At 63.8% G+C, this 56,640-nt stretch carries 54 protein-coding genes and 1 tRNA gene (2 of these 55 cut by a window edge); 31 read left to right on the plus strand and 24 right to left on the minus strand.

The window, feature by feature from the left end; all coding sequences use genetic code 11:
- The 4 genes from pyk to QCE48_RS12250 form a co-directional block, all read right to left on the minus strand.
- Positions 1-791, minus strand: the 5' end (the start) of a protein-coding gene (gene pyk / locus QCE48_RS12235; RefSeq protein WP_404983171.1) for a pyruvate kinase. Its footprint begins 964 nt before the window's first position; only the first 791 of its 1,755 coding nucleotides appear in the window; it begins with the start codon at positions 789-791; its stop codon lies beyond the left edge, outside the window.
- 59 nt (positions 792-850) lie between these two features.
- On the minus strand, positions 851-2,041 hold the full coding sequence (locus QCE48_RS12240) for a phosphoglycerate kinase (protein WP_309787542.1): 1,191 nt from the start codon (positions 2,039-2,041) through the stop codon (positions 851-853).
- A 487-nt stretch (positions 2,042-2,528) separates the two neighbouring features.
- Positions 2,529-2,852 carry an AzlD domain-containing protein gene (locus QCE48_RS12245; RefSeq protein WP_087631568.1) on the minus strand — a complete coding sequence of 108 codons (324 nt, stop codon included), beginning with the start codon at positions 2,850-2,852 and terminating at the stop codon, positions 2,529-2,531.
- Complete coding sequence (locus tag QCE48_RS12250) at positions 2,849-3,667, minus strand: AzlC family ABC transporter permease (RefSeq protein ID WP_309787541.1); 819 nt, start codon at positions 3,665-3,667, stop codon at positions 2,849-2,851. The genes QCE48_RS12245 and QCE48_RS12250 overlap by 4 nt, the downstream gene beginning before the upstream one ends.
- Positions 3,668-3,982: 315 nt before the next feature.
- On the opposite strand from QCE48_RS12250, the gene QCE48_RS12255 reads away from it, so the two are divergent.
- From QCE48_RS12255 to QCE48_RS12280, 6 genes are all read left to right on the plus strand, one after another.
- Complete coding sequence (locus QCE48_RS12255; protein ID WP_309787540.1) at positions 3,983-4,903, plus strand: branched-chain amino acid transaminase; 921 nt, start codon at positions 3,983-3,985, stop codon at positions 4,901-4,903.
- 78 nt (positions 4,904-4,981) lie between these two features.
- On the plus strand, positions 4,982-5,176 hold the full coding sequence (locus QCE48_RS12260) for a zinc-finger domain-containing protein (protein WP_062642466.1): 195 nt from the start codon (positions 4,982-4,984) through the stop codon (positions 5,174-5,176).
- Between the two features lie 122 nt (positions 5,177-5,298).
- Complete coding sequence (gene waaF / locus QCE48_RS12265; RefSeq protein WP_309788337.1) at positions 5,299-6,351, plus strand: lipopolysaccharide heptosyltransferase II; 1,053 nt, start codon at positions 5,299-5,301, stop codon at positions 6,349-6,351.
- Positions 6,352-6,574: 223 nt separating this feature from the next.
- Complete coding sequence (locus QCE48_RS12270; protein WP_309787536.1) at positions 6,575-7,021, plus strand: nuclear transport factor 2 family protein; 447 nt, start codon at positions 6,575-6,577, stop codon at positions 7,019-7,021.
- Between the two features lie 26 nt (positions 7,022-7,047).
- The gene (locus QCE48_RS12275; RefSeq protein WP_309787534.1) at positions 7,048-8,124 is read left to right on the plus strand and encodes a hydrolase; all 1,077 of its coding nucleotides are present in this window, start codon (positions 7,048-7,050) and stop codon (positions 8,122-8,124) included.
- Entirely contained in the window at positions 8,117-8,701 is a 585-nt protein-coding gene (locus QCE48_RS12280; protein ID WP_309787532.1) for a DUF2946 family protein, read from the plus strand. The genes QCE48_RS12275 and QCE48_RS12280 overlap by 8 nt, the downstream gene beginning before the upstream one ends.
- Here QCE48_RS12280 and QCE48_RS12285 read toward each other — a convergent pair.
- The gene (locus tag QCE48_RS12285; RefSeq protein ID WP_309787530.1) at positions 8,698-10,746 is read right to left on the minus strand and encodes a M48 family metalloprotease; all 2,049 of its coding nucleotides are present in this window, start codon (positions 10,744-10,746) and stop codon (positions 8,698-8,700) included. The two genes, QCE48_RS12280 and QCE48_RS12285, sit on opposite strands and share 4 nt — an antisense overlap.
- A gap of 246 nt (positions 10,747-10,992) precedes the next feature.
- Between QCE48_RS12285 and moaC the strand changes: the two genes are divergently transcribed.
- The 5 genes from moaC (at position 10,993) to QCE48_RS12310 (ending at position 15,313) form a co-directional block, all read left to right on the plus strand.
- Positions 10,993-11,472 carry a cyclic pyranopterin monophosphate synthase MoaC gene (gene moaC, locus QCE48_RS12290; RefSeq protein WP_309787528.1) on the plus strand — a complete coding sequence of 160 codons (480 nt, stop codon included), beginning with the start codon at positions 10,993-10,995 and terminating at the stop codon, positions 11,470-11,472.
- Positions 11,473-11,609: 137 nt separating this feature from the next.
- Positions 11,610-12,680: a site-specific integrase gene (locus QCE48_RS12295; protein WP_309787526.1), complete on the plus strand. Its 1,071-nt coding sequence runs from the start codon at positions 11,610-11,612 to the stop codon at positions 12,678-12,680.
- Between the two features lie 385 nt (positions 12,681-13,065).
- The gene (locus tag QCE48_RS12300) at positions 13,066-14,061 is read left to right on the plus strand and encodes a restriction endonuclease (RefSeq protein ID WP_309787525.1); all 996 of its coding nucleotides are present in this window, start codon (positions 13,066-13,068) and stop codon (positions 14,059-14,061) included.
- Between the two features lie 9 nt (positions 14,062-14,070).
- Positions 14,071-14,241 (plus strand): ADP-ribosylglycohydrolase family protein, encoded by a 171-nt coding sequence (locus QCE48_RS12305; RefSeq protein WP_309787523.1) that lies wholly within the window; start codon positions 14,071-14,073, stop codon positions 14,239-14,241.
- A gap of 157 nt (positions 14,242-14,398) precedes the next feature.
- On the plus strand, positions 14,399-15,313 hold the full coding sequence (locus QCE48_RS12310; RefSeq protein WP_309787521.1) for a hypothetical protein: 915 nt from the start codon (positions 14,399-14,401) through the stop codon (positions 15,311-15,313).
- A gap of 103 nt (positions 15,314-15,416) precedes the next feature.
- Here QCE48_RS12310 and QCE48_RS12315 read toward each other — a convergent pair whose 3' ends face one another.
- The 8 genes from QCE48_RS12315 to recA all read right to left on the minus strand — a co-directional run bounded on the left by QCE48_RS12315 (position 15,417) and on the right by recA (position 24,340).
- Positions 15,417-17,228 (minus strand): Wzy polymerase domain-containing protein, encoded by a 1,812-nt coding sequence (locus QCE48_RS12315; RefSeq protein WP_309787520.1) that lies wholly within the window; start codon positions 17,226-17,228, stop codon positions 15,417-15,419.
- A gap of 231 nt (positions 17,229-17,459) precedes the next feature.
- Positions 17,460-18,047: a pilin gene (locus QCE48_RS12320; protein WP_309787518.1), complete on the minus strand. Its 588-nt coding sequence runs from the start codon at positions 18,045-18,047 to the stop codon at positions 17,460-17,462.
- A 111-nt stretch (positions 18,048-18,158) separates the two neighbouring features.
- Positions 18,159-18,869, minus strand: coding sequence for a TerC family protein (locus tag QCE48_RS12325; RefSeq protein WP_309787517.1), 711 nt, complete (start codon positions 18,867-18,869; stop codon positions 18,159-18,161).
- 146 nt (positions 18,870-19,015) lie between these two features.
- Positions 19,016-19,897 carry a succinate--CoA ligase subunit alpha gene (gene sucD / locus QCE48_RS12330; protein ID WP_309787514.1) on the minus strand — a complete coding sequence of 294 codons (882 nt, stop codon included), beginning with the start codon at positions 19,895-19,897 and terminating at the stop codon, positions 19,016-19,018.
- A gap of 121 nt (positions 19,898-20,018) precedes the next feature.
- A complete protein-coding gene (gene sucC, locus QCE48_RS12335; protein ID WP_309794194.1) occupies positions 20,019-21,434 on the minus strand; it encodes an ADP-forming succinate--CoA ligase subunit beta in 1,416 nt (471 codons plus the stop codon).
- Complete coding sequence (locus tag QCE48_RS12340) at positions 21,320-21,958, minus strand: DUF2889 domain-containing protein (RefSeq protein ID WP_309787513.1); 639 nt, start codon at positions 21,956-21,958, stop codon at positions 21,320-21,322. Before QCE48_RS12340 ends, sucC begins: the two co-directional genes overlap by 115 nt.
- Before the next feature lie 183 nt (positions 21,959-22,141).
- Entirely contained in the window at positions 22,142-22,723 is a 582-nt protein-coding gene (recX, locus tag QCE48_RS12345) for a recombination regulator RecX (RefSeq protein ID WP_309787510.1), read from the minus strand.
- A gap of 546 nt (positions 22,724-23,269) precedes the next feature.
- Positions 23,270-24,340 carry a recombinase RecA gene (recA, locus tag QCE48_RS12350; RefSeq protein WP_116563900.1) on the minus strand — a complete coding sequence of 357 codons (1,071 nt, stop codon included), beginning with the start codon at positions 24,338-24,340 and terminating at the stop codon, positions 23,270-23,272.
- A gap of 229 nt (positions 24,341-24,569) precedes the next feature.
- On the opposite strand from recA, the gene QCE48_RS12355 reads away from it, so the two are divergent.
- The 4 genes from QCE48_RS12355 (at position 24,570) to QCE48_RS12370 (ending at position 29,006) form a co-directional block, all read left to right on the plus strand.
- The gene (locus QCE48_RS12355) at positions 24,570-25,328 is read left to right on the plus strand and encodes a response regulator transcription factor (protein ID WP_309787509.1); all 759 of its coding nucleotides are present in this window, start codon (positions 24,570-24,572) and stop codon (positions 25,326-25,328) included.
- An 8-nt stretch (positions 25,329-25,336) separates the two neighbouring features.
- Positions 25,337-26,965 carry a sensor histidine kinase N-terminal domain-containing protein gene (locus QCE48_RS12360; RefSeq protein ID WP_309787508.1) on the plus strand — a complete coding sequence of 543 codons (1,629 nt, stop codon included), beginning with the start codon at positions 25,337-25,339 and terminating at the stop codon, positions 26,963-26,965.
- Positions 26,966-27,196: 231 nt separating this feature from the next.
- On the plus strand, positions 27,197-28,855 hold the full coding sequence (locus QCE48_RS12365; protein WP_309787507.1) for an MFS transporter: 1,659 nt from the start codon (positions 27,197-27,199) through the stop codon (positions 28,853-28,855).
- 74 nt (positions 28,856-28,929) lie between these two features.
- Positions 28,930-29,006, plus strand: a tRNA-Met gene (locus QCE48_RS12370).
- Positions 29,007-29,112: 106 nt separating this feature from the next.
- On the opposite strand, the gene QCE48_RS12375 is transcribed toward QCE48_RS12370, so the two are convergent.
- The 5 genes from QCE48_RS12375 to QCE48_RS12395 all read right to left on the minus strand — a co-directional run bounded on the left by QCE48_RS12375 (position 29,113) and on the right by QCE48_RS12395 (position 34,181).
- A complete protein-coding gene (locus QCE48_RS12375; protein WP_309787506.1) occupies positions 29,113-30,351 on the minus strand; it encodes an MFS transporter in 1,239 nt (412 codons plus the stop codon).
- A 150-nt stretch (positions 30,352-30,501) separates the two neighbouring features.
- Positions 30,502-31,659 carry a benzoate/H(+) symporter BenE family transporter gene (locus QCE48_RS12380; protein ID WP_309788335.1) on the minus strand — a complete coding sequence of 386 codons (1,158 nt, stop codon included), beginning with the start codon at positions 31,657-31,659 and terminating at the stop codon, positions 30,502-30,504.
- A 42-nt stretch (positions 31,660-31,701) separates the two neighbouring features.
- Positions 31,702-31,980 (minus strand): muconolactone Delta-isomerase, encoded by a 279-nt coding sequence (gene catC / locus QCE48_RS12385; protein ID WP_309787505.1) that lies wholly within the window; start codon positions 31,978-31,980, stop codon positions 31,702-31,704.
- A 44-nt stretch (positions 31,981-32,024) separates the two neighbouring features.
- On the minus strand, positions 32,025-33,152 hold the full coding sequence (locus tag QCE48_RS12390; protein WP_309787504.1) for a muconate/chloromuconate family cycloisomerase: 1,128 nt from the start codon (positions 33,150-33,152) through the stop codon (positions 32,025-32,027).
- A gap of 105 nt (positions 33,153-33,257) precedes the next feature.
- On the minus strand, positions 33,258-34,181 hold the full coding sequence (locus QCE48_RS12395; RefSeq protein ID WP_309787503.1) for a LysR family transcriptional regulator: 924 nt from the start codon (positions 34,179-34,181) through the stop codon (positions 33,258-33,260).
- Between the two features lie 177 nt (positions 34,182-34,358).
- On the opposite strand from QCE48_RS12395, the gene catA reads away from it, so the two are divergent.
- The 7 genes from catA (at position 34,359) to QCE48_RS12430 (ending at position 40,975) form a co-directional block, all read left to right on the plus strand.
- Positions 34,359-35,294 carry a catechol 1,2-dioxygenase gene (gene catA, locus QCE48_RS12400; protein WP_309787502.1) on the plus strand — a complete coding sequence of 312 codons (936 nt, stop codon included), beginning with the start codon at positions 34,359-34,361 and terminating at the stop codon, positions 35,292-35,294.
- A gap of 111 nt (positions 35,295-35,405) precedes the next feature.
- Positions 35,406-36,764 (plus strand): Rieske 2Fe-2S domain-containing protein, encoded by a 1,359-nt coding sequence (locus tag QCE48_RS12405; RefSeq protein ID WP_309787501.1) that lies wholly within the window; start codon positions 35,406-35,408, stop codon positions 36,762-36,764.
- Positions 36,761-37,249: a benzoate 1,2-dioxygenase small subunit gene (gene benB / locus QCE48_RS12410; RefSeq protein ID WP_309787500.1), complete on the plus strand. Its 489-nt coding sequence runs from the start codon at positions 36,761-36,763 to the stop codon at positions 37,247-37,249. Before QCE48_RS12405 ends, benB begins: the two co-directional genes overlap by 4 nt.
- A 41-nt stretch (positions 37,250-37,290) precedes the next feature.
- The gene (gene benC / locus QCE48_RS12415) at positions 37,291-38,313 is read left to right on the plus strand and encodes a benzoate 1,2-dioxygenase electron transfer component BenC (RefSeq protein ID WP_309787499.1); all 1,023 of its coding nucleotides are present in this window, start codon (positions 37,291-37,293) and stop codon (positions 38,311-38,313) included.
- Positions 38,310-39,086, plus strand: a complete 777-nt coding sequence (gene benD, locus QCE48_RS12420; RefSeq protein WP_309787498.1) for a benzoate diol dehydrogenase BenD — start codon at positions 38,310-38,312, stop codon at positions 39,084-39,086. Before benC ends, benD begins: the two co-directional genes overlap by 4 nt.
- A gap of 444 nt (positions 39,087-39,530) precedes the next feature.
- A complete protein-coding gene (locus tag QCE48_RS12425; protein ID WP_309787497.1) occupies positions 39,531-39,929 on the plus strand; it encodes an FKBP-type peptidyl-prolyl cis-trans isomerase in 399 nt (132 codons plus the stop codon).
- A gap of 185 nt (positions 39,930-40,114) precedes the next feature.
- Positions 40,115-40,975 (plus strand): MBL fold metallo-hydrolase, encoded by an 861-nt coding sequence (locus QCE48_RS12430; RefSeq protein ID WP_309787496.1) that lies wholly within the window; start codon positions 40,115-40,117, stop codon positions 40,973-40,975.
- A gap of 1 nt (position 40,976) precedes the next feature.
- Here the strand turns inward: QCE48_RS12430 and QCE48_RS12435 are convergent, their stop codons facing one another.
- Positions 40,977-41,654 carry a FadR/GntR family transcriptional regulator gene (locus tag QCE48_RS12435; protein ID WP_309788334.1) on the minus strand — a complete coding sequence of 226 codons (678 nt, stop codon included), beginning with the start codon at positions 41,652-41,654 and terminating at the stop codon, positions 40,977-40,979.
- Between the two features lie 145 nt (positions 41,655-41,799).
- Between QCE48_RS12435 and dgoD the strand changes: the two genes are divergently transcribed.
- A complete protein-coding gene (dgoD, locus tag QCE48_RS12440) occupies positions 41,800-42,948 on the plus strand; it encodes a galactonate dehydratase (protein ID WP_309787495.1) in 1,149 nt (382 codons plus the stop codon).
- Positions 42,949-43,068: 120 nt separating this feature from the next.
- Positions 43,069-43,371: a hypothetical protein gene (locus QCE48_RS12445; protein WP_309787494.1), complete on the plus strand. Its 303-nt coding sequence runs from the start codon at positions 43,069-43,071 to the stop codon at positions 43,369-43,371.
- A gap of 54 nt (positions 43,372-43,425) precedes the next feature.
- Here the strand turns inward: QCE48_RS12445 and QCE48_RS12450 are convergent, their stop codons facing one another.
- Entirely contained in the window at positions 43,426-44,361 is a 936-nt protein-coding gene (locus QCE48_RS12450; protein ID WP_309787493.1) for a CopD family protein, read from the minus strand.
- 484 nt (positions 44,362-44,845) lie between these two features.
- On the opposite strand from QCE48_RS12450, the gene QCE48_RS12455 reads away from it, so the two are divergent.
- The 4 genes from QCE48_RS12455 (at position 44,846) to QCE48_RS12470 (ending at position 49,393) form a co-directional block, all read left to right on the plus strand.
- Entirely contained in the window at positions 44,846-45,589 is a 744-nt protein-coding gene (locus QCE48_RS12455) for a c-type cytochrome (protein ID WP_087631600.1), read from the plus strand.
- Between the two features lie 21 nt (positions 45,590-45,610).
- Complete coding sequence (locus QCE48_RS12460) at positions 45,611-46,906, plus strand: cytochrome c (protein WP_309787491.1); 1,296 nt, start codon at positions 45,611-45,613, stop codon at positions 46,904-46,906.
- Between the two features lie 128 nt (positions 46,907-47,034).
- Positions 47,035-47,655, plus strand: a complete 621-nt coding sequence (gene trhA, locus QCE48_RS12465) for a PAQR family membrane homeostasis protein TrhA (RefSeq protein WP_309787490.1) — start codon at positions 47,035-47,037, stop codon at positions 47,653-47,655.
- A 247-nt stretch (positions 47,656-47,902) separates the two neighbouring features.
- Positions 47,903-49,393: a DEAD/DEAH box helicase gene (locus QCE48_RS12470; RefSeq protein WP_309787489.1), complete on the plus strand. Its 1,491-nt coding sequence runs from the start codon at positions 47,903-47,905 to the stop codon at positions 49,391-49,393.
- A gap of 49 nt (positions 49,394-49,442) precedes the next feature.
- Here QCE48_RS12470 and QCE48_RS12475 read toward each other — a convergent pair whose 3' ends face one another.
- The 3 genes from QCE48_RS12475 to ggt all read right to left on the minus strand — a co-directional run bounded on the left by QCE48_RS12475 (position 49,443) and on the right by ggt (position 52,898).
- The gene (locus QCE48_RS12475; RefSeq protein WP_309787488.1) at positions 49,443-49,955 is read right to left on the minus strand and encodes a hypothetical protein; all 513 of its coding nucleotides are present in this window, start codon (positions 49,953-49,955) and stop codon (positions 49,443-49,445) included.
- Positions 49,956-50,047: 92 nt separating this feature from the next.
- The gene (locus tag QCE48_RS12480) at positions 50,048-50,875 is read right to left on the minus strand and encodes a ferritin-like domain-containing protein (protein WP_309787487.1); all 828 of its coding nucleotides are present in this window, start codon (positions 50,873-50,875) and stop codon (positions 50,048-50,050) included.
- 385 nt (positions 50,876-51,260) lie between these two features.
- The gene (gene ggt, locus QCE48_RS12485) at positions 51,261-52,898 is read right to left on the minus strand and encodes a gamma-glutamyltransferase (RefSeq protein WP_309787486.1); all 1,638 of its coding nucleotides are present in this window, start codon (positions 52,896-52,898) and stop codon (positions 51,261-51,263) included.
- A 252-nt stretch (positions 52,899-53,150) separates the two neighbouring features.
- Between ggt and QCE48_RS12490 the strand changes: the two genes are divergently transcribed.
- On the plus strand, positions 53,151-53,930 hold the full coding sequence (locus QCE48_RS12490; protein WP_062632611.1) for a DeoR/GlpR family DNA-binding transcription regulator: 780 nt from the start codon (positions 53,151-53,153) through the stop codon (positions 53,928-53,930).
- Between the two features lie 305 nt (positions 53,931-54,235).
- A complete protein-coding gene (locus tag QCE48_RS12495; protein WP_062632610.1) occupies positions 54,236-54,433 on the plus strand; it encodes a hypothetical protein in 198 nt (65 codons plus the stop codon).
- 73 nt (positions 54,434-54,506) lie between these two features.
- Here QCE48_RS12495 and QCE48_RS12500 read toward each other — a convergent pair whose 3' ends face one another.
- On the minus strand, positions 54,507-54,887 hold the full coding sequence (locus tag QCE48_RS12500) for a hypothetical protein (RefSeq protein WP_309787485.1): 381 nt from the start codon (positions 54,885-54,887) through the stop codon (positions 54,507-54,509).
- Positions 54,888-55,110: 223 nt separating this feature from the next.
- Between QCE48_RS12500 and glpD the strand changes: the two genes are divergently transcribed.
- Positions 55,111-56,640, plus strand: partial view of a glycerol-3-phosphate dehydrogenase gene (gene glpD / locus QCE48_RS12505; protein WP_309787484.1) — the 5' portion only. 27 nt of this gene lie beyond the right edge of the window; the window shows 1,530 of its 1,557 coding nt (coding positions 1-1,530); the start codon lies at positions 55,111-55,113; its stop codon lies beyond the right edge, outside the window.

Here is a 56,640-nt window from a genome sequence, read left to right on the forward strand (position 1 = left end):
TTGATGCCCTTGTTGTTCGACAGCTCGCCGCCGACCTTCACCGTCGTATGCACTTCCTCGCCGATCACGCGGGTCACGTCGAGCACGATCAGGCCGTCGTTCAGGAGCAGGACGTCGCCGGGACGCAGATCGCGCGGCAGGTCCTTGTAGTCGAGGCCGACGCGCTCGTTGTTGCCCATTTCGCAGTTCGCGTCGAGGACGAACGAATTCCCCGCGATCAGCATCGTCTTGCCGTTCTCGAACTTGCCGACGCGGATCTTCGGGCCTTGCAGGTCGGCCATCAGCGCGACTTCGCGGCCGACCTTGCGCGCGGCTTCGCGCACCCATTCGGCGCGCTGGCGATGATCGTCGGCGGTGCCGTGCGAGAAGTTGAAGCGGACGACGTCGAGACCCGCCTGCATCATTTGCAGCAGGGTGTCGGGGTTGCTGGACGCGGGGCCGATGGTGGCAACGATCTTGGTGGCGCGGTGCATGTCATTCCTCGTCTTGGTGGAGTCGCCGTAAGCGGCGCTGCGAGCATGTTGCGCGGCGGGCGAAGTATTGCTCTGCGACCGCGAGTGCGCGCCGGTCGTGGCCGGCGTCGCTTTGTGTGTGTTGTCCAGCCGCTCGCCGTTCGTGCCGCCGATCAGCACGGCCGACGCGTTGGCGAGCTCCCGTGCCGCGTCCGGGTCTGCATGAGGTTCGTCCGATCCTGCGGCTGTCTCGACGTCGCGGGCGGCGGCCGTCACGGCCAGCGCCTGCTCCGCGTGTTGTTCTTCTGCTGCTTGTGTTTGATTTTGCGTCTCTTCCATGTGCGCGCGCCCGGCCTGTGGCGCGCCCTTCTTCTCCGGCCTGATGCGAGCCGTCAAGCTCAGGCCCGCGATTCGAGCACTTCGACCGCGGGCAGCGTCTTGCCTTCCAGGAATTCGAGGAACGCACCGCCGCCGGTGGAGATATAGCTGACCTTGTCGTGGATGCCGTACTTCGCGATGGCCGCGAGCGTGTCGCCGCCGCCCGCGATCGAGAACGCCGGCGAGTTCGCGATGGCGTCCGCGAGCGTCTTCGTGCCGTTGCCGAACTGGTCGAATTCGAACACGCCGACCGGGCCGTTCCACACGATCGTGCCGGCCTTTTCGAGCTGCGCGGCGAGCGCCTTCGCGGTGTCCGGGCCGATGTCGAGGATCAAATCGTCGTCCGCGACCTGGTCGACGGGCTTCGTTTCCGCCTTCGCCGTCGCCGCGAACTCCTTCGCCGTCACGACGTCGCTCGGAATCGGCACCGAAGCGCCGCGCGCACGCGCTTCCGCGATGATCGTCTTGGCTTCGTCGAGCAGATCGGCTTCCGCGAGCGATTTGCCGATTGTCAGGCCCGACGCGAGCATGAACGTGTTGGCGATGCCGCCGCCGACGATCAGCTGATCCACCTTCGCCGCGAGCGACTTCAGGATCGTGAGCTTGGTCGACACCTTCGAGCCCGCGACAATCGCGACGAGCGGCCGCTTCGGGTTGCCGAGCGCCTTGCCGAGCGCGTCGAGTTCGGCCGCGAGCAGCGGGCCCGCGCACGCGACGCCCGCGTACTTCGCGATGCCGTGCGTGGTCGCTTCGGCGCGATGCGCGGTGCCGAACGCGTCGTTCACGTAGATGTCGCAGAGCTTCGCCATTTTTTGCGCGAGGCCGTCGTCGTTCTTCTTTTCGCCCTTGTTGCAGCGGCAGTTTTCGAGCAGCACGACGTTGCCCGGCTGGACATCGACGCCATCGACCCAGTTCGCGACGAGCGGCACGTCGCGCCCGAGCAGCTCCGACAGGCGCTTCGCGACCGGCGCGAGCGAGTCTTCCGGCTTGAACTGGCCTTCGGTCGGACGGCCGAGGTGCGACGTGACCATCACGGCGGCGCCCGCTTCGAGCGCGTCGCGGATGGCCGGCACCGACGCGCGCACGCGCGTGTCTTCGGTGATGTTGCCCTGGTCGTCCTGCGGAACGTTGAGGTCGGCGCGGATGAAAACGCGCTTGCCTGAGACTTTGCCTTCGGCGATCAAATCGGTGAAACGCAATACTTTCGTCATGGGAGTCAACGTGTTTAGAGAAGCGGTTCGGGCGAAGAAGGCCGGCTTTGCGACCGGCCAGGGCATCAGGTCGGCGCGGCGCCGGTGGCGTGTCGGCCGCGCTTCGGGTAAGCGGGCCGGCCGGCGGGTTCCGGTGAATCATCGGCTGAAAACACCGGCTGCGAGCTAACGGTTCGGGCGGTTCGGGCTGAAACGGGCGCGCAGCGTCGCGGGAGCGAGGCATTCGACGATGCGCGGGCGATGCATGCAAGACGATGCGAAGGAGGTTGCCGGCCTGCCGCGGCGCCGAGCGCAAAGGCGCGAAGCCGCGAGTGGTGAAGCTGAAGCGCAGTGACTGCCGGAAACACGTTCAGACCTCGTTCGATGCGACAGCAAGACCGCCATTTTAACCGATACGTGTGGCCCCCAAACGCCGGCAATCCTTGATGACGCGTATTTGAGATGAGCCGCCGCAGCGCGCACGATGACGCAGTGCAGCAATCGCGCGTCAGGTCCAGAGCCTGAGCGCGGTAAAGACCGCCATGCCGATCAGGATCGTGCCGAGCATGCTGCGTCGCCACAAATACCAGGCGAGGCCCGCGAGCGACGCGTACAGCGCGTGATTGCCGAGCGCGACGGAAAAACCGTGAGGCGTCTCGAGCAAATCCGGCACGACCACCGCTGCGAGCGCCGCAGCGGGCGCGTAGCGCAACGCGCGTTGCAGTCGCTCCGGGAGGATCATCCGCTCGCCGCCGATCAGGAAGAGCGCGCGCGTGATCGCGGTGACGAGGCCCATGCCGAGGATCGTGAGCCAGATTTGCAGCGCGCTCATCGGGCGCTCCGTGGGGTGTCGGGGCGTGTGGCGGCGGATTCGCCGGGCGGCGTTTCGCGCGCCGCCGGCAAGGCGGCCGGCGCGGGCGGCTTGCGCGCGCGGTCCGGCGCGACTCGCGCGATGACCATATCGGCGATGCTGCCCGCCGCGAGCGCCGCCAGCACGGCGATCGGCAGGCCGATGCGGTACGGCAAATCGAATGCGAGCAGCGCGACGATGCTCGCGATGCCGACGGCCGCGAGCGTCGAGCGCGTTGCGATCGCCGAGACGATCAGAGGCAAGAGCGCGAGCGTGCCGGCGAGTTCGAGCCCCCAGTCGTCGGGAAAGAGGCTCGCGAGCAGGATGCCCGCAATCGACGACACCTGCCACGACGACCAGCTCGTGACCGCGAGCCCCCAGAAGAACGCTTCCTTGCCGGGCTGAAAGCCGGTCGGAAAATTACGCTTGGCGAACATCAGGTAGATGATGTCGCCGTTGAAGTAGCCGAGCACGAGGCGCCGCCACATCGGCAGATAAGAGAAATGCGGCGCGAGGCCGGCGCTGAAGATCACGAAGCGCAGGTTGACCATCGCGGCGGTGAGGAGGATGGTCCAGACGGGCAGCTTCGCGGCGAAGAGCGGCAGCACCGCCAGTTGCGACGAGCCGGCATACACCGCGATCGACATGCCGAGCGCCTGCGGCACGGTCAGCACCGATTTCGCCATCGCGATGCCGGTGACGAGGCCCCAGGAAAAAGTGGCGGCAACGGCGGGAGAAAGCGTGCGGATGCCGTCGAGGAAAGCGCGGCGATTCGTGTCGGACAGCCGGTCGAGCATGGATCTCAGGCGAGCCGTCGCGCGGCCGGGCCGGATGCGCGGAGGTTCGGCGGAAAGAGGAGGAGCGTCGCGGCGGTTCCGCGACGAAAGGCGAATTATAGCGTCGTGAAAGGCGCAGAACCCGCGATCGCGCCCGTTTAGCGCTGAAAAGACGCTAAAATGTCGGTCTTTCGCCGCCTTGCGGGCACCCTGCTGGCGCGGCGCGCGACACTGTTCCACCAGCAGGCATGACGCCCGCGTCCGGGCACCGGAATCCGCTCTGCAAGCCCGCCCCGCAACACTGAAACGGAACACGCAACTCGCTAGGAGAATCGTATGTCAATGGCCGACCGCGACGGCAAGATCTGGATGGATGGCAAGCTGATCGATTGGCGCGACGCCAACATCCACGTGCTGACTCACACGCTGCACTACGGGATGGGCGTCTTCGAAGGCGTGCGCGCCTACAAGACCGCGAGCGGCACTGCCATCTTCCGCCTGAAGGAGCACACCAAGCGCCTCTTCAATTCGGCGAAGATCTTCCAGATGGACGTCCCGTTCGACCACGACACGCTCGAAGCCGCGCAACTCGAAGTCGTGCGCGCGAACAATCTCGAATCCTGCTACATCCGGCCGATCATCTGGGTCGGCTCGGAGAAGCTCGGCGTGTCGGCGAAGGGCAACACCATTCACGTCGCGATCGCCGCGTGGCCGTGGGGCGCCTATCTCGGCGACGACGGCCTCGCCAAGGGCATCCGCGTGAAGACGTCGTCGTTCACGCGCCATCACGTGAACGTGTCGATGGTGCGCGCGAAGGCGTCCGGCTGGTATGTGAACTCGATCCTCGCGAACCAGGAAGCCATCGCCGACGGCTACGACGAAGCCTTGCTGCTAGACGTCGACGGCTACGTCTCCGAAGGCTCAGGCGAAAACTTCTTCCTCGTGAACAACGGCAAGCTGTATACGCCGGACCTGTCGTCGTGCCTCGACGGCATCACGCGCGACACCATCCTCACGCTCGCGCGCGACTTCGGCATTCCGGTGATCGAAAAACGCATCACGCGCGACGAGGTCTACACCTGCGACGAAGCGTTCTTCACCGGCACGGCCGCCGAAGTCACGCCGATCCGCGAGCTCGACCGCCGCACCATCGGCGAAGGCGCGCGCGGCCCGATCACGGAGAAGCTGCAAAGCGCGTTCTTCGACGTCGTCGGCGGCAAGAACGAGAAGTACGCGAGCTGGCTCGCCAAGGTCTGAAACGCGGCGCGGGCGATCTTCGCGAGCCGCCCGCGCTTCATTGCATACGACTCACTCCACGATACAAAGAGACTCACGATGAGCGACCTGAAGGAAATGCCGCTGGTGGAACTGACGGCGAAGGACCTGCCCGCGTTCTGCCCGAATCCGTCGATGCCGCGCTGGAGCACGCATCCGCGCGTCTTTCTCGACATCTCGCACGGCGAGGCGCGCTGCCCGTACTGCGGCACGCGCTACAAGCTGAAGGCGGGCGAAGTGGTCAAGGGCCACTGAGCGCTTTTGTGTCCGCCACGGGCATACGCGCCCGAATCGCCGTGTCGGGCGAGCTCACTCCATAACATCGACATCCCGCGCGAACGACGCGGGATGCGTTCTTGATCGGAAAAACTACACAGATGCGCCGCGCGCTGGTTATTGCACCGAACTGGATCGGTGACGCATTGATGGCGCAGCCGCTCTTTTCGCTGCTGAGGAAGCTCCATCCGCGCATCGTCATCGACGCCGTCGCGCCCGCGTGGGTCGCGCCCGTGCTCGAACGGATGCCGGAAATCCACGATGTCTACGCGACGAGCCTCGCGCACGGCAAGCTGCAGATGCTGCGCCGCTGGCAGCTCGCGGGCGACCTGCGCGAAGTCGGCTACGACGCCGCTTACGTGCTGCCGAATTCGTTCAAATCCGCGCTGATCCCGTGGATGGCGAAGATTCCGCTGCGCATCGGCTATACCGGCGAGAGCCGCTACGGCCTGCTCAACGTGCGTCATGCGAATCCCGGCAAGAAGGAGCGCCCACCGATGGTCGGCCAGTACGCCGCCCTCGCCTACGCGCCCGGCGCCACGCTGCCGTTCTCGCAGGACGGCCGCGAAGGCACGACGCCGTTCCCCGTGCCGCGCCTGGAGTCCGATCCGAACGAAGCGGCGCGCGTCTCGACGCGCTTCAATCTCGACAACCGCACGCCGCTCGTCGTGTTCTGTCCCGGCGCAGAGTACGGCCCGGCCAAGCGCTGGCCGCCCGAGCACTTCGCGGCGCTCGCGCAATTCATCGCGCAGTCGTTTCCGTATGCGAGGATCGTCGCGCTGGGCTCGCCGAAAGATGCGCCGATCGCGCAGGCCATCGCCGACCGTTCGTCGAACGTGCGCAACCTGTGCGGCCAGACATCGCTTGGCGAGGCGTGCGCGCTGATCTCGCGCGCGAGCGCGGTCGTCACGAACGATTCCGGCCTGATGCACGTCGCGGCGGCCTTGCGGCGCCCCCTCGTCGCGGTGTTCGGCTCGACCGACCCGCGCCACACGCCGCCCTTGTCCGATCTCGCAAAGGTACAATGGCTGCATCTCGAATGCAGTCCCTGCTTTGCCCGCGAGTGTCCGCTGGGCCATCTGAACTGCCTGCGCGAACTCAGCGCGGAGCAGGTTTTCGGGGACCTGCGGGGCATGCTGCTCGCGCATCGCTGATTCGCGGCGCCCTCGCATCAGGTTCGGTTCCGGGTCTCGAGGCGTTCGCGCAGGCCGCGCGCCAACCTGGCCGCCCGGCGCGGGCACCGTCCGAATGCGCTTCCTGTGTGCGGGCGCCGACACGCGAATGTCTCCGAACGGAGGCATGCTTTGACCAATGACCGATGCGCGACGCTCCGGTAATACGGCGCGAAGCGGATCGAACGCCAGAGACCCAAGAGCCATGCCACGTTTTGCCCGCCTCTTCGAAGCCGCTGCCGAAACCCTCAATGCCTTCTACCAGGCCGTCGCGGAAGGCAACATCGACAGCGTGATGACGCTCTGGATCGACGAGGAGTTCGCCACCTGCATCAGCGCGCAGGGCGCGCATCTGCATGGGCTCGACGGCATTCGCGCGGGTCTCGCGAAGGAACTCGGAGCGGCGCCGGTGACCATCGAGCCGCTCGACATCCGCGTGTACGACAGCCTCGGCACGGTCGTCTATGCGATCGCCGAAGCACACAAGCCGGCCGATCCCGCCGGCGTCTCGCGGCTGATCTTCACGACCTACGTGATGGTTCACGAGCGCGGCGAGTGGCGCATCGCGCATATTCACGCGAGCCCGATGCCCGACGCCGCCGCCGGCCAGTTCGCCGCGAAGATGCGCCACGGCCAGGGGCCGCTGCACTAAAGAAAACGTCTGTCGGGGAAGGGGCCATGAAACGCGATCCACTGATCACACGCGATCCATCGTTCGTGGATTCTGCGCCCTCGCAGGCGCTCAAGCCTGCCGCCCGCGCCGCCGCCGATCTCACCGACTGGCTCTACCGCGCGCCGCGCTGGCTGCCGACGAGTCACGCGCAAACCATCGTCCCGGCCCTCTTCGGCCGCCGCCCGGCCGTGCACTACCGGCGCGAACGCTGGGACACGCCCGACGGCGATTTCATCGACCTCGACTGGATCGCGCACGACGACACCGCCCGGCCCGCCGCCGACGCGCCGCTTTTCGTGCTCTTTCATGGCCTCGAAGGCAGTTCCGATTCGCACTATGCCCGCGCGCTGATGTCGGCGGCAGAGGCGCGCGGCTGGCATGGCGTCGTGCCGCACTTTCGCAGCTGCAGCGGCACGCTCAACCTGTTGCCGCGCTTCTACCATCTCGCGGACAGCAACGAAGTCGACTGGATCCTGCGGCGTCTCGCGACCGTGCATCCGGGGCCGGTGGTCGCGGCGGGCGTGTCGCTCGGCGGCAACGTGCTGCTGCGCTGGCTCGGCGAGCGCGAGAGCGACGCATCGGTGATCCGGGCGGCCGCCGCGATCTCCGCGCCGCTCGATGTCCACGCGGGCGGCCAGGCGATCTCACAAGGCTTCGGCATGGTCTATACGCGCAGTTTCCTGAAGTCGCTCAAGCGCAAGGGGCTCGCGAAGCTCGCGCAATACCCTGGCCTCTTCGACCGCGACGCGATGCTCGCGGCCCGCACGCTCTACGAATTCGACAACGTCGTGACCGCGCCGCTGCACGGCTTTCGCGATACCGACGACTACTGGACGAGCGCCACCACGCGTCCCCTATTGCCGCGCATCGCTGTGCCGACGCTCGTGCTGAACGCGCGCAACGATCCGTTCCTGCCGGGCCGCGTGCTGCCGTCGCAAACTGACGTATCGGCGGCCGTCACGCTCGACCAGCCCGACCACGGCGGCCACGTCGGCTTCATGACGGGACCGTTCCCGGGGCGCATCGACTGGCTCTCGCAACGCATCATCGGCTACATGGGAACGCATCTCGATCATGGATGACATCGTCAAACAGGCGCTCGCCAAATGGCCGAACGTGCCGCACTGCACTGGCTGGCTGCTGCTCGACCGTCGCGGCCAATGGCGCATGCGCGATGAAGCGGCGCAGGCCGCGGGCGAACTCGGCGACGCGATCCGTCATGACGCGCTGATCGGCTTCATCAACCGCAACTACGAATCCGACGACACCGGCCAGTGGTTCTTCCAAAACGGCCCGCAACGCGTGTACGTGGAACTGGGCTACACGCCGTGGATCGTGCGGCTGAGTTCGATCGACGGCGAACTCGCGCTGACCGACCAGCGCGGCGCCACGTTCGAGCCGGCGCAGGTCTGGCTCGACGACGAGGGCGGCATCCTCTTTTCCGATGCATCGTCGCCGGCGCGCATTGCCGCGCTGCATGACCACGATCTCGATCTCTTTTCGAACCATGCCGCGCTCGATGAAGGCGAACATGGCGTCTTTCACTGGCGCGCGGGATCGGACCTGCCGATCACGCCGATCGCGCGCGCCGAAGTCGCGGACCGCTTCAGCTTCGTAGCGAGCCCGGCCGGGCGGTCGGCGTCGGCGTCGGGTAACTAGCCGTTTTTCTCCTGCTCGCGTTCTTCCCGGTAGCGCGTCTCGAAGTCGCGCAGACGCGCTGAAATCGCCGACAAATCATAGAAGCTCGCGTTCTTGATGTCGCGCGCTTCCTTCAGCTGGCGAATCGCGGACGGCCATGCGCCGTCGAGCGCGAACTTTTCCGCCATCGCCTGATGCTGCTGCAGCGGGTCGTTCAGGCCGACGCTCGCCTGCGCCAGATAAAACCACCAGTCCGGCCGCTTCGGCTCTGAGCGCGTCTCCTGCCGCGCGAGCGCCTGCGCTTGCGCAAAACGCCGCGCGGTGAGGAGCGTCTGCAAGTGCATGTCGATGGCGGCGTGCGAGTCGGGCCAGCGTTTCTGCGCGATTTCGGCGAGACGCACCGCTTCGTCGTTGCGTCCCGCGCGACGGGCGATGTCGGCGGCGAGCACGTCGAGGCTCGGCGAACTGCGCAGCGTCCGCGACGACGCGACCGGCGTGCCGCGCGATGCCACGACCGAAACCGTTCCGGGGCTGGGCGCAACGAGCGCGGACTCGGCCGTGGCGCGCGATTGTGCCGCGGGCGCGTTCGTCAGCGCGGGCGGCGCGGCGTCGGTCGTTCGCCGTGCCTTGGCGGCAGGCGGCGCAACGAGCGAGAGCCCGGACGAGGACCCCGGATCGCCGCGGCCCGGCTCGGCTCTGCGATTTCGCGTCGCGCCGCGTCCCGCCGCTTTTGCCGTGGCGTCGGTGCGCGAACCCGCCGCCGCCGACGCAGCCGCCGCCGTATCCGCCTCGTCCCCTTCGAAGAGCCGCCGCGCCTTCGCGAGCGCGTCGCCCGCCGCGACGGTGTCGCCCATCAGCGTCTCGGCAAGCGCGATGCCGTACCAGTTCGACGCCGCGTTGAGCGCCGTCTGATCTTCGATCTCGGTTTTCAGGCGGCTCGCGATATCGCGGTAATCGCTCGGCGAATTCACCTGCAGCACGCGCGAGCGCGCCCGCACGAACGCGTATTCCGACGACTGCCGCGGCTGCCGGTACGGCACGCGCCGCGCGCGGTCCTCCATGTCGGCGATGCGCTCGCCCGTCAGCGGGTGGGTGCGCGCGTAGGGCGGCACGCCGTTGTCGCCCATCGTCGAGCGGTCGAGGCGGTCGAAGAAAGCCGTCATCGCATAGGGATCGTAGCCGGCCGCGGAAAGCATCTGGAAGCCGACGCGATCCGCCTCGTGCTCGGCCGAACGCGAAAAGCGCAATTGATTGTCGACGGCGAACGCCTGCCCGCCCATCGCGATGCCCATGCCCAGATCGCCGCTTTTCGCGAGCACGCCCGCGAGCAGGCCGGCCAGCATCCCGGCGAGCGCGGCGTAGCTGCTGCGCTCGCGCGTGCCGAGCATGCGCGCGATGTGCCGCTGCAGCACGTGCCCCATTTCGTGTCCGACGACCGACGCGAGCTCCGATTCGGTCTGCGTCGCGGCGATCAGCCCTGTGTTCACGCCGATGAAACCGCCTGGCATCGAAAACGCGTTGATCTGCGCGTCGCGCACGGCGAAGAGATCGAAGTCCGGCTGATAGCCGCCGAGATATTGCGACACCGCCGCCGTCGACAGCTTCGACGACACCGAATTCAGGTAGTCGCGCACGAGCCAGTCGTCGAGATAGTCGGGGTCGTTGCGCAGGTCGCGCATCAGGCGCTCGCCGAGCCGCCGCTCGGCTTGCGGCGTGAGCGTGCCGCCGGAGCCATCGCCGAGATCGGGCAACTGGACGGCCGAAAGCGGCGCGCGCAGGTTGTTCACGCCGGTCATTTCGCCGGGACGGTTGGCGAAGCGGCTTTCCGCGCCGCCGTACACGCCGAAGACGCCTTCGGCTACGCCGGCCGGCGCGCCGGTTGCGGTACGGCTCGCGGCGTCGGGCACCGAGGCGCGCAGCGCGGCTGCGGCGAGCGTGCCGGACTGGACGCGCGCGGAGGACGCGGACGATGCGGCCGACGCGCTCGCACCGGTCTGCGCCAGCGTCGCGGGCGGCACGGCGAGACTCAGGCACAACACGGCGATCAGCAGTCGATTCGGACGCATGGAGTACGTGGCGCGGTGCGTTCGCCGGACTCGCGGCCGGCGCGGCTAAAAGGCGAAAACGAGCCTATCGTATCAAGTGTTCGGGTGCTTTCGGAGTCGGTTCCGGAGGCGGCTTGCGACGCGCCCGTGCGGGGCGCGCGGGCAATCGCCGCTGGTATGATAGGCGCCCGTTTGAAGCAACCATTTTGCATCGGACCGGAGCGCGCGCAGGGATCGGAGCGCCGCCTCTGGCCGACAGGAGAGGCAATGTCCGGACTCACTCATTTCGATGCCGCTGGCGAAGCGCACATGGTCGATGTCGGCGACAAGGGCGAGACGCGGCGCATCGCGATCGCACGCGGATCGATTGCGATGCTCGACAGCACGCTCGCGCTGATCCGCGAAGGACGGGCCAAGAAAGGCGACGTGCTGGGCGTCGCGCGGATCGCGGCGATCCAGGGCGCGAAGCGCACGTCCGATCTGATTCCGCTGTGTCATCCGCTGGCGCTGACGCGCGTCGCGGTGGATTTCGTCGTCGACGAAACGCTGCCCGGCGTGCACTGCGAAGTGCGCGTGGAGACGGTCGGGCGCACCGGCGTGGAGATGGAAGCGCTGACGGCCGTGCAGGTGGGCCTGTTGACCGTCTACGACATGTGCAAGGCGGTGGATCGCGGGATGACGATCAACAACGTGAAGGTGCTGGAGAAGCACGGCGGGAAGTCGGGGGATTGGGTGGGGGAGGGTTAAGTCACTGTTTTGTAACAGCTAATCCGGCGATTTGATAAACCTCCCCGTGCCACCAATTCCTGACTTAATTAGTACAAATCTGACGGTCGGCATACGAAGAAGCGATCTTGTCCAATCCCGTCCCACCGGAGACTGGAATGGCTTCGATTCGCCAACGAAATGGAAAATGGCAAGTCCGTGTACGACGCAAAGGATTTGCCGACGAAGTAAAAACCTTCACTACTCGCGCAGACGCGGAAAGATGGTCGCGATCCGTTGAGACAGAGATAGATCGTGGAAGCTTCCTGAGTCGCGGTGAGGCCGAAGCAAATACGCTCGAAGACTTGATCGAACGTTACATCACAGATGTTATGCCGACACTGAGAAGTGGATCGGACGAAATATCACGGCTTCGGGCGACTTGCCGCACCCGATTTGCGAAACTCAGCATGGCCGCGTTGACCCCGAAGGCTGTCGCGGCCTATCGCGACGAACGGCTCAAACAAGTGAAGCCAGCCACGGTAATTCGAGAACTGGCCTATCTATCGGCGATCATCAATCATGCGCGTCGAGAGTGGGACATCAACATCACGAACCCCGTCGCGTTGATTCGTAAGCCACCATCACCTCAAGGCCGTGATCGGGTGTTGTCTGCCGACGAAGAAGCACGGCTTCTTGCAGAACTCGCTCCGGCTGGTCGTATAAACGTCTGGCTGCTTCCCGCAACCATCCTGAGTCTGGAAACAGGTATGCGACGTGGCGAACTCATCGAACTGCGGTGGGTGAATGTCAACCTGGCAGATCAGACCGCTCATCTACCAATGACCAAGAACGGGATGGCACGGATTGTCCCACTGTCCAAGAAAGCGGTTGCTACCTTGGCTGCCCTTCCACGCTCCATCGACGGAAGGGTCATCCCGGTCAAGGGCAACACGCTACACGCGGCGTTCAGGAAGGCGTGCAAGCGTGCTGGCATTAAGGACCTACACTGGCACGACCTTCGACATACAGCAATTACACGCCTAGCCCAGAAACTGCCGAACGTCATCGAATTGGCCGCCGTCTCCGGCCACCGCAGCTTTCAGCCTCACATGACGCTGTTACGTGCGGGTAGCGGCGTGCCTGACAATCTCACAATATTGGGAACATCTTTCCGCGAGAGTCTCGGAGAACTGGTCTTCAACCGATTTGAAATTGACGTTGTGAACAGAGATCAAGAGCAATATTAGGCAGGCACACCTGCGTTTCTGGAAAGTTCGCCTTGTAGCCGACCCTCTTGAATACTCGCCAATTGGACCTGTCAGCCTAATTTCTGTGCCAACTCTGTTGCTGACGGATGGTAATACCGCTTCAAAATAGCCAATCAAATCTGACCTCGCACCACGGACTGTTCTGCGTCTTGCAATAGGCCAACTATTGGAATACTCCTACTTTCAGATAGCCGGCAAAGGCCGGAAGGTAACGCTCGTTGTTGTAGGCCGAAACCCACTTTCAAACGAAGACGCTGACTATCTCGCTCATCTTCGCGAAACAGTTGGACTGCCATTCGAATATCGAACGGTAAGCGTATAACATGGGCGTCGCGACAGACCACTAGGGGACATGCGGGGATTTATGAACAAAATGTGGATGATTCGGGCTGAGGGCGGAAGGCTGTACGAGGAATTCCGAGAACGAGGTATCGCGGCAATTGGTTGGACACAACTTGCTCCTCTCGCCAAGGTTGGCATGACGCGAAAAGCGCTGATCGATCTGTATCGTTCCATCGAACCGGCGACCAAGGAAAAGACCGTTATATCGGGAGCGTCGCAGGTATGGCGCTTTATGAACGAAGTCAAGGTGGATGATTGGGTCGTCACATACTCGCCAGCGAACCGGACTTACTTGATTGGCAGGGTGACGGGCGAATATGAATATCGAGCCGACTTGGTCGATGCGGAGATGGCACTTGCGCGGCCAGTCGCATGGAATGAGAAGGAAGTCGAACGCGATAGTCTGACTGACGCCACTAAGTCAAGTCTCGGCTCGACACTTACAGTTTTCGTGGTAGCGGACTTTGCAACGCAGGAACTGCTCGGCGAGGCCACCGGCAAGCCCATGCAGCCAACCCCAGAGTTGCAGGAAGACCAAGTCGAGGCCGATCCATTGTCAGGGATGGAGACACTCGCTTTCGAACAGATCAAAGACATTGTTAGCAAGTTGGACTGGGCTGACATGCAAGAACTCATTGCCGGAATCCTTCGTGCGATGGGATACAAGACGCAGGTTTCGCCCGCTGGTAGTGATCGCGGCAAGGACATCATCGCGTCTCCCGATGGGTTTGGATTTGAGCATCCAAGGATCATCGTCGAGGTGAAGCATCGAAGAGGTCAAATGGGGACTAGCCAAATTCGGAGCTTTCTCGGCGGTCGCCATCCCGATGATCGTGGCTTGTACGTTAGTACAGGCGGCTTCAGCAAGGAGGCGTATTACGAAGCGGACCGCGCCTCAGTGCCGTTGACGCTTTGGACGTCCGATCACGTTGTCCGTGCATTGGTTGACCATTACGAAGCAACGGACGCTGAGACGAAGCGTTTGGTGCCATTGAAGCGGACCTATTTACCCGCATAAAACTGAACGGTGAGGGCCGCGATTAGTTTTGGCAACGATACAGACACGACCGCTGCGGTCGCGTGCGGTCTGGCAGGGATCAAGTACGGGATTAACGGGATTCCGGTCCGATGGTTGGAGCGATTGCGAGGGTACGAGATTGTCGAACCGTTGCTTGCGCTATTGGCTAGGATGCGCTGAGAATCCTGTTGTCGTATGATTCTCGGGGCGATTTTCCTGTTAGCCGACCACACCGACACGAAAGTGAAAACAATAACCCGTATCGCATACAACAGCGCCGATTGGCATCACCCCACAGGCGACGCGGCCCGGCAGGAAATGGAAGGCTCCTACAACAATGTCAATCGCTTCGGCCACGAAGATTGGCTATTTCGTGACGAGTGGCCTCGGAGAAACAGTCGTGATGCGCTGTCTAACGTCAGTCGTCTCCGGCGGCATTGAACCGGAATCTTTAGTGGACGACGACCCGGCGAAATTAGTCACGGGCATGTCTACGGTCAAGCAGGCCACGTTTGCTGCGATCGACTTCATGGAAAAGGAATTTTCTATACGGAATTTTGTGTTCGTGCCATTCCCGATTATGTTGGTGCCACTTGTTCATTTCTTCGCGTACAATCTCAAACCATCCGCGGACCAGCGCCGTGCATTGTGTCGATGGTTCTGGCATTGTTCTTTTAGCCAAAGGTACAAGGCTGGCACCAATACATATGTGATGGAAGACTTGGCGCTAATGAAACGCCTGGCATTGGGCGAAAATGTGTTTGACGCGCTTAGCATCAATATAGACGCGTCTTTTTTTACACGGACGTGGCGCATTAATTCAACCGCGGCCAAAGCGACCATCTGCTTGCTCGCTCAATACGAGCCCCGCAGCTTCTTAAGCGATTGCAAGGTTGATTTAGGTAGCACGCTTTCTGCGTACAACGCTCGGCAATTTCACCACATTTATCCAAAGGCATTTCTTGGTACATTGGGAATACCTTTCCATGAGGCCAACGTAATTGCCAACGTTTGTCTCTTGACTGCAAGCGACAACAATGCAATCTCGGATAAGGATCCGAAGGATTACTTTCCGACAATCCCCGCGCACCTAAGGAAAAACATATTTGCGTCAGCCCTTGTCCCGAAGGGGGAGGGCTTCGAGGACGGGTCCAAGCCTTATGCCCAGTTCGTAGAGGCTCGGGCGAGCGTGCTGGCCGCCGCGGCAGCGGAGTTGGTTGCGACCGGTCGGCCTGTCGGGGTGCCAACATAGGCCGCCCCGCAGGCAGAGCATTGGGCGCGCTGAACCGTACTGGTGCGTCACCGCGGGCGCAGGGTGCTATGTGTTGAGTGGCAGCTCTTAACTAAAACCGGCTTCACTCGTCCCCGTCGTCGTCCTCATCGGACTGAAGCTGCTGCGTCGACGGCGTCCCATAAATCTTCACCAGTTCCGCCTTGAACCCGGCCATCGGCTTGCCCTGTTCGTCGAGCAGCTTGTACACCGCGGCCAGTTGCGTCGGCCAGTCGTGCAACTGCGTGGCGAAAATCTTCAGGCGCGCGACCGTATCGAGCGCCGCTTCGCGCTGCCCCGCCAGCGCCTGCAACACCGCATAACGCCGCAGCACCGTCTCGCCCGGCAAAAGCGCGAGCGCCTGCTGGTGCATCGAGAGTTTCTCCGCGAGATTCTGGCCGTTCATCGGCAGGAGCGTCGCCGCGCCGTACTCGCCCCACGCGCGGAACAGGAACGACGGATCGGCCGCATATTGCTCGGCCGGGCGCGAACCGTAGTACAGCACCTCCGCGCGGTTGTAGTCGCGCATCACCGGATAGAGCGCCGCCAGACCGCCCAGCACGAGCGCCGTGTAGAGCCCGTAGGACACCGGCCGCGAGACGAGACGCAACGCGCGCGTTTCGAGGAGGCCCATCACGAGCATCGCCGGCAGCAGGAAAAACATGTACTGCTGCGGATATTCGACGAGCGCATGCATCAGCAGCACGCCGAGCAGCGCGAGTCCGAAAATGCGCGCGGGCGTTTGCGGCGCGCGCACGACCCGCACGAACCACGTCGCGACGCCGAGCAGCAGGATGCCGAGGCCAAGTGCGCCTGTCTTCGCGAGCAAGTCGATGAAGATGTCGTGCGCATTGTTCGCGATCTCGACGCCGCCGAGTTCGCGCACGAAATCGAACTGATAGCGCGGAAATTCGCCCCAGCCGACGCCGAGCAGCGGATGCGTCCTGAACATCGTCCAGCCGTATTTCCAGAGCGCGAGACGCGGCGCGATCTGGTTCGCGTCCTGCATGCGCTCGGCCGCCGACTGCGCGAGATCGAGGTGAAAGCGCAGGTTCGCCCAGCGGATCACGATATTCACCACGCAGAACAGCACCGCCAGCACGACCGGCATCAGCCACGCGCGCCGATCGCGTTTGCCCGGGCCGTTGAAACCTTCCGCCGACGCCGGACGCCCGAGCACGAACGCCATCCAGAATCCCGCGACGACGATCACCGCCATCTGCAGCCACGGGCCGCGCGAGACGGTGAGCGCGAGCCCGACCGAAAAGACCGTCGACAGCGCGAGCCACAGGATCACCGGCAGACGCCGCGTCTGCACGAAGTAGAGCGTGGCCGCCATTGCGAAGGCGATATAGGTCGCGAGGTGGTTCGCCTGCGCCATGTTGCCGAACGGACGGCGCTCGACCATCACGTTGTACGCGACGATGAACGGCGTGAACTTCGCCTCCATGTGCAGCAGTTGCACGATCTGGCAAAACACGGCAAAGAGCCCGCCGACGATCAGCGCCGCCGCACCCCAGCGCCACGCCTTGTCGACGAGACCCGCGCGCACGATGCCAAAGCCCGTGTGCACCGTCACGAACGCCGCGAGCAGATAGCCGCCGCCGAGCCAGTTGAGCGACGGCTGCGCCACCGGCAGCAGCACCGTCTGCGCGATCAGCAGCACGCCGAAGGCGAGCGGCATCAGCGCGATCATCGGCATCGCGAACGGTGCGCGCGGCTCGGTCGTGCGCACGACCAGCGCGACCGTCGCACCGAGCGCGAGATACAGAGCGAGCGCGCTGTATTCGGCGTAGAAAGTCGGAATCGGATACGTGTGGTTGACGACGGCGTAAGGGATCGTCAACGCAAGGAACAGCACGGAAAGGCAGAGAAAGCGCGCGAATTGTGAAGGCATTGGGGGGCTGGGAACGTCGGCGACCGGCGCACTATACAAAAAATTATCCGGGCTGTCCGGCGGGTGAACCGAAATGCAGTGAATTCGGCCGGAATCGCCGTGGTTTGTTGTGCGCCCGCCATTGACCCGCTGCCGTCACCCCGCTGCCGTGACTCATACGCAAGCGCCGGACCGCGTGTGCGGGCGGTCCGGCCAACGCCGCGTGGCAGTTCACGCGGCGTAAGTCCACCGTCAGGCGCGGCACTCCGGCGGAGCGAGATTCGACGGCAGCGTCGGCGCGTCAGCCGGACTCGGCCCTGCTCCCGGCGCCGGCAACGACGAGGCCGCCTTGCCGCCCGCGAAGCACTCCCACGTGACCGACCCCGCCTGAACGACGCCCTTCGCCAGCGCGACGCGAGCGGTCGGCGTGTCGGCGTTATCCGGCGCCGACGGCACCAGCACGAGCGTGTTCGAGCCCGCCGGCGCCACGCGCGTCGTATAAGCGATCGTCACCTGCCCGTTGTCGCTGTCGACGTGAATCGACTCGACATTGCGCGTGCCCGGCGGCGAGGCATAGCCGCCGCCCAGCTCCGAGCCGCTCGCCGCGTTCTCCGCCACCGCCAGCCGTGCCGACTGCGCGAGCGACAACCCCTCGCCCACCCGGCTGCGCGCCAGATAATCCTGATACGCTGGAATCGCATACGCCGCGACCACGCCGACAATCGCCAGCACGATCATCAGTTCGATCAGCGTAAAACCCGTCGCCGACCTGTCGTTGCTCCGCTTTTCAAACCATCGCGGCGTGTTCGCCGCGCGCCATCCGCCCATCGCTAACGTCATTGCTCACCCCCAAAAAGACAAAAGCGCCCGACCGCGCGATGCAGTCGGACGCTTCTATCGTATTGAGAGGCCGCACGACGCGGCAGTCGGCCAAATGGCTAACGTTCCCGCTCAGTTGGTCGCGCGGTCCGCGCTCGACAGCGCGCGGCGCCTGAAGATCCAGCCGGCGAGCAGCACGACCACTGCGCCCGCGATGCGCGCCGCGTAACCCGCGCTCTCGGTGTTGAGCGCCGGCCAGCGGTCGACGAACGGATCGTCGATGATGAGCCCCGCCGCGATCCAGCCGAGCAGCGCGGCGCCGAGCGCGATCACCACGGGGAAGCGGTCGAGCAGTCGCAGCACCAGCGTGCTGCCCCACACGATCAGCGGAATGCTCACGACGAGGCCGAAGATCACGAGCGTGAGCCGGTGCTGCGGATCGGCGGCCTCGGCGGCGCCCGCGATCGCGATCACGTTGTCGAGGCTCATCACGGCGTCGGCGATGATGATCGTCTTCACCGCCGCCCACAGCCGGTCCGACGACGTGATGTGATGATCGTCGTGGCCTGGCTGCATCAGCTTGATGCCGATCCACAGCAGCAAGATGCCGCCGATCAACTTGAGGAACGGCACGTCGAGCAGCGCGACCGCGAACGCGATCAGCACCACGCGCAAGAGGATCGCGCCGAGCGTGCCGAGCACCACGCCGCGCGCGCGCTGGTTCGCCGGCAGGTTGCGGCAGGCGAGCGCGATCACGACGGCGTTATCGCCGCCGAGCAAAATATCGATGATGATGATCTGGATGACCGCGCCCCAGTGGAGCGTCGCGAAGAATTCGAGCATGGATGACGGTAGAGCGAAACGGCTGCGGAAATGAAAAAAGCGAGGAAGCAAACGCTCCCTCGCTTCTGACTCGACATTTTACGAAAGGGTCCCGTAAGAGTACCAAACCCTGACGCTTTCTGCCGGTTCGATCCGTCTAATGGCGCTTAGATGATCGCTTTCAGCAAACGCGCCATTTCCGACGGGTTCTTCGTGACCTTGATCCCGCAGGCGTCCATGATTTCGAGCTTGGCATCTGCCGTGTCGGCGCCGCCCGAGATCAGCGCGCCGGCGTGGCCCATGCGCTTGCCCGGAGGCGCCGTCACGCCCGCGATGAAGCCGACCACCGGCTTCTTCATGTTGTCCTTGATCCAGTAGGCCGCGTTGGCTTCATCCGGACCGCCGATCTCGCCGATCATGATGACGGCGTCCGTGTCCGGATCGTCGTTGAACATCTTCATCACGTCGATGTGCTTCAGACCGTTGATCGGATCGCCGCCGATCCCCACCGCCGACGACTGGCCGAGGCCGAGCGCCGTCAACTGGCCGACTGCTTCATACGTCAGCGTGCCCGAACGCGACACGACGCCGATGCGGCCTTTCTTGTGGATGTGACCCGGCATGATGCCGATCTTCAGTTCGTCCGGCGTGATCGTGCCCGGGCAGTTCGGTCCGAGGAGCAGCGTCTTGCGGTTTTCGCGGCGCATGCGGTCCTTGATCTCGAGCATGTCGCGAACCGGAATGCCTTCCGTGATGCAGATCGCGAGATCGAGGTCGGCCTCGACGGCTTCCCAGATCGCGGCCGCGGCGCCTGCCGGCGGCACGTAGATGACCGACACGGTTGCGCCCGTCTCGGCCTTCGCTTCCTTGACGCTCGCGTAGATCGGAATGCCTTCGAAATCTTCGCCCGCGCGCTTCGGGTTCACGCCCGCGACGTATGCCTCGCGGCCGTTCGCGTACTCGCGGCACGCGCGCGTGTGGAACTGACCGGTCTTGCCGGTGATGCCCTGCGTGATGACCTTGGTGTCTTTATTGATCAGAATCGACATGTAGTGACCTCTGTTCGTTTGGCGTCGCTTGGGTCCGCGTCGGTGCTTCACGCGCGGACGAGCGCCGCCATTCGTGTCTGGTGGAACGGAACGCTCGTAGACGCTTTCGGATGGAAAGCGCTTACTTGCCTTCGGCTGCGGCGACGACCTTCTGCGCAGCTTCTTCCATGCTGTCGGCCGCGATGATCGGCAGGCCGGAGTCCGCCAGAATCTTCTTGCCGAGGTCCTCGTTCGTGCCCTTCATGCGCACGACGAGCGGCACCTTCAGCGCCACGGCCTTCGATGCCGTCACCACGCCTTCCGCGATCACGTCGCAGCGCATGATGCCGCCGAAGATGTTCACGAGGATCGCCTTCAGGTTCGGGTTCTTCAACATGATCTTGAAGGCTTCCGTGACCTTCTCGGTCGTCGCACCGCCGCCGACGTCCAGGAAGTTCGCCGGCTCGCCGCCGAAGAGCTTGATGGTGTCCATCGTCGCCATCGCGAGGCCCGCGCCGTTCACCAGACACCCGATGTTGCCGTCGAGCGAGATGTACGCGAGGTCGAACTTCGACGCTTCCACTTCAGCCGGATCTTCTTCGTCGATATCGCGATACGCGACGATGTCCGGATGACGGAAGAGCGCGTTCGAATCGAAGTTGAACTTGGCGTCGAGTGCGATCACCTTGCCGTCGCCGGTGACGATCAGCGGGTTGATTTCGGCGAGCGATGCGTCGGTTTCCCAGAACGCGTCGTACAGACCCTGCAGGATCGCGCGCGCTTGCGGGATCGATGCGTCGGGAATGCCGATCTTGCGCGCGAGGTCGTCGGCGTCTGCGTCTTGCAGGCCCGTCGACGGCTCGACGGCGAACTTGTGCAGCAGTTCCGGCGTCTTTTCCGCGACTTCCTCGATGTCCATGCCGCCTTCGCTCGACGCCATCACGACGACCTTTTGCGAAACGCGATCGAGCACGAGGCCGATGTACAGTTCCTTCTTGATGTCCGCGCCTTCCTCGATGAGCAGGCGATTCACCTTCTGGCCTTCAGGGCCGGTCTGATGGGTGACGAGCTGCATGCCGAGGATCTGGTTCGCGTATTCGCGGACCTGATCGATGGTCTTCGCAACCTTCACACCGCCGCCCTTGCCGCGGCCGCCAGCGTGAATCTGCGCCTTGACGACCCATACCGGGCCGCCCAGCTCTTCCGCGGCCTTGACCGCATCATCCACCGAGAACACGGGCTTGCCGCGCGGGACCGCGACGCCGAATTTCCGCAGGATTTCCTTACCCTGGTACTCGTGAATCTTCATGCGTGATTCCTTCAGTCTGAGAGTTGGATTGAACTTCGCTTGTCTTGAACGCTTGTTTTTAACCGCTGATTCGTGTTGCCTGCCAGCCGGTCCAACCGGCTCGCGTGTGTCTCTTCCAGATATCTCGTGGATGTTCAGCCGGTCTTCGTTTCGTCGGCTGGGCGGTCTTCCGGCTCGCGCGGCTTGTGGCCGTACCAGCGCGGGTAATACTCGCCGACGGCGGGACCGTCGAAACGCAGCGCGTGACAGCGGCCGAGCTGGAAAGGCGGCTGTTCTTCCGGCTTCGTATCCGGGTTCGCGGGCGGCTCGCCGCGCGGATTGCCGGGATTGCCGTTTTCGATGCTCCAGACTTCGCCCGCGAACGCCTGGATTGCGGCGGTCGGCAGGACGGCGCACAGCTCGGTGAGATGCGTGCAGCCGGCGGTGCCGCGCAGCAGACGATTGGTTTCGCGACGGAAATTCTGGAGGAGATTGAGACCGATGAGGGAACGGTAGGCAGGATTGGACTCGGCGCACTGACCGCGATAGGGCGCCCATTCCGTCGACGCCTCGGCGTCGACGATAGTGAGCTTGCGGTCGATGGTGATGCGGAGCCAGAGTTCATGGATCGGCAGGCCGTTCGGCCGGACGCCCGACGCGAGATGGACATCGCGCGGCTTTTCATCGGTTAGACGGGCTTCGATGTCCCACAAACCGTCGTCCCGTTCGAACGCTTCCAGTCGAATCGCGCGGCGATGGCGCAACTGTCGGGAAACGGGCGGAGAAAGCGGCATGCGAGAAATGGGAAGGCCGGATGGGAAACCAATGAATTTTAGCATATCGGGTATTTCAGGCCCGGCATGAAGGCGCGAGCGGGTTCCGGGCGATTGGCGGATGCCCCACTCGTCTCTTCGCCGCACACGAAATCGGGCGTCGCGCGCCCGATTTCGCACAGGACGCCGCGTGCTCCACGCGGTCTAGTCGTCGGCGGGGTCGAACGGCAGATCTTCGTCGCCGCCCTTGATGACCTTCGAGATCGTGCTGCCAGAAAACCCACGGGCCGCGAGGAATCGCGATTGTTTCGCCCGCTCGGCCGGCGTTTGCGGCGGCGTGCCGTACTTCCTCGTCCACACGGCATGGGCGCGCGCGAGTTCGGTTCGGGACAGTTCGTCGCCGGTCTCGCTGATGAGTTCCTCGCCGACGTTGTGGCGCTTCAGTTCGCTAACGATCCGGCTCGATCCGAAGCTGCCCGAGCGCCGATGCACGACGCTTTCGACGAAGCGCGCGTTCGACAACCAGCCTTCGCGCTCAAGCGCGTCGAGCACGCCTTCGAGCGAGTCGGCCTCGTGGACGAACGGCACGAGCTTGCGGGACAACTCGGCCCGGCTGTGTTCGCGACGCGAGAGATAAGCCAGTGCGCGGCCTTTCAATGAGCGCTGCGGACGTTTGCTCGCCTTCTTTTCGTCGGACTGCCTGCGCCGGGTTTGCGACGAGCGGCTATATACCGTTTCGCCGGATTCTGCCTCGTCGCGTTGTGCCAGCGATGCCGAGTCAGGCACGCATTGCTCGAATGGCTCGAAAGGGTCGGCGTCTTCGAAGGGGTCGGACAATGCGGGCGCGCTCGCATGAGCGCGATTTTTTGCGCGATCCGGCGGAGCGTTCGCCGTTGGCTGCGGCAGGCTCTTCGGCTTCTCAAGTGTTTGCGCAAGCAGTACGCGGGCGCGCTCGATTCGGTCGGTCGGGGAAACGGAATCCGTGATTCCTGCGAATTGCGCTGCCTCCGTGGCTTCGTCGCCCGAAAAACCGGCCGCCGAAACGCGACGCGCCGACGTGGATTGCTCCACGCCGGCGCGTTCCGGCTTCCGTCCCCAACCACGTTTGCCCGTCGATGCGCCCGCGCGGTCGCCACGCCGTTCGCTGCTGCGTTCGTAGTGGTCACCGCCTTCCGCAACGATCCGGCTGACGCTGGAATCGTCGTTCGAGCCGCCCGGAACCCGGTCGTCAGCACGGCCTTTACCGCTACCGACTTTCGATCCGAACCGGCTCTTGCGCATCATCGCGTGCAGCCCGAGTGCTCAACCGGAAGCCCGAGCGAGCGCGGATGCTTACTCTTCTTCACCCGCAACCGCGACGCCGGTCACGGCCTCCGCCATCGCGTTGACGCCGAGCGATTCGCGGATCTTGTTCTCGATCTCGCGCGCCATGTCCGGATTCTCGCGCAGGAATTCGCGCGCGTTATCCTTGCCTTGGCCGATGCGCTCGCCGTTGTAGCTGTACCAGGCACCCGCCTTGTCGACGAGCTTCGCCTGCACGCCCAGGTCGATGATTTCGCCCTGACGCGAAATGCCTTCGCCATAAAGAATGTCGAAGATCGCTTCGCGGAACGGCGGCGACACCTTGTTCTTCACCACCTTCACGCGCGTTTCGTTGCCGATCACTTCGTCGTTCTTCTTGATCGAGCCGATCCGGCGAATGTCGAGACGCACCGACGCGTAGAACTTCAGCGCATTGCCGCCCGTCGTGGTTTCCGGATTGCCGAACATCACGCCGATCTTCATGCGGATCTGGTTGATGAAGATCACGAGGCAGTTCGTGCGCTTGATCGTGCCGGTCAGCTTGCGCAGCGCCTGAGACATCAGACGCGCCTGCAAACCCGGCAGCGAGTCGCCCATTTCGCCTTCGATTTCAGCCTTCGGCACGAGCGCCGCGACCGAGTCGATCACGATCATGTCGATGGAACCCGAACGCACCAGCGCGTCCGCGATTTCCAGCGCCTGCTCGCCCGTGTCCGGCTGTGAGATCAGCAGGTCCGACGCATTCACGCCGAGCTTCTGCGCGTATTGCACGTCGAGCGCGTGTTCCGCGTCGATGAATGCCGCCGTGCCGCCGATCTTCTGCATTTCCGCGATCACTTGCAGCGTGAGCGTGGTCTTGCCCGACGATTCCGGACCGTAAATTTCCACCACGCGCCCGCGCGGCAAACCGCCGACGCCGAGTGCGATGTCCAGGCCGAGCGAGCCCGTGGACACCACCTGAATGTCTTCGACCACCTCGCCCGCGCCGAGCCGCATGATCGATCCTTTGCCGAACTGCTTTTCGATCTGCGACAACGCGGCGGCCAGCGCCTTGCTCTTCTCTGCAGACATTCCGCCCGGGCCTTTCTTGCTTTCTTCCATGAATCGTCCTTTGCTATGATGAACGGCGTCTGAGATACGCGCGCGCGGCATTGAAGCCGCTGGCTGCACTAACTCAGACACTGTATAAAAAAACAGTAGTTTTTGCAAGCCCGATCGACGGGGCGCCGTATTTTAAGCGTCCGTCGCACCGCGCAAAAACCACAACAACACCTGGAGACCGCCGCGCCGGGCGAATTGCGGTGCCGGCAATGCCCTCGCGCACATCACGATGCGAATCCTCATTGCCGAAGACGACAGCATACTCGCGGACGGGCTCACTCGATCACTCCGCCAATCGGGATACGCCGTCGACCATGTGAAGCACGGCGCCGAAGCCGACACCGCGCTCACGCTGCAGACTTTCGACCTCCTGATCCTCGATCTCGGCCTGCCGCTGATGTCCGGTCTCGAGGTCCTGCGCCGCCTGCGCGCGCGCAATTCGCAGATGCCCGTGCTGATCCTCACCGCCGCGGACAGCGTCGACGAGCGCGTGAAAGGCCTTGATCTCGGCGCCGACGACTACATGGCAAAGCCCTTCGCGCTCAACGAACTCGAAGCGCGCGTGCGGGCGCTCACGCGCCGCGGCGCGGGCGGCGGCCCGACAGTGGTCAAGCACGGCTCGCTGTCGTTCGATCAGGTCGGCCGGATCGCCTATATCAACGAGCAGGTGATCGAATTGTCGGCGCGCGAACTCGGCGTGCTCGAAGTGCTGCTGCAGCGGATCGGGCGGCTCGTGTCGAAGGAGCAACTCGTCAATCACCTGTGCGAATGGGGCGAGGAAGTCAGCAACAATGCGATCGAGGTCTACGTTCACCGCCTGCGCAAGAAAATCGAGCCGAGCGGCGCGCGGATCATGACCGTGCGCGGCCTCGGCTATTCGCTCGAGAAGACACCGGGCGCGCCGAACGGCAATCCGGCCTCGTCCGACGCTTCGACGAACACGGCATCGGGCGCCGCGCCTGCGCCCGCCGGCCACCCCTACAAGTAGGAACACGCATGGCGTCGCCCGCTTCCACCGAGCGCGCCGAAGACCGCGCGCGACGAGAGTCGCCCTCCGGCACGCCGCAGGACGCGCCCGCGCCCCGCTACGCCGCCGAAGCCGCGGCCGCCGCCGCAACCGAAGCCGCCGACTCCGACGCCTCCCGCGACGCGCGCTATGCGAACCCGTTCGCGCCGCCCGACGAGCTCGAACCCGACGACGCGCCGCATCCGCGCTCGCTCTTCGGCGAGATTCTCGACTGGATGCTCGCCCCGCTCCTTCTCCTCTGGCCGATGAGCATCGCGGTCACGTATCTGGTCGCGAAGTCGATCGCGAACGGCCCGTTCGATCGTGCGCTCGAAGCCGATGCCTACGTCCTCGCGCGCCAGATCCAGCCGGTGAACGGCGTCGCGGAACTGCGCCTGCCCGACGCGACGCGCGATTTCCTGCGCGCCGACAACGTCGACAGCGTGTTTTTTCAGGTGCTCGGCACGCGCGGCGAACTCGTCGGCGGCGACCGCGACATGCCGCTGCCGCGCGAGGACGACCGCCCGCAGCCCGGCATCGTCGAATTCCGGGACGACATGCTGCGCGGCAACGACATCCGCGTCGCGTACACGACGGTCGAGCTGCCGAACTTCGACGAGCCGGTGCTCGTGCAGGTGGCCGAGACGCTCGACAAGCGCAGCCAGCTCGCCAACGACATCATCAAGGGCGTGATCCTGCCGCAGTTCGTGATCCTGCCGCTCGCGATCATCCTCGTGTGGTTCGGGCTCTCGCGCGGCCTCGCGCCGCTGCATGCGCTCCAGTCGAACATCCGCGCGCGCCGCCCCGACGACCTCTCGCCGCTCGAAGCGGGCCAGGCGCCGCCGGAAATCGCGCCGCTCGTCGCGTCGTTCAACGACTTGCTGACGCGGCTCGAACAGAACATGGAGTTTCAGAAGCGCTTTATCGCCGATGCCGCGCATCAGATGAAGACGCCGCTCGCCGGGCTGCGCACGCAGGCGGAACTCGCGCTGCGACAGGACGTGTCGGCGGAAGTGCAGCGTTCGCTCGAACAGATCGCGACCAGTTCGGAGCACGCGGCGCGGCTCGTCACGCAGTTGCTCGCGCTCGCGCGCGCGGAGAATCGCGCGACCGGCCAGATCTTTTCGCGCGTCGAACTGACGGACCTCGCGCGGCTCGCGGTGCGCGACTGGGTCCAGCCCGCGCTCGCGAAGCAGATGGACATCGGCTATGAGGAGCCGCCGCATCCGGTGGAAGTGGAAGGCAATGTCGTGATGCTGCGCGAGATGCTCTCGAACCTGATCGACAACGCGATCCGCTATACGCCGCCGGGCGGTCGGATCACGGTGCGGGTGCGAACCGACGAGAAGAACCTCGACCTCGTGCATCTCGAAGTCGAGGATACCGGGCTCGGCATTCCGCCAGCGGAGCGGCAGCGGGTGGTCGAGCGGTTTTACCGGATTCTCGGGCGCGAAGGCGACGGCAGCGGACTGGGCCTCGCGATCGTCCGCGAGATCGTGACGATGCACGGCGGCACGCTCGCCATCGAGGATCACGTCTATCAGGAAGCGCCGCGCCTTGCGGGAACGCTCGTGCGTGTCAGCTTGCAGCGGGTTTATCCTGCCCGGGACAAACCCTGAGCCGCGCTCCGGTAAAACGATCGTTCTCTACCCTATTTAGAAGACATAGGCCGCACGTTCTCCGATATTTGACGACGATCAACGTCGATTGACGGATTCCGCCACTTCGAAACGACCAGCACGCTCCGACACCCCGCGTCAGAACGCCGTAAGTTTTCGTTCCAATAATCCTTGCACGGGAACCGCTCGAGACCGCGGACCGCATCGAAAATCAAAATCAGGAGACGATTCATGGCTACGGTTGAAGGGCGCATATCGCATGCCCCGATGACGAGCGAAGAAAAGAAGGTGATCTTCGCCTCGTCGCTCGGGACGGTCTTCGAGTGGTACGACTTCTATCTGGCGGGCTCGCTCGCCGTCTATATCAGCAAGACCTTCTTCTCCGGCGTCAATCCGACGGCCGGCTTCATCTTCACCCTGCTCGGCTTCGCGGCGGGCTTCGCGGTGCGTCCGTTCGGCGCGATCGTGTTCGGGCGGCTCGGCGACATGGTCGGGCGCAAGTACACGTTCCTCGTGACGATCGTCATCATGGGCCTGTCGACCTTCGTGATCGGCTTCTTGCCCGGCTACGCGTCGATCGGCATCGCCGCGCCCGTCATCTTCATCGCGATGCGGCTCCTGCAAGGCCTCGCGCTCGGCGGCGAGTACGGGGGCGCGGCGACCTACGTCGCGGAGCACGCACCGTCGAACAAGCGCGGCGCGTGGACCGCGTGGATCCAGACGACGGCCACGCTCGGCCTCTTCGTCTCGCTGCTCGTGATTTTGGCGGTGCGCACGATGGTCGGCGAGGACACCTTCGCGGCGTGGGGCTGGCGCGTGCCGTTCCTCGCGTCGATCGTGCTGCTCGGCATTTCGGTGTGGATCCGGATGCAATTGCATGAGTCGCCGGTGTTCGAGCGCATCAAGGCCGAGGGCAAGACCTCGAAGGCGCCGCTCACCGAAGCGTTCGGCCAGTGGAAGAACCTGAAGATCGTGCTGCTCGCCCTCTTCGGCCTGACGGCCGGCCAGGCGGTGGTGTGGTACACGGGCCAGTTCTACACGCTCTTCTTCCTCACGCAGACGCTGAAGGTCGACGGCACGAGCGCCAACATCATGGTCGCGGTCGCGCTGTTGATCGGCACGCCGTTCTTCGTGTTCTTCGGTTCGCTGTCGGACCGTATCGGCCGCAAGCCGATCATCATGGCCGGCTGCCTGATCGCGGCGTGCTGCTACTTCCCGCTCTTCAAGGCGCTCGCGCACTACACGAACCCGACGCTCGAAGCCGCGACGGCGAAGTCGCCGATCGTCGTGATCGCCAATCCTGACGAGTGCTCGTTCCAGTTCAATCCGGTGGGCACGTCGAAGTTCACGTCTTCGTGCGATATCGCGAAGAGCGCGCTGTCGAAGTCGGGCCTGAACTACGAGAACGTGGCGGCACCGGCCGGTACGCTCGCGCAGATCAAGGTGGGCGAGACGGTCGTCGATACCTACGACGGCAAAGCGGGCGACGCGAAGGCAAAGGGCGCCGCGTTCGACAAGACGCTCGCCGGCACGCTGAAGAGCGCGGGCTATCCGGCGAAGGCGGACCCGGCGCTGATCAACTGGCCGATGGCGATCGTGGTGCTGACGATCCTCGTGATCTTCGTGACGATGGTGTACGGACCGATCGCGGCGATGCTGGTCGAGATGTTTCCGGCGCGCATCCGGTACACGTCGATGTCGCTGCCGTATCACATCGGCAATGGCTGGTTCGGCGGATTCCTGCCGGCGACGGCCTTCGCGATCGTGGCGGCGAAAGGCAATATTTACTCGGGGCTGTGGTATCCGATCGTGATCGCGCTGGCGACGTTCGTGATCGGCATGCTGTTCGTCAAGGAGACGCGCAACTCGGCCGTGTACGAGCAGGACTGAGCGGCGGGGAGTAGGAAAATGCCGGGAGGGGGTTGACAGAGTTCCCGGCTATCTCCATAATCCGATTCTCTTTAGGCGAATTAGCTCAGCCGGTTAGAGCGACGGAATCATAATCCGCAGGTCCGGGGTTCGAATCCCTGATTCGCCACCAGTAGTTAGAAAAGCCGCTGCTTCGAAAGAAGCAGCGGCTTTTTGTTTTCCGGAACCAGAAAAACGCCTGAAGCGGCGTTTGACCGGCGTCCGTCGCGACATGGCAATCAGTCGGGTGACGGATCGCAGATGCCTTTGAGCGTCGACTCCGCGGCAGGCCTTTCCAGCGCAACCACACGCTGCAGTGTCGCCAAACCGAGCACGGCAAGTCCGCAACCCATCGCAAAGTCGGCGTCTACGCTCGCGCGGTCGACGATGGCGCCTCCTACTGCCGAACCAACGGCAATGGCGACCTGAATGATGCTCACGAACATGGCCGAGCCTGCTTCAGGCAAGTCTGCCGTACCTCGCTGAATCCATACGCTAAAGCACAGCGGCAGGGCGCCGAACGCGACTCCCCAGACGAGCATTCCGACCGTCTCGCCGATGAGCGAATGGTCGATCAGCAACATCGACGATATCGCGCCGAGGAGAAGCAGCGTCATCACGGCAACGGATTTCTTGAGATGACCCGATACCATCACGGACAAAATCGCGTTGGAGAAGAACCCGACAAGACCAAAGCCGAACAGCAACAGCGTAATCGCGCTCAGCGAAAAGTCTTGCTCGAGCAGCGGCGCGATATAGGTATAAGTCGAGAAATGCGCGCCGAACACAAGCGCGACCATCAACATGCTCCACCGCGTGTGCGGCCGCCCGAGCAGCGTCTTAAAATCGGCCACGCGCAACGCCGAGGCCGACGGCAGCGAAGGCACAAGAAACGCCTGCGCAAGGAGAGCCACCGCCACTAATCCCGCCGTCGCTGCAAACGACAACCGCCACGATGCAAACGATGCGATGAAAGTACCAAGCGGCACGCCGATCACAGTGGCGCACGTGACGCCTGTGAGGATAGTCGCAGTCGCCTTTGCCGCATCCTTCGTCTGAACGAGCCGGGGCGCAGCGGCAGTCGCCAGCGTCCAGAAGCCCCCTAGCGCAGCACCGAGCAAGGCCCGGCCAACGAGCACCATCGGGAACGTCGCAGCGACCGCGCACACGATATTGGAGATCAGCAGCGCCATCGTCAGGAGCAGGAATACATACCGGCGATCCATTCGTCCGGCACTGACGATCAGCGTCGGTGCAAATATCGCGGCCATGACGCCAGGTATGGTTACCATCAGCCCTGCGACGCCCGGCTTCACACCGAGGTCGTGTGCGATTTGCGGCAGCAGTCCGACAGGAAGAAACTCGGCGGTGACAAACGCAAAGGCGCTGACCGCTACCGCCAGGACGGAAAGCCATTGACGCAACGAAGTGGAACTCCCGTGCAACGATGCGTGAGTGGTGGGCGAATCTATATGCATGAGGACACGGACGTTAGATTGAAGTCCGACAGGTTAAGGCGGGAGTGATTCGAGAAAAAGGGGCGTGCCTTGAACAGAGTTACCAGCGTGCGCGAACAATTCGAATCGTCCTCAGTGCCGAAAAACACGCCTGTGTAGATTTCCGACGTGTCAGCGGCTCCGCTTGCCGCTGCCGAACACGAGGTGCGCCAACGTCCCGAGCACGATGCCCCAGAACGCCGAACCGAGGCCCAGAAAGCTCATGTTCGAAGCCGTCGCGATGAACGTGATGAACGACGCCTCCCGATGCGCCTCGTCCTGCACCAGCCCCGCAATGTTGCTCGCGATCGCGCCGAGCAATGCGAGCCCCGCCAGTACCGCGACGAAGGCATTGGGAAACGCGGCGAACAGCATGACGACCGTCCCCGCGAAGGTTCCTCCGGCCAGATAGAAGAGTCCGTTTGCGATCCCCGCCATGTAGCGGCGTTCCGGGTCACGATGAGCGTCGGGCCCTGTGCACAACGCGGCGGTGATCGCCGCGATCACGATCGTAATGCCGCCCGAGAAGGCGACCAGAATCGATGCCAGACTGGTTCCCACCAGAACGGGACGGCTGGGCGTCTGATAACCGGACGCCCACAATATCGCGAAACCGGGCAAGAATTGTCCCGTCAGGCTAACGATAATCAGGGGCACGGCCAGACTCACAGTCGACTGCCAGGTCCAGGTGGGCATCGTGAACACCGGGCGCGTGACGTGAAAACTGACCGACTGCAGATTCGTCAAGCCGAGCCCGACCGCGAGCGCACACCCGGACGCCAGCACGAGGATGAGGCAGTACCGCGGCGCCCATCGACGGAACACGATAAAACTTGCGAACATCCCCAGCGCGAGCCAGGGCGTGATGGCAATCGATTTGAACAGATTGGTGCCGAACTGAAAGAGAATGCCGGCCATCATCGCGCAGGCAATTCCTTTCGGTATGCGCCTGACGATCTGGTCGAACAAGCCGGACACGCCGAGCACGAAGATGCAAGCGCCCGCGACGAGGTAGGCGCCGATTGCCTCGCTGACCGGCATCGCTGGAAACACTGTCACCAGCAACGCGGTTCCGGGCGCGGACCAGGCCGTGATGATCGGCTGCTTCAGCCACCAGCTCAGGGCAATTCCGGAAACTGCCGCACCCATCGAAATCGACCAGACCCACGATGCGACGATCTCATTGCCGACATGGGCGGCGCGGGCAGCCTGAAAGAATATCGCGAGCGGTCCGGCGTAGGAGATGATGACGGCAAGGAGGCCGGCCGTGACCGCCGACACGGACCAGATCCCTTTCCGTGCGGCAGGCACTGTTGGCGCCCGCGTGCAGCTTTAGCGGATGGACGACGGATGACGTGCAAGGGCCGTCACCTTCATCGTCATATACGGGAACAAGGGCAGACCAGAGAGGATGGTGTGCAGTTCGTCGTGCGAGTCGACGTCGAAGACGCTGTAGTTCGCGTATTCACCGACGACGCGATGCAGTTGCTGCCACTTGCCTTGCCGTTGAAGCGCCTGCGAATAAGCCTTTTCGCGTGCCTTGATTTCATCGGCCTGAGCAGCGGGCATGTCGTGCGGCAGGTTCACATCCATTCTCACCAGATAAAGCATGATTCTCCTCCAGAAAAGGTTGGCAATGCGTCGAGCGGGTGCGCTCAGACGTTCTTGTCGCGACGATAGAAGGCGAGCTTGTCCTCGTCAATCTGCACGCCCAGGCCCGGTCCGTCCGGCAAATGCAGGTCGAAGTCACGGTACTGGGGGCGCGCGGTGACGATATCGTCTTTCAGCAGGAGCGGTCCGAAGAGTTCGGTACCCCAGGCCAGTTGCGGCAATGCGCTGAAGCCGTGCGCCGACGCGATCGACCCGATGCTGCCTTCGAGCATCGTGCCGCCGTACAGCGACACACCGGCTGCATCCGCGATGGCGGCGACGCGCATCATCCCGTAGATGCCGCCGGACTTGGCGATCTTCAACGCAAACACGTCGGCGCATGCGTTGCGCACGAGTTCAAGCGCGTCCTCGGGCCCTGTCACGGCTTCGTCGGCCATGATCGGCACGATGAAACGCGATGCAAGTCTCGCCAGTGCTCCGCGCTGCTCGCGCGGCGTGGGTTGCTCGATCAGGTCGATGCCGGCAGCTTCCAGCGCCTCGATTCCTAGCGCGGCGTCGACCTCGTTCCAGGCCTGATTTACGTCCACGGTGACCTTGGCGCGGTCGCCGAGCGCGGCCTTGATCGTCGCTACGTGCGCGACGTCGTCGCGAACGCTGCGCCGGCCGATCTTCAGCTTGAACGTATTGTGGCGGCGTTCGGCGAGCAGCATTTCCGCTTCCTCGATGTCGCGTTGGGTATCGCCGCTCGCGAGCGTCCAGAGCACCGGAAGCGTCTTGCGAACGGCGCCGCCAAGCAGCGTCGAGACGGGTATGCCCAGGCGCTTGCCTTGCGCGTCGAGCAGCGCCGTCTCGATCGCGCATTTCGCGAACCGGTTGCCGCGCGCGATCTTGTTCAGCTTGAGCATCGCGCCGTTGATATTAGTCGAATCCAGCCCGACGAGCGCAGGTGCAAGATAAGTGTCGATGGTCAGCTTGATGCCTTCGGGACTTTCGTCGCCGTAAGACAGGCCGCCGATCGTCGTGGCTTCGCCAATACCTTCGATGCCATCGCTCGAACGCAGACGGACGATGACCAGGGTTTGTTGCTGCATCGTCGCCATGGCTAGCTGATGCGCGCGAATGGTCGGGAGGTCAACCAGAATCGCTTCGACGGAGGTGATTTGGGCGTTCATACCTGAAATGGCGGAGTGGATGGGTTGCTGAAGTATTGCGCGCCCGAGAATCGGCTGTCCAACACCATCGACGTCTAGTGCCATACCTTGGAGGTATCGGAGACCTCACCGCCCCCGCTCGGTACGGGGCGCATAGGGAATACGCTCCTCCTCGTATAGCCGGTAGATGAGTTCGAGCATCTCCCGAATATCGCGCGACTCGTCGAGCGCACGCATGCTCATGATGATGGGCGATACCAGCGTCGGGTCGTCCAGTTCCTTGTAGCTCACATCGTCGCGCTTCAGGCCGTAGACGCTGCTCGGCACGATAGAAATGCCTTCGCCCGCTGCCACGAGACCCAGCGCGATCTGCAACTCGCGTACTTCGTAGATCCGGCGAGGCTTGAGCGCGCGGTCCTGAAATGCCGAGAGCACCTGGTCCGCATAACTGGGACGCGGCGTCTTCGGGAAGATGATCAGGGTCTCGTTGATCAGGTCGCGAAGGGCCAGGACGGGCTTCATGAGCGAAAGCGGATGGCCGACCGGAAGTGCCACGATCATCTTCTCCTCGCGGAGAATCACGCGTCGGATGTTCGCATCCTCGAGCCGGATACGACCGAAACCGACGTCGATGCGGCCGTCCTTGAGCGCCCGGATCTGGTCCATCGTCGACATCTCGTGGAGGCTGAGTTCGACCGTGGTGTTTTCGTCGCGAAAGCGCCGGATGATCTTCGGCAGCATGCCATACAGCGTGGAACCCACGAAACCGACCGAGAGGCTGCGTTCGATATTGCCGACGCGCCTCGTCATCGATTCGAGTTCGGCGGTCTGCGCCAGCAACTGCACGGCATGCGAATAGAAGAACTTGCCCGTCTCCGTCAGCTTCAGCGGGCGGGAGTTGCGCTCGAAGAGTTGAACGCCGAGCGTCTCCTCGAGTTGCTGTATCTGACGGCTCAACGGCGGCTGGGCGATGTGCAGCCGCTGCGCCGCGCGCGTGAAATTGCGTTCCTCCGCAACCGCGACGAAATATCGAAGATGTCGCAGTTCCATCTCAATACCTCCTGGATATAGCCCGATACTAAATCAGTGTTGGACTGGCCTTTCTGACGTCCATTATCCTGCATTCACGCTCTGATTCACCACCGATTATACCTTCTGAGCATACAGAGACCGGTGCTGAAGCAAGGGTTAACCCCCACCAGAAAACAGTGAGATTCAGGAGCAGACATGAACGTGAAAGTGTTCGAAACGAACGAAGCGCAGGACCTGCTAAAGGCCGCTGCCAACCTCGGGAGCCAGGACGGCAATGCGCGCGCGAAGCAGATCGTTCATCGACTGCTCGGCGATCTGTTCAAGGCCATCGACGAGCTCGACATCACGCCCGACGAAATCTGGGCCGGCGTCCACTATTTCAACAAGCTCGGCCAGGACGGCGAAGCGGCATTGCTCGCCGCGGGCCTCGGTCTGGAAAAATACCTCGACGTTCGCATGGATGCCGCGGATAAGGAAGCCGACATCCACGGCGGCACGCCGCGCACCATCGAAGGACCGCTGTATGTTGCGGGGGCGCCGGTGCGCGACGGCGTATCCAGGATCGACAGCGATCCGGACGCTGATTCAGGCCCGCTGATCATCCGCGGCACGGTAACGGGCGCGAACGGCAAGCCCGTCGCCGGCGCGCTGGTGGAATGCTGGCACGCCAACTCGAAGGGCTTCTATTCGCACTTCGACCCGACCGGCGCGCAGACCGACTTCAACCTGCGCGGTGCGGTCAAGACCGGCGCCGACGGCAAGTACGAATTCCGCACGCTGATGCCGGTGGGATACGGCTGCCCGCCGCAGGGCGCGACCCAGCAACTGCTGGACACGCTCGCCCGTCATGGCAACCGTCCGGCGCATGTGCACTTCTTCGTCAGCGCCGACTCGTGTCGCAAGCTGACGACACAGATCAACATCGAAGGCGACCCGCTGATCTGGGACGACTTCGCCTACGCCACCCGCGAGGACCTGATTCCGCCCGTGGTCGAGAAGAGCGGCGGCACGGCGCTCGGCCTGAAGGCCGATACCTACAAGGAAATCGAGTTCAACATCGAGTTGACTCCGCTGGTTCAGGGCAAGGACAACCAGCTCGTCCATCGCCTGCGCGCATCGGCCACGGCGTAACGGCTCGCAGCGGCGGCCCTGTCGCCACGCGGCTGCCGCTCAATTCCTCGCAAGATCCTTCGACACCGATGCAAGGGCTCCATGACTGGAGCACGCATAGGGAGAGCACACATGTCCGCCATTATCGACAAAGCCACGCAGCTCGATGAACTGCTGCACACCGCCGTTCAGGATGACAAGCAGGCAGGCGTATTCCGTTGCCGCCGCGACATCTTTACCAACGCCGACTTGTTCGAACTGGAGATGAAACACATCTTCGAGAGCAACTGGGTGTATCTGGCGCACGAAAGCCAGCTCGCCAACAACAACGACTACTACACCACGTGGATCGGCCGTCAGCCCGTGGTCGTCACCCGCGACAAGACCGGCGAACTGCACGCGGTCATCAACGCCTGCGCGCACAAAGGTGCGATGCTGTGCCGGCGCAAGCATGGCAACAAGGGCAGCTTCACCTGCCCGTTCCACGGCTGGACTTTCTCGAACGCGGGAAAGCTGCTGAAAGTGAAGGACAACAAGACGACCGAATATCCCGTGCAGTTCAATACGCACGGCTCGCATGACCTGAAGAAGGTCCCGCGCTTCCAGAGCTATCGCGGCTTTCTGTTCGGCAGCCTCAACCCGGACGCGATGCCGCTCGAAGACTACCTCGGCGAGACCCGGGTCATCATCGACCAGATCGTCGACCAGGCTCCGCAAGGGCTCGAAGTGCTGCGCGGCAACTCCTCGTACGTCTACGACGGCAACTGGAAGATGCAGATGGAGAACGGCTGCGACGGCTATCACGTCAGCACCGTGCACTGGAACTACGCCGCGACGATGGACCGGCGCAAGGTCGACGGCACCAAGGCAGTGGATGCGAACAGCTGGAGCAAATCGGTCGCAGGCGTCTACGGATTCGAACACGGCCACATGTTGTTGTGGACCAAGACGATGAATCCGGAAGTGCGGCCGGTCTATCAATACCGCGAGGAAATCAAGGCGCGCGTCGGCGAAGTCAAGTCGGAATTCATCGTCAATCAGACGCGCAACCTGTGCCTGTACCCAAATGTGTTCCTGATGGACCAGTTCAGCACGCAGATCCGCGTGATCCGTCCGCTCAGCGTCGACAAGACGGAAGTCACCATCTTCTGCTTTGCCCCGAAGGGCGAGAGCGCCGACGACCGCGCCACCCGTATCCGTCAATACGAAGACTTCTTCAACGTCTCGGGCATGGGCACCGCCGATGACCTCGAGGAATTCCGCGCTTGCCAGAACGGCTATGCCGGCACCGCGGCGCTCTGGAACGACCTTTCGCGCGGCGCGCCGCTGTGGGTCGACGGCCCGGACGACAACGCGAAGAACATGGGTCTCAAGCCGGTCATCTCAGGCGAGCGCAGCGAAGACGAAGGCCTCTTCGTTTGCCAGCACGAATACTGGGTACAAGTAATGCGCGGCGCATTGAAAAGGGAACACGAGGAGGCGCTGCCATGAGCTTCGACCTTCAAACGATCTGCGCCACGCTGTACCGCGAAGCGCGCCTGCTCGACGACCGTCAGTGGGACGAGTGGCTTGCCTGCCATACCGAGGACGTCACCTACTGGATGCCGGCGTGGGACGACGACGACCAGCTCACCGACGACCACGAAAGCCAGATCTCGTTGATGTACTACCCGGATCGTGGCGGTCTGGAAGACCGGGTGTTTCGCATCAAGACCGAGCGCAGCGGCGCTTCGATGCCCGAACCGCGGACGAGCCACAACGTCACCAACGTGGAAGTGGTGGGCGAGCGCGACAACGAAGTGGACGTCCGCTACAACTTCAACACGCTCAATCACCGTTACAAGGCCACCGATCATTTTTTCGGCACGATGTTCGTCACCTTGCGAAAGGTCGACGATGCCCTCTTGATAGCCAGCAAGAGAATCGTGCTGAAGAACGACTACATCCGCCAGGTGCTCGACGTTTATCACGTCTGACGTGGACCATCGGCAGGACACTGGAAGCAGAGGAGACACACATGTCGAGCTACAACGTTGCACTGAACTTCGAAGACGGCGTGACCCGCTTCGTCGCATGCAAACCGGGCGAAAAGGTGCTGGATGCCGCCTTTCGCGCGAAGATCAACCTGCCGATGGATTGCTCCGACGGCGTGTGCGGCACCTGCAAGTGCCGCGCCGAAAGCGGCCGCTACGACCTGGGCGACGAGTACATCGAGGACGCGCTGAGCGAGGACGAGAAGGACAGCGGCCTCGTGCTCACCTGCCAGATGGTGCCGCAAAGCGATTGCGTGATCGCCGTGCCGGCCTCTTCCACTGCGTGCAAGACCGAGCAGAGCCGGTTCGCCGCGACGGTGTCGAAAGTCGAACCGCACAACGATGCGGCCGTCGTGCTCGAACTGGATGTCGATGCCACCGCACCTGTCTTCCTGCCCGGCCAGTACGTCAACATCGACGTTCCGCAAAGCGGCCAGCATCGTTCGTATTCGTTCTCCTCGGCGCCGGGTCAGTCGAAGGTCAGCTTCCTGATCAAGCGGATTCCCGGCGGCGTGATGAGTACCTGGCTCGACTCCGCGCAGCCCGGCCACAAGCTGGAACTGACCGGCCCGCTCGGCAGTTTCTATCTGCGCGCCGTCGAGCGGCCGTTGCTGTTCCTCGCGGGCGGCACGGGCCTGGCGCCTTTCCTGTCGATGCTGGAAGTGCTGTCGCGCACCGATTCGCAGCAGAGGGTCCACCTGATTTATGGCGTGACCCGCGACCTCGACCTGGTGCAGGTCGAGGAGATCGATGCGTACACGAAGAAGCTGCCGAATTTCAGCTACGCCACGGTCATCGCCGATGCCGAATCGAATCATCCGCGCAAGGGCTGGGTGACGCAGCACATCCCCGCCGACGCCCTGAACGATGGCGACGTCGATGTCTATCTGTGCGGGCCGCCGCCGATGGTCGATGCGGTACGCCAGCATTTCGACGACAACGGCGTGAAGCCCAACAGCTTTCACTACGAGAAGTTCACCCCCAACGCAGCGCCGAGGACCGCATGAACACGCAACGATTCGCGGGCAAAATCATGGTGGTGACCGGCGCGGCGCAGGGCATCGGCCGGGGCGTGGCGCTGGGCGCGGCCGCCGAGGGCGCCAGGGTGCTGTTCGTCGACCGCGCCGACTTCGTCTCCGAGGTCGCCGCCGAGGCTACGGGCGCCGACACGGCCGGATTCATCGCCGACCTCGAGACCTATGAAGGCGCGGCATCGGCGATGGCGTTCGCCGTGCGCGAGTTCGGCGGGATCGACATCCTGGTCAATGGTGTCGGCGGGGCGATCCGCATGCGTCCGTTCGCCGAGTTCGAACCTGCGCAGATCGACGCCGAAATCCGCCGTTCGCTGATGCCGACGCTGTACGCGTGCCACGCGGTGTTGCCGCACCTGCTCGAGCGCGGGGGCGGAACGATCGTCAACGTCTCTTCGAACGCCACGCGCGGTATCCGGCGCGTCCCGTATTCGGCGGCGAAGGGCGGCGTCAACGCGCTCACGCAGTCACTGGCGATGGAATATGCGGAGCACAACGTCCGTGTGGTCGCCACCGCGCCGGGCGGAACCGATGCGCCTGCGCGCCGTGTCCCGCGCAACACCGCGGGCGACAACGAACAGGAAAAACGCTGGATGGGCGACGCGGTGAAACAGGTCACCGAATCGACCTTCTTCAAACGCTACGGCAGCCTCGACGAACAGGTCGCGCCGATCCTCTTCCTCGCTTCGGATGAGGCGAGCTATATCACCGGCACGGTGTTGCCGGTCGCCGGCGGCGACAATGGCTAAACCCTATCGAGCGCTTGCAGGAGGCGCAATCCGTGAGCAGTGGGCGCGCACATGACGGCCGGTGCGGCGGGCCGCATCGTTGAATCAGAAAAAAGAAAAGCCGGCCAAAGCCGGCTTCCAATGCGTGTTGTGTTGAAGGCTGCGGCCTCGCGGCCACGGCACTGACTGGACTGTCGGCAAAGACTCGCGCTGCATCACGCTGTGCTTTGCCGACAGATCAACCGCCCCGCCCTTCTGTTTATCGGCCCATGCGCCAACTTCCCCCGAGCGCGCAGCCAGTATTTCGCAACTTACGCCGAGCGAACGTGCGACACCGAACGTTCAGATGAAAGTCCATGACGGCTCTCGAAGCGCGTCATCGCGTCGCGGACCGCGGACTCACATTGCCCGAAGCGCTGGATGCTCCCCGATATAATCGGTCCGCCATTCAACGAGGACATTCGCATGAAAAAAATCATCGCTCTGCTCGCCGCTTCGGCCGTCGTGTCGACCGCATTCGCCGCCGGCACCACAGAGAAACTGCCCTCGGGCGTCGTGGTCGAGCACATCAAGCAAGGCACCGGCGCTCAACCGACCGCGGACGACGTCGTGCGCGTCAACTATCGCGGCACGCTCGCGAACGGCACCGAATTCGACAGTTCGGACAAGCACGGCGGCCCCGCCGTGTTCCCGCTCGGCCGCGTCATTCCATGCTGGACGCAAGGCGTCCAGAAGATGAAGGTCGGCGGCAAGGCGAAGCTGACGTGCCCCGCGGCGACCGCCTACGGCGAGCGCGGCGTCGGCGTGATCCCGCCGAACAGCGACCTGACGTTCGAAGTCGAGCTGCTCGGCATCGGCAAGTAACGGCGATGAACTCGCAGCCGGATCGCTGAAACGCGCCGACGTTTGCGACGCGACCAGCGATCCGCCGTGAACCTGCCACGTAGTCGACTTGTGCACCGCGCGCTCGCAGATGTCGTGGCGCGCGCGTCCCGTGCATACTATCGACACAGCCAGCACAACCGATTTCGTCGGGAGGGAACGCGATCGTGCAGCCGTCCGTCCAGCCTTTCTTCGACCTCAACACCGGCACGATGACTTACGTCGTGTATGGGACACCCGGTTCGGCGTGCGCCATCGTCGACTCGGTGCTCGACTACGATCCCAAGGCCGCGCGCACGTCGACGCGTTCCGCCGATGCCGTCATCGCGTTCATCCGCGAAACGGGCCTCAGCGTCGAGTGGATTCTGGAAACGCATGCGCACGCCGATCATTTCTCGGCGGCGCCGTACCTGCAGCGGCAACTCGGCGGGAAGATCGCGATCGGCGAATCGATTCGCACCGTGCAGGGCGTGTTCAAGAAGATCTTCGATCTCGAACCGGAATTTCAGCTCGACGGCTCGCAGTTCGATCATCTCTTCGGCGACGGCGAGGCATTCAGGATCGGCGAACTGCAGGCATCGGCGATGTACGTGCCGGGCCACACGCCCGCCGACATGGCGTATCGCATCGGCGATGCGGTATTTGTCGGCGATACGCTTTTCATGCCGGACATCGGCACCGCACGCTGTGACTTTCCGGGCGGCGACGCGCGCACCCTCTTCCGCTCGATCGGACGGCTGCTCGCGCTTCCCGACGAAACGCGGCTCTTCGTCTGTCACGACTATCCGCCTCCGACACGCGAGCCGCACTGGCAAACCACGGTCGCCGCCCAGCGCGCGGACAACATTCACGTCGGCGCGGGCAAGACGGAGGACGAATTCGTCGCCATGCGCGAAGCGCGCGACGCCACGCTCGACATGCCGACGCTGATCCTGCCGGCGATCCAGGTGAACATCCGCGCGGGCCAGTTTCCGCACGCGGCGGGCAACGGCACCGCGTACCTGAAGATTCCGCTGAACGCGCTGTAGATCAGGTTTCGATGCGCTCGCGCGTCACGCCGAGAAGCCCTGCCATCGCGCGGCGGGCGCCGGCTTCGTCGCGCGCGACGATCGCGTCGTACACGGCCGTGTGCTCGGGAAGCGCCGCGTTGTAGACCTCGGCGCGCTTGGCGTTCAGCCGCAACTGCGCTTCGAGCGTGCGTTCGATCAGCGTGCCGAGCGGGATCAGCAGTTCGTTGCTGCACGCAGTGAGCACGCCCAGATGGAACCGCAGGTCGGCGCGCACCCATTCGTCGACGTTCTGCGCGGCGGCCATCGCGCGATGCGCGTCGGTGAGCATCGCGAGCGTCTCGCTCTTGTGGTTCTTCGCGGCGAGCGCGGCGGCAAAAGGCTCGACCATCTCGCGCATTTCCTGCAACTTGAGCGCGAACTGAAGCGGCGGCGCGACCCGCGAATACCATTCGAGGACGTCGGTATCGAGCATGTTCCACATCTCGCGCGCCCGCACGCGCGTGCCGACCTTCGGCCGCGATCCGATCAGCCCTTTCGACGTCAGCGTGCGCAACGCTTCGCGCAGCACCGTGCGGCTGACGCCGAAGCGCTCCATCAGTTCCGCTTCGCGAGGCAGTGTCGCGCCGGGCGCAAAGTCGCCGCGCAGGATGCCGGTGCCGAGTTCGAATGCCACGCGGCCGTGAAGATCGTGCTGAATGACAGTCTCCTTATTGTTTCCGTCAGGCGCGGATTATCGGTTATCGGTGTGCGCGGAAAGAATTTTTCAATCTCAATAGTACTATTAATACGACCACAACTAGATTTTTTGATAGCATGTCATTTCACGCCTGGAGACGCTACTCATGAAAATCACCAAACTCGAAACCTTCATCGTTCCGCCGCGCTGGTGCTTCCTCAAGATCGAAACCGACGAAGGCCTCGTCGGCTGGGGCGAGCCGGTCGTCGAAGGGCGCGCGCACACGGTCGCCGCCGCCGTCGACGAACTCGCCGACTATCTGATCGGAAAGGACCCGCTTCTTATCGAAGACCACTGGCAGGTGATGTACCGCTCGGGCTTCTATCGCGGCGGGCCGATCGGCATGAGCGCGATCGCGGGCGTCGACCAGGCGCTGTGGGACATCAAGGGCAAGCATCACGGCGTGCCCGTGCACGCGCTGCTCGGCGGCCAGGTGCGCGACAGGATCAAGGTGTATTCGTGGATCGGCGGCGACCGTCCGAGCGACGTCGCGAACAATGCGCGCGCCGTGGTCGAGCGCGGCTTCAAGGCGATCAAGATGAACGGCTCGGAAGAGCTGCAGATCATCGACACTTTCGACAAGGTGCAAGGCGTGATCGACAACGTGCGCGCCGTGCGCGAGGCGGTTGGTCCGAACGTGGGCATCGGCGTGGATTTCCACGGCCGCGTGCACAAGCCGATGGCGAAGGTGCTCGCGAAGGAACTCGACCCGTACAAGCTGATGTTCATCGAGGAGCCGGTGCTGTCGGAGAACGCGGAGGCGTTGCGCGACATCGTCAACCAGACGAGCACGCCGATCGCGCTCGGCGAGCGGCTTTACTCGCGGTGGGACTTCAAGCACGTCCTGGCGGGCGGCTATGTCGACATCATCCAGCCGGACGCGTCGCATGCGGGCGGGATCACGGAATGCCGCAAGATCGCGTCGATGGCGGAGGCCTACGACGTGGCGCTGGCGCTGCACTGCCCGCTCGGACCGATCGCGCTCGCGTGCTGCCTGCAACTCGATGCGGTCAGCTACAACGCGTTCATCCAGGAGCAGAGCCTTGGCATCCATTACAACAAGGGCAACGACCTGCTCGACTACATCCGCAATCCGGAGGTCTTCAAGTACGAAGACGGCATGGTCGCGATTCCGCAGGGTCCGGGGCTCGGCATCGAAGTGAACGAGGAGAAGGTGCGTGAGATGGCGAAGATCGGTCATCGCTGGCGCAATCCGGTGTGGCGTCACGCGGACGGCAGCGTCGCGGAGTGGTGACAAAGACGGGCGGCGCTTCTGACGATGTTTCCGCCCTTTTTTGCGCGCTCTCCTACATACCGGTCCGGGACGTTGCAGTTATGCTTGGACAACTAACTGCCAACGCCTTGAGAAACGAGCATGTATTACGCTTTCCCCGACGAGTATGTCCGCGCCCAGATGGCCGTCGGCGCGCTGGTCCTGTTTGGCGTGATGCGCGTGATCGGCGCGGCGCTCGGCGTGCAACACGGCTGGCGCATCTCGACGGTCACGCACTGCTTCACCGGCGCGGCGGTGATCTTCTGTCTGCCGCAACTCGTCGATGCGCTCGCCTTCTCGCCCGAATCGCACTGGGCGTTCGTCGAATTGCAGGGCAAGGCGGCGGGTTGCGCGGTGGCGCTCTTCTGCGCGCCGATCGTCAGTCACAGGCTGGGCTACGAATGAACGCGCGAACCGGCTGAACTTCCCAGCCGGGAAGCCAGCCGTAACCGCGCGGCCTTATCCGCCGAACGCGAATCCCGGCACGCTGTGCGACAGCACCGACGCCGCCACGAATACCCCGATCATCAGCAGACCTTCGACGCGCATCACGTTCGTGACGGTATGCGCATCGACCGTCGACGCCGTGCGCTGCAAGCGCGGCAACGCCGACCACCGGTTGAGGCCGCCGAAGATCAGCGCCGTCGCGACGAGCACGGCCTTCACGATCAGCACGTGCCCCCAGACGCTCTCCTGCAACACGCTCGCCGCGCCGCCGAGCCCACGCAGCGCGTTGAAGACGCCCGTCGCGATGACGAGCACGACCGCGACCACCGCGATCGTCGACATCTTTCCGGCGATGCGGATCAGAAACGCGCGCGCAAGCGATGTCCCGAGCGCGGGCAGCACCGCGAACGCGCCCGCGATCACGACGCCGCCCCAGACGCCCGTCGCGAGCAGATGCAGCGTCTGCACGACCTCGGCGACCGAAAACGCGCCCGCATCGGCCGCATGTCCGACCGACGCCTTGCCCGCCGCCGCGACGAGCGCGGCGAATGCGGCGAACGCGAGCCGCCCGGCGCCCATCGGCGCACCGGATGCGGTGGCGAGCACGAGCAGCACGCTGCCGGCGAATGCAATCGCCCAGCCGGTGCCGGCGTGCGTCGCCGTGAGAACCGTCCACACCGACGCGCCCGCCTCCATGACCGGCACGCCGCTCATCGATGCCGCCTGCAGCCACAGCAGCACGAGATTCGCGAACGCGAGCACGAGCGCGCCACCCGAACCGATGCGCCGCGCGCGCGTCCAGCCGAAGCGCGCGGGCGAGATCGCGGCGAAGGCTTTCTCCTTCGAGAGCCATCCGTTCATGAGGACGGCGCCGAGCGTCGAGGCGAAGGCGATGTCGCCGAGCGCGGCGAAAGCGACCTGCGCGAGCCAGAGCGGATCGTCGTTCATGGGCGCTCCCCGGCGGTCGGACGGGCAGGCGGGATCGGTGATTGCGATACGGACGTCATCGAGAGGAAAAGAACGGTCGGCAGGGATGAAAGAGGACGCATGCAGCCCGCGAAGTCTAGTCGAACGGGCGCTTCACATGCACGTATTGAAACGCCTTGATACTTTTGCCCACCCCGAACGGGGCGGCCGCGGGTCGAAGGTTTGTCGATGCGGCGCGAGCAAAAAGCCCGTGACAAGGCCATCGTGCGCGCCAATCGGCAGCGTCGAAACTACGTGACAAATTGTCGCGGAAACGCCGCAGCGCCCGCCGTGGAAGGCCAAGCCCAAATAGTCATCATCATGCAACGATGATAGAATGCCGCGTCGCATCAGAGGCTCGTCGAGCCTTTTGTGGTAGCAGCTTCGCTCGGTACACGAGCTCGCCACTGAGTAGTTCGCCACTTTCGCACCGAGCCGAACGAAGCTCGGCAGGTCCCCGAATTTCATGGAGTGTCGCGTGTCTTCAAGACGCAAATACCGTCCGCTGCTCGCCTCGTTGCTCGGCCTGGCACTGATTGGCAGCGCTGGCGCTTTCAATGCCGCGCAGGCGCAAAACCAGCCGATCGCCCCTGATACGATGGCCGCCCGCGTGCAAGGCTGCACCGCGTGCCACGGCGTGCACGGCGAAGGCACGGACAACGACTATTTCCCGCGTCTTGCCGGCAAGCCCGCCGACTACCTGTACAACCAGTTGCAGAATTTCCGCGAAGGGCGCCGCAAGTACCCGCCGATGAACTACCTCGTCACGTATCTCTCGGACGACTACCTCCATCAGATCGCGACGTATTTCTCGCAGCAGCGCCCGCCGTATCCTCAGCCCGCGAAGAGCAACGTGTCGCAGTCCACGCTCGCGCGCGGCCAGCAGATCGTGCTGAACGGCGACGCATCTAAACAGATTCCTGCCTGCGCCGCATGTCACGGCAAACCGCTGACCGGCATGCAGCCGGCCATTCCGGGTCTTGTCGGCCTGCACGCCGACTACATCAGCGCGCAGGTCGGCGCATGGCGTTCGGGCACGCGTCACGCGAAGGCGCCTGACTGCATGCAGCAAATCGCCTCCCGCCTGACGGACGACGACGTCACCGCCGTCGCCGCATGGCTCTCGACGCAAACCGCACCCGCCAACCCGGTGCCCGCGCCCGCTGGCTCGTTGAAGATGCCGCTCACCTGCGGCAGCGAACCGCAATAAGGCGCGAGGAGCGACAACACAATGAAACGCAAGTCCCTGTTCGCACTTTCGGCTGTCGTCGTGGCAGCCGTCGCAGCCGGCGCCGTCCTCTGGTCGGGCGGCGACACTCTCCATTCGGGCGGCGCCGTCGCGGCCACGCCCGCGGACAAAGCCGCGCTCGTCAAGCAGGGCGAGTATCTCGCCCGCGCGGGCGACTGTATCGCGTGCCACACGGTGCGCGGCGGCAAGGAATTCGGCGGCGGCCTGCCGATGGCAACGCCGTTCGGCACGATGTTCACGCCGAACATCACGCCGGACGACCAGTTCGGCATCGGCAAGTGGACGTCGGATGACTTCTATCGCGCGATGCACACGGGCCGGTCGAAAGACGGCAGCCTGCTGTACCCGGGCTTCCCGTTCACGAGCTACACGAAGGTCACGCGCGCCGACTCGGACGCCATCTACGCCTACCTGCGCTCGGTCCCGCCGGTGTCGGTCGCGAGCCGTCCGCACGAACTGCGCTTCCCGTTCAACAACCGCAATCTGCTGATCGGCTGGCGCACGCTGTTCTTCAGCGAAGGCGAGTACAAGCCGGACCCGACGAAGTCGGTCGAATGGAACCGCGGCGCGTATCTCGTCGAAGGCCTCGGCCACTGCGGCATGTGCCACACGTCGATCAACGCGATGGGCGGTCCGGTCAGCTCGGCGGCGTTCGCCGGCGGCCTGATCCCGCTGCAGAACTGGTACGCGCCGTCGCTCACGTCGAACAAGGAAGCCGGCCTCGGCGACTGGGACATCAAGGACATCAACGACCTGCTGAAGACCGGCGTGTCGCAGCGCGGCGCGGTGTTCGGGCCGATGGCCGAAGTGGTCCACAACAGCCTGCAGTACATGTCCGACGCGGACATCAACGCGATGTCGACGTATCTCAAGTCGATCCCGCAGAAGAAGGAAGCGCCGGAAACGATGCAGCTCGAGACGTCGGAGAAGTTCGGCACCGAACTGCTGCAGACGGGCAAGAAGGTCTACACGGAGAACTGCGCGAAGTGTCACGCGGAGAACGGGCTCGGCAAGCCGCCGGCTTATCCGCCGCTCGCGAACAACCAGTCGATCCAGATGCCGTCGGCCGTCAACCCGATCCGCATGACGCTCAACGGCGGTTATCCGCCGAGCACGGGCGGCAACCCGATGCCGCACGGCATGCCGCCGTTCGCGCAGGCGCTCTCGGATACGGAAGTCGCCGCGGTCGTGACGTACATCCGTATGTCGTGGGGCAACCACGGCACGCCGGTGTCGCCGCAACAGGTCAGCAATCTGAGATCGGCGCCGCTCGACTGACAATAACCGCAGACAGCGTACAATAGATGCTGGGGCGCAGCCTTCGAGTCGGGGCCGCGCCCCTTGTTTTTGGTGGTCGGCACGTTCGGCTCGAAGCGTTTTCAGCGTGCCCGCAACGAGGACAAGCAATGGTTTTTGGCGAGCGTTTCAACAGTATCAGTCACCTGATCGGCACGGTGCTGTCGGTGGCAGGACTGGCGGCGCTCGTCACGATGGCCTCGTTCGAAGGCGATCCGTACAAGATCGTGAGTTTCGCGATCTACGGCGCGATGCTCTTCGCGCTGTACGCCATTTCGACGCTGTATCACTGGGCGCGCAATCCGCGCGTCAAGGCGGTACTGCAAAAATGCGATCATTCGGCAATCTACTTGCTGATCGCAGGCAGCTACACCCCGTTCACGCTCGTCACGTTGCGTGGTCCGTGGGGCTGGTCGCTGTTCGGCGTGAGCTGGGGGCTCGCTGTCCTCGGCATCGTGCAGGAACTCACGCTCGGGCGCCGAACCCGCAGCGTTTCGATGGTGCTTTACGTGTTGATGGGCTGGCTCGCGCTCGTAGCCGTCCGTCCGCTCGTTTCGGCGCTGCCGCCCGCAGGCACTGCGTGGCTGGTGGCGGGCGGCGTGAACTATAGCGCCGGTATCTATTTTTTCATCAACGACGAGCGCATCCGGCACGGCCACGGCATCTGGCACCTGTTCGTGCTGGCAGGCAGCCTGTGTCAATTCGTCAGCGTCGCGCGCTATGTCGCGTGAGACGCGCATGAGCGTGCATGACACGCTCGTCAAGCGAGCTGGATGCAACTTAACGCCAGTCGACGTGTCTTGATAGCGCGCCGAACTTCGCGGCATCTTCGACGTGTCCGGTAGCGAGAAACGCGCGCCGGACGCCATGCCGCCCGATTTCCTCGATCGTCGCCCGCGCGCTGAAGTCAGCGCACAGGCCGCATTGGCGGCCATGAAGCGTCAGCGCCGGTCGTCATACCGAAAGTGCGAACACTCTATGTCTTTTGATTCTCTCGGCTTGTCCGAACCCTTGCTGCGTGCCGTCAACGAACTTGGCTACACGAGCCCCACGCCGATCCAGCTCCAGGCGATTCCGGCCGTCCTGAACGGCGGCGACCTCCTCGCCGGCGCGCAAACCGGCACCGGCAAGACCGCCGGCTTCACGCTGCCGATCCTGCAGCGTCTCTCGCAGATGGCGCCCGCGCCCGCAGGCGCCAAGCGCCACGTCCGCGCGCTGATCCTCACGCCCACGCGCGAACTCGCCGCACAGGTCGAGGAAAGCGTGCGCGCCTATGGCAAGTACCTGAAGCTGAAGTCGACCGTGATGTTCGGCGGCGTCGGCATCAACCCGCAGATCGATGCGTTGAAACGCGGCATCGATATCGTCGTGGCGACGCCGGGGCGTCTGCTCGATCACATGCAGCAGAAGACCATCGACCTGTCGCATATCGAGATTCTCGTGCTCGACGAAGCCGACCGCATGCTCGACATGGGCTTCATTCACGACATCAAGCGCGTGCTCGCGAAGCTGCCGCCGAAGCGCCAGAATCTGCTGTTCTCGGCCACCTTCTCCGACGAAATCAAGACGCTCGCCGACAACCTGCTCGACTCGCCCGCGCTGATCGAAGTCGCGCGGCGCAACACGACGGCCGAGACGGTCGCGCAAAAGATCCACCCCGTCGATCGTGACAAGAAGCGTGAAATGCTCACGCACCTGATCAAGCGTCACAACTGGTTCCAGGTGCTCGTCTTCACGCGCACGAAGCACGGCGCGAACCGCCTCGCCGAGCAGCTCGGCAAGGACGGCATCAGCGCGCTCGCGATTCACGGCAACAAGAGCCAGTCGGCGCGCACGCGCGCGCTCGCCGAATTCAAGGACCAGACGCTGCAGGTGCTCGTCGCGACGGATATCGCCGCGCGCGGCATCGATATCGACCAGCTTCCGCACGTTGTGAATTACGACTTGCCGAACGTGCCGGAAGACTACGTGCACCGGATCGGCCGCACGGGCCGCGCGGGCGCGACGGGCGAAGCGGTGTCGCTGGTTTGCGTCGACGAGCATCAACTGCTGAAGGACATCGAGCGGCTCATCAAGCGTCCGATTCCGCAGGAAGTGATCGAAGGCTTCGAACCGGACCCGAACGCGAAGGCCGAGCCGATTCAGCGCCGCAGCCAGGGCGGCGGCGGCGGCCAGCGCTCGCCGCGTCAGGGACAAGGCGCGCCGCGACGCGACGGCGCAGGCGGCAACGGCGGTGCGAAGCCGGCGGGCGCCAAGCCCGCGGGCGGCAATAACACCGGCTCGCGCTCGTCGCAAAAACCCGCGGCGCCGAAGCCCAACGGCAAGACCGACGCGCCGCGCGCGGCGCATTCGAACGGTCAGCGCAACGGGCTGTCGCCGAATCCGGGCGCGCTGCTCGGTAGCAAGCCGCGCAACGAAGGCGGCAACGGCCGCCGCGACACGCCGCGTTCGGGCCAGCGCGGGCGTTAAATCCGCAGCAAGGCGGGCGCCGTTCGATGAACGCGCGCCCGCGCGTCTCTCAAGCGGCGGCGCTCGCCGCCCGCTTCAGCATCTCGACTTGCGCGCGCCAGCGCGTCATCACGGCCCCGCCGTCGTCCAGTTCGAAAACGATCCCGCTCGTCAGCCGCGCATAGCCGACGCGCTGCCACTCGCCCGTCTCGATGGTCGCGACGAAGCATGCGAGCGATGCGTCATCGAGCGGCACGGGACGCGCTTCCAGTTGAACCTGATAGAACGCTGCGTCGAAGACGAATGTGAGCGTCGCGCGGCCCGTCGATGCGATTGCCTGCGCCGCGCGCGACTTCGGCCAGAGCGCGAAGCCGAGCGTGCGCGTGTCGGGCGCGAACAGTTCGCCGAGGCTCAAGAGCGACGTGCGCACGCGCCCTGCCTCATCGACGGCGAGCAGCGACGCCGTAAATCCACCCTTGGTCTCGATCGACGTGCCGTCGAAGAGCGAACGCAACCCGGGCGGCCATTCGTCGAACGCGCTCTGCTCGATGGGCCGCGAGCCGGCGGAATCGGACTGGGTCATGGACGTTGTCTTCCGATGGTTGAAAAACGAAAGGCCCGCGAAAGCGGGCCTTTGCATTCGGCGACAAGCCAGCCCGGAGCGGTGCGTCAAGCCTAGCGGAAGAACACGTGCTGTGTAATCTTCGCAAGCGGATAAAGCAGGCCCGGCTGGATGCGCGCGGGCAAGTCGAGCGGCTTTAGCAGCATCTTCACACACATGTCGGCCGACAGATTGCGTCGCACGAGCTTGTTCACATCCGACGACAGTTCGCGGTTGTACGCCGAATCGCGCACACGCTCCGGATAGCGGATTGCGAACACATGCCGCAGCGCGATTTCCGAATCTTCGTTCTTGAGCTCGAGCACGCGGCGCATCAGCGCGCCCAGCACGGCCATGCGCCCATTGCCTTCGATTTGGTTGTACTTCTTGAAAAAACGGAAAAAATGCTTGTAATGGCGGACTTCGTCGGTACGGATGTTGTCGGTGATCTGCTTGAGCACCGGTTCGTCGGAACATTCGTTGATCGCACGATAGAGCGTCGCCGTGCCCGTCTCGACGACGCAGCGCGCCACCATCTCGAGCGCCCGCTTCTTTTCGAAATCTTCCATCGAACAGGTGAGCGAATACTCCGCGAAAAAATTACTGAATGCCGTGTCCCAGTCGAACTCGGGCCACACGTGATGAATGTAGGTCTTCAGCGCGCGGCCATGCTGCATCTCCTCGGGCTCCCACTCGTTATTGAGCCACGCGGAAATCTCCGGATCGTCGTTGAAATACTTGCTCAGGTTGCTCGTGTACAAATCCGTGCCGCTTTCGATGAACGAACAGGCACACAGCAACAGCAGCAGATGTTCGTTCGACACCGCCTTGTGCCTGTCGATACGGCTCAAGTCGATGTCCTCGATTCGCCATGGCATTACATAAGTATTGTCAGTGTGCATGTAGCGCGCTCCCAAGCTGTACTGAACACGTCTCCGGTCATGAAGCCGGAGGTTCAGGTAAGCCGCGAACGGTTCCGTCGCAGCGTCTTCGAAATGCTTCATCGGGCGGTGAGCAGACCATTGACGGCCTCGTTTTTTCCATCTTAGCCGTCCTGCAACGAATTTGCAGACTCCTCAGGGACTTGCGAAATGCAGGCATAGTTCCTAAGGCCGGCGCTTTACTGAGCACGATTCATTCCCCAGCCGCGCTTTTTAGCCAAATACGGCCGAACTGAAACAGCATTCTGTAAAGGTCGAAAGCGGTCCGTAGACCGCCCCTTATGAGCACCGCAGGAATTGTCGGATTAGTGACCGGGCGCCAGCTTGTCGCCCGTCAAATCGATGATCAGAATCCGGCAGCGAGCCCGTCGCGCCGGCTGTCGCTTGCCGCGACATAACCGCGCTCCGGATCGTTGCAGTCCAGCTTCCAGACGTACTGCCCCGAGCCGAAGTCCATATAGGGGTCGTCGACGGATTTGATCGTGTGGCCGAGCCCTTCGAGCGCACGCGCCGTTTCGACGGAGAGCGTCGATTCGATGTCGATGGTGAAGTCGTGATTCACCTTCCAGCGCGGCGCATCGCAGGCGGCCTGCGGCTGCTGGCCGTAGTCGAGCATCCGCACGATCGATTGCAAATGGCCCTGCGGCTGCATGTCCCCGCCCATGACGCCGAAGCTCATCACCGCCTCGCGTTTGCCGTCGACCTCCTGCGTGAGAAACGCCGGGATGATCGTGTGGAACGGCCGCTTGCCGCCTTCGACGACGTTCGCCGACTTCGGATCCATCGAGAATCCGCAGCCGCGGTTCTGCAGCGAAATGCCCGTGTCCGGCACGACGACGCCCGAGCCGAAGCCCATGTAATTGGACTGGATGAAGCTCACCATCATGCCGCGCTCGTCCGCGACCGACATGTAGATCGTGCCGCCCGCCTTCGGCATGCCGAAGTCGAATTGCGTGGCTTTCTTCGGATCGATCAGCTTCGCGCGTTCGGTCAGGTAGGCGTCGTCGAGCATCTGCTCGGGCGTCACTTCCATCGAGCGCGGATCGGCGACATAGCGATACACGTCGGCGAAAGCGAGCTTCATCGCCTCGATCTGCAGATGCTGCGACTCGATACGATCGACGGTGAGCGCGTTGACGTCGAACTTGTCGAGGATGCCGAGCGCGATCAGCGCGGCGATGCCCTGCCCGTTCGGCGGAATCTCGTGCACGGTGTGGCCGCGATAGTCCTTGCTGATCGGCTCGACCCAGTCGGCCTGGTAGTTGCGCAGATCGGCGGCCGTCAGCGCCGCGCCGCCTTCCTTCGCATACGCCGCGATGCGCTCGGCGATCTCGCCTTCGTAGAATGCGCGCGGGCCTTGCTCCGCCAGCTTGCGCAGTGTCTTCGCGTGGCCGGGGAAGCGGACCAGTTCGCTGATTTCGGGTGCGCGGCCGCGCGGCATGAAAACATCGGCGAAACCCGGCTGGTCCTTCAGTTCCGGCACCGCCGCCGCCCATTTGTACGCGACGATGCTCGCCACGGCATGCCCGCGCTCGGCAATCTCGATGGCCGGTTCCATCAGGTCGCCGAAAGGCAGCGAGCCGAATTTCGCATGCAGCGCTTCCCAGCCCGCGATCACGCCGGGCACGGTGACGGCGTCCCAGCCGCGTTTCGGCTGCTTCGCGAGGCCGTTCTCCTCGCCGTATTTGCCTTTGAAGTAGTCGACATTCCATGCCGCCGGCGACACGCCCGATGCATTCAGGCCGTGCAGCTTCGCGCCGTCCCAGACGAGTGCGAACGCATCGCCGCCCAAACCGCACGACACCGGCTCGACGACGGTGATCGCGGCCGCGGCGGCGATTGCGGCATCCACAGCATTGCCGCCCTTCCACAACATGCGCAGACCGGCTTGCGCGGCAAGCGGATGCGAAGTGGAAACGATGTTGCGGGCGAAGACGGGCAGACGCGGCGTCGGATACGGGTTTTGCCAGTTGAAGCGGGTCATGGGATTCCAGTTCGGGTGCGGCTGGCGCGCCGGGAGCGCCGGGACGGCCGGCGGCGGCTCGCGTGGTTTTTAAAAGCAATGAAACGCATGAAAGCCGAGCATTCCATCGCGAACGCGTGCGAAAAACAACATCAAGTTAATGAAGTCCTAACATCAGTCTACCTCGCCGAATCGGTCTGTCGTTCGTTCGAACATTTCCAACTTACAATACGGCTAACAAAACGATGCGCCCGCTCGCAAAAGAACATCGCCATGACACGAGACCCCCGCCTCACCTTGAACGCACGACAGCAGGAACTGCTCGACTGGGTGCAACGCGACGGCTTCGTGACCGTAGACGATCTCGCCGCGCATTTCGAGGTGACGCCGCAAACCATCCGTCGCGACGTCAACTGGCTCTCCGACATGAACCTGCTGCGCCGCTACCACGGCGGCGCGAGCCTGCCGACAAGTTCGGAAAACGTCTCGTACACCGCGCGCCAGCGCATGTTCCACGACGAAAAGCGACGCATCGCGGCGCTCGTCGCCACGCATATTCCCGATCAGGCTTCGCTCTTCATCAACCTCGGCACCACCACCGAAGAAGTCGCGCGGGCGCTCAACCGGCACCGCGGGCTGCGCGTCATCACGAACAACCTGAACGTCGCAAGCATGATGGGCGGCTATCCCGATTGCGAAGTGCTCGTCACCGGCGGCATCGTGCGGCCGTGGGACAAGGGCATTGTCGGCGAACTGGCGATCGATTTCATTCGTCAGTTCAAGGTCGACTTCGCGATTATCGGCACTTCGAGCATCGAGGAAGACGGCACGCTGCGCGACTTCGACACGCGCGAAGTGCGCGTCGCCGAGGCAATCATCCAGCACGCGCGCACCGTCTTTCTGGCGGCCGATCACTCGAAATTCGGCCGTCCCGCGCTCGTGCGGCTCGGCCATCTGAACCAGATCCACGCCCTTTTCACCGACGCGCCGACGCCGCCCGAAATGGCCGATGCACTCGCGGCCGCCAGCACGCAGGTCTACATCGCCGATTAGCCTCGCCCGGAAGCCGCGTTGTTGTGTGCAGTGCGGCACGAAGTTCAAGTGAATTCTTCGAACTCGCTTCATCGACGGACCGCTTTCTCGTCCATGAAAAGTCAAACTCAATATTTTCCGCAACCGTTTGGCACTCGTCAGACACTTTCCCTACAATCCAGATTCCCGGCACCCGCAGCCTCAAAAAGCCTGAAGAACACCGCGTCTGCCCGGCTATTGCAGTTCCCCCACGCAACGTTGCGAGCCTTGAGCACCGGCCATCGCCGGTCACTTATGTGCCGTTCTGTCGTCATGGAGAACACGAGATGCTGAGTCCGCATGAATTTGCCACGCTGCTGCTAGTTCAGGAAGCTCCGAATCAAGTCGAAATGGCGCGCGAAGAACTCGACGCCCTGCTCGAACGTCAACTCGTCCAGCTCGAAAACCTCGCGTCCGGACGACAACAATGGCGCCTCACGGCCTCAGGCGACTCGACGATGAAGGCATTCAAGCGGTTCTCGTAGCTCGCTTCTGCTTTGCTTTTCCCCGTTGAAAGCCCGCGCCCGGCTTCGCCGCCGCGCGCGGGTTCTTTCCCGATCATCCTGCCCGCAACGTCGGATCGACGGCTGCACGCCAACTCAATGCCTGCGCGCGCTGATCGAGGAAAAAGCTCGCCCACGCATTCTGTGCCTGCGGGCCGGGATTGGCCGCGTAGGCGGCGTGCCGTTCCGCGATCGCGCTCTGGAACGCGCAGAAGCGCTCCTTCGAAAGCCCGTTGCGCCTGAACGCGACGTAGGCATCGAAGAAGGCCGAATAGACGTCCTGCGCTTCGGGGCCGTAGTCCGCCGACGCGCTTCCACACATCTCCTGCAACGCACTGAACGACGGCGCGCCCGTCGTGCCGCTCAGACTCGGCGTGCCCACGCAACCCGCGAGCAATAGCGCGCCCGCCGCGCCCACGCAAAACAGCTTTCGCATCGCATCCACCTCTTGGTTTCCATCGACGCCCAAGTATCGGCCGGAGCGCGCATTCGCGCCACTCGGCCACATGGCGTACGCCGAAATGACGAAGCGTGCCGGCATCGGCGAAAACACCTAACCCGTTCGGTCGACTTTACTTTTTCGTTTATGTTCGTTAGATTTCGAATTCGAACATTACAGGTTCGTCAGATTTTCCTTTGGCGGACGGGAGCAGACCAACGTGACGCAGCGCGGACAGTACGACTTGCTCGTGGTGGGCGGCGGTATCAACGGTGCGGGCATCGCGCGCGACGCGGCAGGCCGCGGCCTGTCCGTGCTGCTGTGTGAAAAGGACGACCTCGCGTCGCACACGTCGTCGTCGAGCACGAAGCTCATTCACGGCGGGCTACGCTATCTGGAATACGGTGAATTCAAGCTCGTGCGCAAGGCGTTGCAGGAGCGTGAGGTGTTGCTGCATGCCGCGCCGCACATCATGTGGCCGCTGCGCTTCGTCATGCCGCACATGCCGAACCTGCGTCCCGCCTGGATGATCCGCGCGGGCCTCTTTCTCTACGATCACCTCGCGCGGCGCGAATTGCTGCCCGGCTCGCGGGGCATCGACATGCGCCGGCATCCGGCAGGCGAGCCGCTCGTCGATTCGATCCGGCGCGGCTTCGTCTACTCCGACGGCTGGGTCGACGATGCGCGCCTCGTCGCCCTCAACGCGCTCGACGCGCACGAGCGCGGCGCGACCGTCCTGACGCGCACGCGGCTCGTCGACGCCGAGCGCTCGGAGGGCGAATGGCACGCGACGCTCGAAGGGCCGGCTGGCGAGCGCATCGAGGTGCGCGCCCGCGCCATCGCGAACGCGGCGGGTCCGTGGGTCGGCGACCTGCTGAAGGGCGCGCTCGGCAACACGAGAACGCGGCACAGCGTGCGGCTCGTGAAAGGCAGCCACATCGTGACGAAGCGTCTGTTCTCGCACGACCACGCGTACATCTTCCAGAACCCCGACAAGCGAATCATCTTCGCGATTCCCTATGAGGCCGACTACACCCTGATCGGCACGACCGACATCGAATACGGCGGCGACGCGTCGCAGGTCGAAATCGGCGCCGACGAAATCCGCTATCTCTGCGATTCGATCAACCGTTATTTCAAGCATCACATCTCGCCGGAAGACGTCTGCTGGAGCTACTCCGGCGTGCGGCCGCTCCTCGAAGACGAGACGGCGGAGAACGCGTCGGCGGTCACGCGCGACTATCTGCTCGAACTCGACGCCGGCGGCGCCCCGCTCCTGTCCGTCTTCGGCGGCAAGATCACGACCTTTCGCAAGCTCGCGCAAGAGGCGGTCGACAAGCTCGCCGACGCGTTGCAGTCACCCGCGCGCACGTGGACCGAAGGCGTGCCGCTGCCCGGCGGCGACTTCGCCGATGCCGACTTCGAGCGCTTTCTTCGCGAACTGCAACAGCATCATCCGTGGCTTCCTCCCGCGCTCGCGCGCCGCTATGCGCGCGCGTACGGCACGCGCGCGGCGCGGGTGATCGGCGCGGCGCGCTCCGTCGAAGAACTCGGCGAAGCGTTCGCGCCCGGTCTCTACGAAGCCGAACTACGCTACCTGCGCGACAACGAATGGGCGTTGCGCGCCGAGGACGTGCTGTGGCGCCGCTCGAAACTCGGGTTGCATATCGGCCGTGCGTCGCTCGACGAAGTGAGCCGGCGCATCGACCGGTGGCTCGCAAGCGAGACGTCGACCGCGCCGTCATTGCGC

The sequence above is a fragment of the Caballeronia sp. LZ024 genome (genome assembly GCF_031451455.1).
Lineage (GTDB): Bacteria > Pseudomonadota > Gammaproteobacteria > Burkholderiales > Burkholderiaceae > Caballeronia > Caballeronia telluris.

Coding starts and splice junctions, on each gene's coding strand:
- QCE48_RS12280 (WP_309787532.1), top strand. CDS start 8,117: ATGGATGACATCGTCAAACAGGCGCTCGCCAAATGGCCGAACGTGCCG.
- QCE48_RS12250 (WP_309787541.1), bottom strand. CDS start 3,667: ATGCTCGACCGGCTGTCCGACACGAATCGCCGCGCTTTCCTCGACGGC.
- QCE48_RS12255 (WP_309787540.1), top strand. CDS start 3,983: ATGTCAATGGCCGACCGCGACGGCAAGATCTGGATGGATGGCAAGCTG.
- trhA (WP_309787490.1), top strand. CDS start 47,035: ATGGTTTTTGGCGAGCGTTTCAACAGTATCAGTCACCTGATCGGCACG.
- QCE48_RS12500 (WP_309787485.1), bottom strand. CDS start 54,887: ATGCGAAAGCTGTTTTGCGTGGGCGCGGCGGGCGCGCTATTGCTCGCG.
- ggt (WP_309787486.1), bottom strand. CDS start 52,898: ATGACCCGCTTCAACTGGCAAAACCCGTATCCGACGCCGCGTCTGCCC.
- benC (WP_309787499.1), top strand. CDS start 37,291: ATGTCGAGCTACAACGTTGCACTGAACTTCGAAGACGGCGTGACCCGC.
- QCE48_RS12470 (WP_309787489.1), top strand. CDS start 47,903: ATGTCTTTTGATTCTCTCGGCTTGTCCGAACCCTTGCTGCGTGCCGTC.
- moaC (WP_309787528.1), top strand. CDS start 10,993: ATGTCCGGACTCACTCATTTCGATGCCGCTGGCGAAGCGCACATGGTC.
- QCE48_RS12245 (WP_087631568.1), bottom strand. CDS start 2,852: ATGAGCGCGCTGCAAATCTGGCTCACGATCCTCGGCATGGGCCTCGTC.
- QCE48_RS12455 (WP_087631600.1), top strand. CDS start 44,846: ATGGAGTGTCGCGTGTCTTCAAGACGCAAATACCGTCCGCTGCTCGCC.
- QCE48_RS12320 (WP_309787518.1), bottom strand. CDS start 18,047: ATGACGTTAGCGATGGGCGGATGGCGCGCGGCGAACACGCCGCGATGG.
- QCE48_RS12240 (WP_309787542.1), bottom strand. CDS start 2,041: ATGACGAAAGTATTGCGTTTCACCGATTTGATCGCCGAAGGCAAAGTC.
- QCE48_RS12395 (WP_309787503.1), bottom strand. CDS start 34,181: ATGGAACTGCGACATCTTCGATATTTCGTCGCGGTTGCGGAGGAACGC.
- QCE48_RS12300 (WP_309787525.1), top strand. CDS start 13,066: ATGAACAAAATGTGGATGATTCGGGCTGAGGGCGGAAGGCTGTACGAG.
- QCE48_RS12325 (WP_309787517.1), bottom strand. CDS start 18,869: ATGCTCGAATTCTTCGCGACGCTCCACTGGGGCGCGGTCATCCAGATC.
- QCE48_RS12490 (WP_062632611.1), top strand. CDS start 53,151: ATGACACGAGACCCCCGCCTCACCTTGAACGCACGACAGCAGGAACTG.
- QCE48_RS12365 (WP_309787507.1), top strand. CDS start 27,197: ATGGCTACGGTTGAAGGGCGCATATCGCATGCCCCGATGACGAGCGAA.
- QCE48_RS12275 (WP_309787534.1), top strand. CDS start 7,048: ATGAAACGCGATCCACTGATCACACGCGATCCATCGTTCGTGGATTCT.
- QCE48_RS12390 (WP_309787504.1), bottom strand. CDS start 33,152: ATGAACGCCCAAATCACCTCCGTCGAAGCGATTCTGGTTGACCTCCCG.
- QCE48_RS12340 (WP_309787513.1), bottom strand. CDS start 21,958: ATGCCGCTTTCTCCGCCCGTTTCCCGACAGTTGCGCCATCGCCGCGCG.
- QCE48_RS12495 (WP_062632610.1), top strand. CDS start 54,236: ATGCTGAGTCCGCATGAATTTGCCACGCTGCTGCTAGTTCAGGAAGCT.
- QCE48_RS12285 (WP_309787530.1), bottom strand. CDS start 10,746: ATGCGTCCGAATCGACTGCTGATCGCCGTGTTGTGCCTGAGTCTCGCC.
- QCE48_RS12405 (WP_309787501.1), top strand. CDS start 35,406: ATGTCCGCCATTATCGACAAAGCCACGCAGCTCGATGAACTGCTGCAC.
- QCE48_RS12260 (WP_062642466.1), top strand. CDS start 4,982: ATGAGCGACCTGAAGGAAATGCCGCTGGTGGAACTGACGGCGAAGGAC.
- QCE48_RS12315 (WP_309787520.1), bottom strand. CDS start 17,228: ATGCCTTCACAATTCGCGCGCTTTCTCTGCCTTTCCGTGCTGTTCCTT.
- recA (WP_116563900.1), bottom strand. CDS start 24,340: ATGGAAGAAAGCAAGAAAGGCCCGGGCGGAATGTCTGCAGAGAAGAGC.
- QCE48_RS12310 (WP_309787521.1), top strand. CDS start 14,399: ATGTCAATCGCTTCGGCCACGAAGATTGGCTATTTCGTGACGAGTGGC.
- QCE48_RS12445 (WP_309787494.1), top strand. CDS start 43,069: ATGTATTACGCTTTCCCCGACGAGTATGTCCGCGCCCAGATGGCCGTC.
- QCE48_RS12270 (WP_309787536.1), top strand. CDS start 6,575: ATGCCACGTTTTGCCCGCCTCTTCGAAGCCGCTGCCGAAACCCTCAAT.
- sucD (WP_309787514.1), bottom strand. CDS start 19,897: ATGTCGATTCTGATCAATAAAGACACCAAGGTCATCACGCAGGGCATC.
- benB (WP_309787500.1), top strand. CDS start 36,761: ATGAGCTTCGACCTTCAAACGATCTGCGCCACGCTGTACCGCGAAGCG.
- dgoD (WP_309787495.1), top strand. CDS start 41,800: ATGAAAATCACCAAACTCGAAACCTTCATCGTTCCGCCGCGCTGGTGC.
- QCE48_RS12475 (WP_309787488.1), bottom strand. CDS start 49,955: ATGACCCAGTCCGATTCCGCCGGCTCGCGGCCCATCGAGCAGAGCGCG.
- QCE48_RS12450 (WP_309787493.1), bottom strand. CDS start 44,361: ATGAACGACGATCCGCTCTGGCTCGCGCAGGTCGCTTTCGCCGCGCTC.
- catC (WP_309787505.1), bottom strand. CDS start 31,980: ATGCTTTATCTGGTGAGAATGGATGTGAACCTGCCGCACGACATGCCC.
- QCE48_RS12460 (WP_309787491.1), top strand. CDS start 45,611: ATGAAACGCAAGTCCCTGTTCGCACTTTCGGCTGTCGTCGTGGCAGCC.
- catA (WP_309787502.1), top strand. CDS start 34,359: ATGAACGTGAAAGTGTTCGAAACGAACGAAGCGCAGGACCTGCTAAAG.
- QCE48_RS12355 (WP_309787509.1), top strand. CDS start 24,570: ATGCGAATCCTCATTGCCGAAGACGACAGCATACTCGCGGACGGGCTC.
- benD (WP_309787498.1), top strand. CDS start 38,310: ATGAACACGCAACGATTCGCGGGCAAAATCATGGTGGTGACCGGCGCG.
- QCE48_RS12360 (WP_309787508.1), top strand. CDS start 25,337: ATGGCGTCGCCCGCTTCCACCGAGCGCGCCGAAGACCGCGCGCGACGA.
- waaF (WP_309788337.1), top strand. CDS start 5,299: ATGCGCCGCGCGCTGGTTATTGCACCGAACTGGATCGGTGACGCATTG.
- QCE48_RS12295 (WP_309787526.1), top strand. CDS start 11,610: ATGGCTTCGATTCGCCAACGAAATGGAAAATGGCAAGTCCGTGTACGA.
- QCE48_RS12425 (WP_309787497.1), top strand. CDS start 39,531: ATGAAAAAAATCATCGCTCTGCTCGCCGCTTCGGCCGTCGTGTCGACC.
- QCE48_RS12480 (WP_309787487.1), bottom strand. CDS start 50,875: ATGCACACTGACAATACTTATGTAATGCCATGGCGAATCGAGGACATC.
- QCE48_RS12375 (WP_309787506.1), bottom strand. CDS start 30,351: ATGCATATAGATTCGCCCACCACTCACGCATCGTTGCACGGGAGTTCC.